Here is a 57,671-nt window from a genome sequence, read left to right as displayed (position 1 = left end):
GAGGGTGAACCGCAGATTTTTCGCCTGTTTGGTTATGCAGGCACCGGCAAGACCACTTTAGCCAAACATTTGGCTGAGCATGTGGATGGAGAAGTTCTGTTTGGTGCCTTTACCGGCAAAGCTGCCCAGGTTCTGCGCCAAAAGGGTTGCTACGGGGCCAGTACCATTCACGCGATGATCTATCGACCTGATGATAAGGAAAGCGAAGAGGATGTTCCGGCCTTTGTCATCAATCGCGATAGCCCGGCTCACGATGCTGATCTGATCGTTATTGATGAATGTTCCATGGTGGATGAAGTTCTTGGTTCAGATCTTCTCTCCTTTGGCAAACCCGTTCTGGTTTTGGGCGACCCGGCCCAGCTTCCTCCTGTTTCAGGTGGTGGTTTCTTTACCGAGGCCGAGCCAGATGTCATGCTGACCGAGATTCACCGACAAGCAGAGGACAATCCCATTATCCGTCTGGCGCAGGATGTGCGCGAAGGCAAGGATATCGACTTTGGTGATTTTGGCTCGGTGAAAGTCATCTCAAAACGTCAATTGGATACAGATGATGTGCTGGAAGCTGATCAGGTTCTGGTCGGCAGAAACAAGACACGGCACAATTACAACAAGCGCCTGCGCGAGCTGCGTGCTTTTGAGGGCGACTATCCCCTGGTTGGCGACAAGCTGGTTTGCCTTCGTAACAATCATCAGAAGGGCTTGCTCAATGGTGGCATCTGGATCGTCGACAAGATTACATCTCGCACTGGCAAAGAAATCAAATTGCGGGTTTCCCCAGAAGGTGGTCATGAACTATCTGGTCGAGTGAAACTGAAATTGCCCAAGGCTTTGTTTGAAGAGCATGAAGGCGAGTTGCCATGGTCTGTTCGCAAGCGTGGTGACAGCTTTGACTATGGTTACGCGCTGACCGTGCATAAAGCACAGGGGTCGCAATGGGACAAAGTCATGCTGTTTGATGAAAGCTGGGCTTTTCGTGAGCATCGCCAGCGCTGGCTCTATACAGGCGTAACCCGAGCAGCTGAAGAACTGACCATTGTGCGCTAGAGCATTGTTTCCAAACATATACTTTTCGAAAACCGCACACCCTTTTCAGTAACACGCTCAAAAAACTGTTCCAATTTTCAATTTTCCATCTTTTCCTCTGCCCTCACGACTGTTATGGGGAGGGCCGTTCAGATGATCTGAACAACCGGTCGCAGCCTACCCGGTTTGCTAAAACAAGGAACCCTGACATGAAAGTCCTCGTTGTCTGCTCTGGCGGACTGGACTCCGTTTCGCTTGCCCATAAAGTGGCTGCGGAACAGGAGCTTGTTGGCCTGATCTCCTTTGATTATGGCCAGCGTCACAAATGTGAGCTTGATTATGCCGAGCAATGCGCCAAACGACTTGGCGTCCCTTTCGATCTCATTGACATGAGTGCAATGGGAAAACATTTGAGCGGCTCTGCCCTCACTGATGATATTGATGTGCCCGAAGGGCATTATGAAGAAGGCAGCATGAAGACAACTGTGGTGCCCAACCGCAATGCCATCATGCTGTCTATTGCTTTCGGCATTGCAGCTGCAAAGGGCGCCGATGCGGTCGCCACTGCAGTGCATGGTGGAGATCACTTCATCTATCCCGACTGCCGTCCCGATTTCGTGCAAGCCTTCGAAGATATGCAAAAGAAAGCCTTGGACGGATATGCCAGCGTTTCGCTCTATTCTCCGTTCGTACATAAGCCAAAATCCGCCATTGTCACAGAAGGGGCGAAGTACGAAACGCCCTTTGAACTGACCTGGTCTTGTTACAAGGGTGGTGATGCACATTGTGGGCGATGCGGCACCTGTGTAGAGCGACGGGAAGCCTTCTTTGTCGCCGGAATTGAAGATCCAACCGAATATCTCGACGCGGATTTCTGGAAATCGGCTTTGGATGCAGCCCCCAAGCAGGAGACATCCGCCTGATGTTTCGCATCACAAAAGAGTTTCATTTTTCGGCAAGCCATCAACTTTGTGGTCTGCCGGATGATCATCCATGCGCGCGACTGCATGGTCATAACTATATTGCCGAGATCGAGCTATCCTCTCCTGATCACAATGAACATGGCTTTGTGCTGGATTATCGTGAGCTCTCACCCCTGAAGGCCTATATCGATGACCATCTGGATCATCGGCATCTCAATGATGTACTCGGCCATGACATGGTGACATCCGAGCTGCTCGCCAAGCATCTTTTTGATTGGGCAAAAGCGCGCTGGCCTCAAGTCAGCGCCATGCGCGTTAGCGAGACACCAAAGACATGGGCAGAATATCGTCCTGTCATCAGCAATGGTGATGACGCATGAGCAAGATTCGTGTCTCCGAAATCTTCGGTCCTACCATTCAAGGTGAAGGCGCTCTGATTGGGGAACCAACCGTTTTTGTGCGTACTGGTGGCTGCGATTATCGTTGTTCCTGGTGTGACAGTTTGCATGCAGTGGATTCGGACTATCGCGCTGATTGGTTACCAATGGACGCATATGAGATTTTCGAGAAAATCATTAAGCTCTCCAAGGGAAAACCTTTGACCGTATCTCTGTCTGGGGGGAATCCGGCGATCCAAGATTTTGGTCCATTAATTGAAATGGGCAAGAAGCAAGGCTATCGCTTCGCTTTGGAGACCCAAGGCTCCATCACCCAAGACTGGTTCAAAGATCTCGATCTTCTGATCCTAAGCCCGAAGCCACCTTCCTCTGATCAGGTTGTGGATTGGGATGCATTTGAAGCCTGTGTGAGGGCAGCCCAGCAAGCCAGAACAGCAATGAAAATCGTCATCTTTGATGATGAGGATTATCGCTGGGCCAAAGGCGTTGCGGATCGCTATTCATCCCTGCCTCTCTACATTCAGCCCGGCAACCACACACCTCCTCCACCGGATGAACCGGACGCTCGCATCGACATGCAGGGTATACTGGACCGGATGGAATGGCTCGTTGACAAGACATTGAATGATGGCTGGTTCGCCCCGCGCATTCTACCCCAATTGCATGTGCTGCTCTGGGGTAACAAACGTGGCGTTTAGACCGGAAATTTCATGAAGGAATACATCATGTCCAATCAGGATATTTATAAAAACCTCACCCAGTTGGGCAGCGAGACAAAGTTGCCGGACAATCCCGAAGACGCCATACTCGAGAAGGTACCCAATCCGCAATCCGACATTGATTACGCAGTTCGCTTCACTGCCCCCGAATTCACGTCCCTTTGCCCGCTTACCAGCCAGCCTGATTTCGCTCATCTGGTGATTGATTACATCCCGGGAGATTGGTTGGTGGAAAGCAAGTCTCTGAAACTGTTCCTGGGATCTTTCCGCAATCACGGAGCCTTCCATGAAGATTGCACGGTCTCCATCGGGCGTCGGTTGGAAGAATTACTGGATCCCAAATGGCTTCGAATCGGCGGCTATTGGTATCCACGCGGTGGCATTCCAATTGATGTTTTCTATCAGACTGCAGATGCGCCCGATCATGTCTGGATCCCACCACAAGACGTTCCGACCTATCGCGGACGTGGTTAGAGATTGAGCGCGGGCTTGGGAATTCAGGCACCAAAGGCACTAGGGACCGTCATACCGGCGGACCCGAGATCACCTATTCCACTATCATTGGCACGGCGGTTGACGACCTCACGCGGAGCTGGCCCGTAATAGGTATCAGTACGTACAAATGGGCGGTCCATGGAGACTGCAGCCAGAATACGCAGATACATATCTTTCGCAGAAAATGGCTTGCGCAAAAACTCATGCACGCCCAATTGCTTGGCTTCAACAATGCGGTGTTTTTCCGCAAAGGAGGAGATCATGATAATGGGCACGGTACCCATGGAGTGATTAGGATTTCTAACCAGACGCACCAATTCCGGCCCATCCAGAATGGGTAAGACCCAATCTATGATGAGCAGATCAGGGGAAAGCTGTTCCAGCTTTTCCAGACCAACGCCCCCATCTTCTGCTTCAAAGATCTCTCTGACACCCAACCCTTGAAGGATGGTGCGAATGATTGTGCGCATATAGGGACTGTCTTCAATCACCAGCACCCTCAAAGCTGACAGGACTGTGACCGACATAATTGTTCTTCCTTCTCATCCTCACAAGGTCCCGACAGTTTGTTGCACTTCTTGGTCGGGGGTAATCCTTGAGACTTTTGGACATGATGCATAGTTTACCGGTCAGTCTATGCAGGAAAGCCTTTATGAATCTTTACGATCCCATCAATTAGTTAGTAACAACTCATTAACCTTTTTGAGGCTGTCCAAAGATGAAAATACAAGAGAACAAAGAATTGGCGTTCCTTTTCCTGCTCGGTTATGTTTAATCATGGCCTGCACTCGACCGCTCTTTGGCCGCAACTGAACGTGAATTGCCTTGTCATTACAAATTTGTAAGGCGGCGCGGAATTGACAAACCTCAATGCAACGGACCAAAGTGCAAGGCAGAGTGGCCATGAAAAACGGGACAGGACCTTGACCCCAGCTCCCATATTTTTGGCTTAGCACTCAGGACCTTTCGGTATCCTGACCGGACCTTATAAAAACAGCGGATGCCCAAAATGAAGTACCATGAGATCTTCGAAAATGCTCTTGCTTCTTTGAAAACCGAGAAGCGCTACCGTATTTTTGCCGACTTGGAACGGCAGGCGGGCAAATTTCCACGTGCGATCTGGCGTGCCGAAAATGGATTGGAACGGGAAATTCTTGTGTGGTGTTCCAATGACTATCTTGGCATGGGACAGCATCCGGATGTGATCAAGGCCATGACTGACACGGCCCAGAAGATGGGATCCGGTGCTGGCGGCACACGCAATATCTCCGGAACCAATCGTCCATTGGTAGAACTGGAAGCCGAACTTGCGGATCTGCATCAAAAAGAGGCCGCTCTGGCTTTCACCTCCGGCTTCGTTTCCAATGAGGCTGCAATTTCTACCATTGCCAAATTGCTACCAAACTGCCTGATCCTGTCTGACGCGTTGAACCATGCTTCCATGATTGCTGGTGTGAAGAACTCCGGCATGCAAAAGCAGGTCTGGCGTCATAATGATCTCGAACATCTGGAAGAATTGCTCAAGGCTGCCGGGAACGACCGCGCCAAGCTGATCGTGTTTGAATCCGTGTATAGCATGGATGGTGATATCGCTCCGATTGAGCAAATTGCCGATCTGGCCGACAAATATAATGCGATGACTTATATCGATGAAGTTCATGCGGTTGGCATGTATGGGGAACGCGGCGCTGGTATCTGCGAACGTGAAGGCCTGATGGATCGTATTGATGTGATTGAAGGCACTCTGGCCAAAGCTTATGGCACACTTGGTGGTTATATCACCGGCAAGGCTTGCATCATTGACGCGGTACGCTCTTATGCGCCAGGTTTCATCTTCACCACTGCAATGCCCCCTGCCATCGCAGCTGCCGCAAGCACGTCTGTTCGCCATCTGAAAAACAGTAAAACCGAGCGTGAAGGTCAGCAGCGTCAGGCAGCCAGCACCAAGAAGAAACTCTCAGAGGCTGGTCTTCCTGTCATGCCATCTGAAACCCATATCGTACCAATATTCGTTGGCGACCCGGATCTCTGCAAAAAAGCCAGCGACATGTTGCTTGAAGAGCATGGCATCTATATCCAGCCCATCAACTATCCTACCGTTCCACGGGGTACTGAACGTCTGCGGATCACACCGACCCCATTCCATGAGGATGCTCTGATTGATGACCTGGTAGACGCTCTCAACGACGTTTGGGCTCGACTGGGCCTGTCCTTCATTGCTCCGGGCGCAGTGTATGACATCAACAAGCAGCCAGAGCAACAGGTTTTCGAAGCTGCTGGCGGCTAGGCTTTATTATCCGATCAACAGACCAAAAGCCCTCGCCCTCCTTCAGGAGGCCGGGGGTTTCTTTTTGTCTTTTCCTGAAGCTGTGCTTACCTTACAAGGAGGGCATTGACTGCACACCATCCGGAAACAATCAGGAGCCCGAGTATGAGCATTGCCACAGCCGGAGAGCGATTTATCGGAGATTGGGTTCTGGAAGTGGACAGATGCCATTATGAGCAAGGCTCCCCACCTCGCTCCGGCAGTTATCGCATCGAGCGAGAGGGCGAGGAACTGGTCTTTCATATGAAGTGGGTCGATGTGGAAGGCGAGATTTTCAATCTCAGTTTTCGCGGCATTCCCGATGGGGAACCTCGCCCCTATAGCGGTGGCGAGCTGGCTGATCATCTCAGCCTTGATGCGCCTTCTCCTACCAAGCTCAATAGTTCGGCCTATCTGAAAGGTGTTGAGCTGATGATTGCCACACGCACATTGGTAGACGGCGGCAAGCACATGGTGTTGACGCAAACCATCATTCTGCCGGATGGTTCCAAGCCAACCAACAGCTCTCGCTATCGCCGCAAGATTTAGTGAGAGCTCGCCCTTACCGCTCTGCCAATGCCAACCGAACTGCAAGGCCGATGAATATGACACTTGCAAATCGATTCATGATTTGCTGCATGGAAGGGGACTTGCGCATTTTTGCACCCAGGAATCCCGCACTCCAGGCAATGGAGAAGAAGACTGCCAGCCCTGCCACAATGAAAACAAGGCCCAACTCGATCAACTGATAGCTCAATAGGCCACGCGATGGATCCGCAAACTGGGGCAGAAAGGCCATGAAGAAGATGGCTATTTTGGGATTGGTGATATTCATCACGATACCACGCAGGTAAAGTTTTTTGAAACTTGGTCCATTTTGCTTAGCTTGCCCTGAAGGCAGTTCGCTTGCCCCGGCTCTCCATGCGCCCCATGCCAAATAGATCAAATAGGCAGCGCCAATTGTCTTCAACAGTGTGAAAGCCATCTCTGACGTTTGAAAGATCACCGCGACACCCAGCGCCACAGCCAAGGTGTGAACGATCAAGCCGGTACATAGGCCCAATGTGACCACAATACCCGACAAGCGGCCATAGAGAGCTGATTGGGTCAGTACGAAGATATTATCGGGTCCTGGTGCAAAGCCCAGAGCAACAGCAGTCATAAAAAACAGGACGAGCGTATCGATGGGCAGCAGCATCAAGCGTCTTTCTTATCAGTTTTGTCCGCAGCTGGCTCAGATTTGCTTTCAACAGCATTGATTTTCGCCTGCTCTTCCGGTGACAGATCGTCGTCAAGCAGAATGCGGTAAGCTGCCCCCTCGACATCCTCATATTGGTTGTCTCGCAGGGACCACAAAAATGCTATCAGTCCCAACAGGCCCAGGCCCAGAGCAACGGGAATCAACAATAGCAGGGAAGACATGGTCTTGTCCTTTCAAGCAAAAGGGCGCTAGCCCAACTTTGGTTGCTGGTCGGCATAGGCCTCATCGGCTGCCAAATTATCGGCAAACCATTTATCTGATCTGGCACGCGCACGCAGGGCGTTAATCGTGACGACCAGTGACGAACCGGACATGGCCAATGCTGCGATCAATGGCGTTACAAAACCGGCAACTGCAAATGGCACTGCAATAATGTTATATAGAGTAGCCAACGCCAAATTCTGTTCCATGATTTTGCGCGCGCGGGCACCAATGTCCAAAGCATGCAGCACCGGCTCCAGCTTCTCGCCAAGGAAAAGGGCATCGGAGGCAGCCTGACTGACATGAGCAGCCGTTACCGGCGACAATGAGACATGAGCAGCGGCCAAGGCTGGCGCATCATTGATGCCATCACCGACCATCAAGACGGTCTTGCCATTCTCTTTCAGTTTTTCAATGAAAGCAATTTTCTCGGTTGGATCAATGCCAGCTTCGAACCGCTCAACATCCAATTGGTGCGCCATTGCTTCAACTGCGGCTGGCTGATCGCCCGAGAGAATGATGATTTCGCGTCCTGACTCTTGAAGCTTTGAGACGACATGTTTTGCATCACTCCGCAATTGCTGTGACAGGGCAAAGACGGATGGCTCCTCCCCTTCTCGGGAAAATGCGATCAAGGAAGCGAGAGGGTAGTCAGCACTCACAGATTTGGCTAGTTCCTGCGCACCGCAGAAGGAGGGAGATCCGAGACGAATGGTCTTGCCATTCCCATCTTGCGCGACCAGGCCTTTACCTTTTTCCTCGACCACATCTGCAATCGGCTCAATCTTACGATCCAATGCAGCCAGTGCAGTGGACAAAGGATGGCTGGATGTTTTGGCCAACGCGATTGCGAGATTAATATGATCGGGATTGCAATCTTCTCTATTGGCGATGCCCGGCATGGGACGTGTCAGAGTGCCAGTCTTATCGAAGACAATGGTATCAACCTTGGACAGCCGCTCCAATGCGTCTGAGCGGTTCAGCAGAACCTGATTACGGAAAAGCGATCCTGATGCAACGACTTGCACCGCTGGAATGGCCAATCCCAAGGCGCAGGGGCAGGTGATGATTAGCACGGAAATAGAGATCACCAATGATGGTTGCCAACCAATCCCCCAGAGCCACCAGCCAGTGAAAGTTGCTGCAGCTGCGGTATGAACGATTGGCGCATAAAGCTCAGCTGCCCGGTCTGCCAACTGACGATGGCGAGATTTTGCCTCCATCGCGTCATCGATCAGACGATTGACCTCATCCAGCAAGGTACCCTTGGCAGCAGCAGTCACCTTGATGGTCAGTGCCCCCTCACCATTCAGAGTACCTGCATAAACGCTGTCGCCTTTTTCAACGTCTATCAGCGTGGTTTCACCGGTTACAAGGCTTTGATCAACTTGAGAATTGCCTTCCAGGACGGATCCATCAACGCTCACCCTCTCGCCGGGACGTACCAATACTCGGTCGCCCGCTTCGATCTTGGAAAGCGGCACTTCCCGCAAAGCACCATCCTCAAACAACTTCATAGCTGTCTCAGCTTTCAAGGCGGTAAGGTTTTCGGCGAAGGCACGGGTTTTGACTCGCATCATCTGATCCAGCCAACGGCCAATCAGCAGGAAGAAAAGCAGCATCAAGGCCGATTCAAAATAGACCTCTTTTTCATGCTGAGCGGTTTGCAAAATGGACAGAAGCAAAGCGAGAATGACACCGATCGAGATCGGTACATCCATATTCAGATGCCCTTTGCGCAATACCCTCCATGCTGAACTGAAAAAAGGAATGCCAGCATAGGCGGCAGCCGGCAGTGCTATCAGGGCAGATAACCAGTGAAAGAAATCTCTCGTCTCGGCAGAGATATCCGAGACATTCCCGGACCACACGGAAATGGATAGCAACATCACATTCATTGCGGCAAATCCGGCAACAGCCAGTGCCCGCAAAATACGGGAATTTTCTTTTTTCTCTTCGTTTTTTACCGCTGCTGGATCAAATGGATGGGCACCATATCCGAGATCTGCCAGACGTTCCAGCAGGATTGAAGGATCGAGCTGTTCGGGATCCCAGACAACGGACAGGCGATGAGAAGACAGGTTGACTCGCGCCCGTTCAACACCCTCCAAATCTGTTAATCCGCGTTCGATACGGGTCATGCATGCAGGGCAATAGATGCCTTCAACGGCCAGAGCAATTTGCTCATTGCCATTGGGCAATTCTTCCGAGAAAGCGCTCCAGTCACGTTCTACTTGTTGCATCAAAGCATTTTCCTGACAGATCGATTGGCTTGGGTCACTATTCCAGTGTCGTCTGCCCAACAGATTTGAACTTGAGCACGTCTTTCTCGAAAGCTTCAAGCTTGACCCGCCAACGGCCTGAATCAAGAGAACCCAGCGATGTCATATAAATGCCATCGCCCTTTTCTGTCAGATCCAGTTTATGGTCCTGCGCTTCGGTGATTGGGCGACCAACTTCGGCCTTGATCAAAAGACCGTTCAGAGCATTTCCGAGCTTGTCTTTGGCTTCGATGACCAGAAGCACATCACCTGCGGAACGCTTGAGTTGCGCATCGATATGCCATGCACGCAACTGCTGTTCTTTCGCCTCGGCCAGTTTCTGATCATAAATCTGGCCTTCCTTGTAGGAGCTCTCAACTTCCACGCCTGGCCAGGAAATATTGGCATAATAGACGAAAAAACCATTGGCGATGAACATCACACCAAAGAAGCCGAGCACCCACATCAGGACATGTTTGCCAGTCAATTCCTTTTGAGGTTTTTGCTGTTGATTTGCCATGCTTTTCTTTCCTTGGCACTTCTGCCTTTTGGACCGTTTATGCTGGCCTTTCATACCGATTTTCGTCGATCAGGAAAAGTCTTTTCGCACATTTGGACCGCTGGCATTTCCTAAATTCTTTGTAACGATCACTGCATCATCAGCAAGGATCTGGCTCCTTGTGTCTGAGCGCTCTCCAATCTGAAAAATGATGCTGCTTTCAGGAACACACTCTACTGGATCGTCGACTGGATACCTCCAATCAAAAAAGCCGACTGTGAAACAAACAGTCGGCTTTTGGTCGTTTTGATTGTTGATTATGGCGCCTTGAAGTAATCGCTCACATTCTCGGCCTCACCGGTTTCCGGATCCTTGACACGGAACACCAATGGATCGGATTTCGAAAGTTTCTCCCCCTTTGGTGCGAAGACTTGAACACGAAGCTCTTTGGTAATATCCGCGTCTATCGGAACGATCATCTTTTGAGGATCTTCAGATTTAACCCCGACAGCTTTCATGAGGAATCCTTCCGGTGCACCTTCCAGGGAAAGCTCGAAATTCTTCGGAGTGGTTGCCTTGTTGATCAGGCGGATGGTGTAACCATTCCGAATGGAACCATCGGACAGAGCGACATAGAGCGGATTTCGATCATGCAATACATTGAGATCAACCAATTGGCGGTTGATCAATGTACCGAGCATCAATGCGCAGATACCGAGGATCATTGTAACATAGATGATGGTACGAGGACGCACGAATTTGTAGATCGAGTCTTTGCCTTCCAGATGGCGCTGAATATTGATATCGGTATCATAATCAACCAAGCCGCGTGGCTTGCCGATTTTCTTCATCACCGCATCACAGGCATCGATACAAAGACCGCACTGAATACAAGACAATTGTGCCCCATCGCGAATATCAATTCCGGTTGGACAGACCGCGACACATTGCCCGCAATCAACGCAATCCCCCGCTGGTAGCCCTTCCTTTGCACGCTGCTTCATTCGTTTCAATGAACCGCGCGGTTCACCACGGTCGGTACGGTAGGTGACATTCAATGCCCATTCGTCGGTCAAGGCAGCCTGAATACGTGGCCATGGACACATATAGACGCAAACTTGTTCGCGCATATGGCCTGCCAACACATAAGTGGTTGCCGTCAGTATGCCGATCCAAACATAAGCCACCATAGGTGCTTCGCCAAAGGCCAGTTCCTTGACCAGTGTCGGAGCGTCGGCAAAATACAGAACCCAAGCCCCGCCAGTCCACCAGGCTATCATCAGCCAAACTATATGTTTGGCGATTTTCTGGCCAACACGTTTGGCCGTCATTGGCTTGCTTTGGTTTTTCAGCTGGACACGACGATCTCCTTCGATCCATCGTTCAACCATGAAGAACAAGTCGGTCCAGACAGTCTGGGGGCACATATAGCCACACCACACGCGACCCGCCAGTGCGTTCATCAAGAACAACATGATCGAAGCGAGAATGAGCAAGCCAGTCAGATAATAAACTTCCTGTGGCCAAATCTCGATGAAAAAGAAATAGAAACGACGCGCTGGAAAATCAATCAACACGGCCTGGTCCGGAGCACCAGGACCTCTGTCCCATCGGATGAATGGAGTGAAATAGTAAAATCCCAGTGCTACCGCCATAAAGGCCCATTTGATGGAGCGGAAAGTACCGCTCACACTTTGGGGGAAAACCTTTTTGGCCTTCTCATACAGCGGTTGATGGTCGCCCGCGCTGGTCCCTTGGGCATCAGCCTTCATAACACTTCTCCTCGAAGCAACTTATCTTCAAGTGAGTTCTGATCCAAAAAGTCGTCCTACTTTTCAGGAACCCACTCTTTCTTGAAGCGAGCTCTGATCCGAAAAGTCGTCCAACTTTTCGGGAACACGCCGCAATAACCGGCATATAATTTACCAGTATTCTGGTTCATGTATAATGAGGCAATTCGTCCATTCCTATGACATAGATTAAATCTGTTCGAATTAATGCAAGTTTCCAGGGGAAATACCGAGACATATTGTCGCTCATCATAGCATATGTCGGCAATTGGTCGCAAACGACTTGCCCAGCCATACTGATCCAATTCATCCTTTTATTTCAAAGGACTGACAGAAAAAGCATCTCTTCATGCGGATGCTCTTTTTGACCGGCCTTTGCAAATAGTCTTCCCGTTCTCATCCTGATATATTTCACGGTTTTAAATGCTTCGGTCAAAGCAGACTTGTATGCCCTGAATTCACGAGACGGGAAAGTGAAAAGCCAGCCCGCTACGGGCTGGCTTTTCGTATTTTTTACTGACCACCACCACGGGTGTGGACATAGACCGCCAGGGATTTTACCGTCACAGGATCGAGACGTTTTTCCCAAGCAGGCATCACGCCCATACGACCATTGGTAATGGTTTCGATGATGGTTGCACGATCGCCACCATAGAGCCAGATGGCATCAGTCAGGTTTGGAGCACCCAGTTCCTGAAGGCCTTTTGCATCTTCACCATGGCAAGATGCACAATTCTCTTCGAACAGAACCTTGCCTGCTTCCAGATCAGCGCCATCATCGGTTGGCATGCCAGACAAAGACATCACATAGTTGGCAACGGTGAGGATATCTTCTTTTTCCAAGATCTCATCACGACCGAATGCGGTCATGTCGCCAGCACGTTCATCATCGTGACCGGAACGGATACCAACGCGAATGGTTTCGTGAATGGCATCAACGCTACCACCCCAAAGCCAGTCATCGTCCACCAGGTTTGGATAGTCGGTGGTTCCAGCAGCACCGGAGCCGTGACATGCAGAGCAGTTGTCACCGAAGGCGGCAGCGCCCTGTGCCTCAGCAAAGGCACGAAGATCATCGTTAGCGAGGATCTCATCGACGGTTGCGTCCTTCAGGCCAGCACCCTTTTCCAGACGCGCAGCCATCAACTGGTTGTATGCTTCCAGACCTTCGGCACGGTTGGAATGACCCAACATGCCTTTGGTGTAATCGCTGACCAATGGCCATGCCGGGTAAGCTACCCAGTAACCGATCGCCCAAACGATAGTGATATAGAATGTCCACAACCACCAGCGTGGCAGAGGATTATTCAACTCTTTCAGACCATCCCACTCGTGACCCGTCGTCTCGACGCCGGTGATGTGGTCCATTTCCTTGTTATGTTCACTCATTCTCAGTCCTCCCGCAGCGGCACGTGAGACGCTTCGTTGAACTTATCCTTGTTGGATGGCCATAAGGCGTATACCAGGACACCGGCAAAGATCAGCACGAAATAGAGCAAGCCCCATGTCTGCGCGAAGTTAGCTAAAGTTTCATAGGTCGACATGAACTCGCTCCTTAGCGAAGGTCTGCCTTGTCATCATAGATTGAGAAATCTACCAAGGTGCCCAACATTTGCAGATAGGCAACCATCGCGTCCATTTCCGTCACTTCGTCAGGATTGCCATCGAAATCACGGATCATGACACCTGGATAGCGCTCTTCAAGAGCATCCACATTGTCATCATCAGGATTTGCCTGAGCCATCATATCGGCCTTGGCGTTGGCAATCTGCTCATCAGTGTATGGTACACCAACGAAACGATTGACTTTCAGGTCGGCAGAAATATCCGGAACCTTGAGTTCTGCCTTTGCCAGGAATGGATAGCCAGGCATGACAGATTCAGGCACCACAGACCGAGGATCGATCAGATGGTTTACGTGCCAAAGGTCAGAATATTTGTTGCCAACACGAGCAAGATCAGGACCTGTACGCTTGGAACCCCATTGGAACGGGTGATCGTACATGGACTCAGCTGCCAGAGAATAGTGACCATAGCGTTCAATCTCATCACGCATCGGGCGGATCATCTGTGAGTGACACAGATAGCAGCCTTCACGAATGTAAACGTTACGACCAGCAAGTTCGAGAGGGGTGTAAGGACGCATGCCCTGCACCTTCTCAATGGTGCTCTTGAGATAGAAGAGCGGAACGATCTCCACCAAGCCACCGATGGCAATCACAATGAGGATACCAACAAGAAGCAGGATGGAATTCTTTTCAAGAACAGCGTGTTTGTTAAACATAGACATGATTGCCGTTCCTTATTCTGCAGGGACCAAAGATGGATCAGCAGCATCTACTTCTGCTTTTTCACCAACTTTTACGGTCATCCAGAGGTTATAGGCCATGATCAGGGCACCAGCGACAAACATAAGGCCACCAATTGCACGGATCATATAGAACGGATGCATCGCTTCCACGGATTCGATGAAGGAGTATTCAAGGAAACCAAGCTTGTCATATGCACGCCACATCAGGCCCTGCATGATGCCGGACACCCACATCGAAGTGATGTAGAGAACGATACCCAGGGTAGATACCCAGAAGTGCCATTCCACCAGACGATCGGAATACAGTTTCTTGCGGTTCCAAAGCCATGGAATCAGGCAGTAGATAGCACCGAAGGAAATGTAACCAACCCAGCCCAGAGCACCGGAATGCACATGACCGATAGTCCAGTCGGTATAGTGTGACAGGGAGTTCACGGCCTTCACGGACATCAGCGGCCCTTCGAAGGTAGACATGCCATAGAATGCAACGGAAACCACCATCATGCGCAGAACCGGGTCAGTGCGCAATTTGTCCCAGGCGCCGGAGAGGGTCATCAGACCGTTGATCATACCACCCCAGGACGGCATCCACAGGATGATCGAGAAGGTCATACCCAGTGTCTGTGCCCAATCAGGAAGCGCGGTATAGTGCAAATGGTGTGGACCTGCCCAGATATACAGGAAGATCAGAGCCCAGAAGTGCACGATGGACAGACGATAGGAGTAAACCGGGCGATCTGCGCGCTTTGGAATGAAATAATACATGATGGCAAGGAAGCCAGCAGTCAGGAAGAAGCCCACTGCATTATGACCATACCACCACTGAACCATGGCATCCTGAACACCAGCAAAAAGCTGATAGGATTTGATGCCGAATATGGAAACGGGGATGGAGATATTGTTACCAAGATGCAGCATTGCAATGGTCACAATAAAGGCCAGATAGAACCAGTTTGCCACATAGATATGAGGCTCACGGCGCTTCCAGATTGTGCCAAGGAACACCAGCAGGTAGGCAACCCAGACGATGGTCAGCCACAGATCGGCATACCATTCTGGTTCAGCATATTCTTTACCTTGGGTCGCACCAAACAGATAACCGGTACCGGCAATCACGATGAATGCATTATAGCCCAGAATGACAAACCATGGAGATACACGGCCTGGCAGGCGTGCATGGCTGGTGCGCTGTACCACATAGAATGAGGTAGCGAGCAGCACGTTACCACCGAAAGCGAAAATCACTGCAGAAGTATGCAGCGGACGCAAGCGGCCAAAGCTGGTCCATTCCAGATCAAAGTTCAGTACCGGGAAGGTCAGCTGCCATGCGATCAAGTCACCGACCACAAAACCAGCAATACCCCAGAACATTGCCGCAACAGAGGCAAACTTGATCGGGCCAAGGTTATAGCCTGATTCATCAACGTCCGCAGGACGTTTGAAATAGGCATTGAAAATAAGGAACACGCCGAGTGCTGAGAATATCAGACCGACGGTCGCGTGAAACGCCATGACACCATCAACCGCCTTTGCAGCGATAGCCAGGCAAGCGAAGGCAAGGGCGGTCAGGAATACCGCAAACAAGCCTTCTTCTACAGAGAGTCTTTTAATTGTGTGAGCCATCTTTCAGTCCCATCTAGGAACGCACTTCCCCCAATAAGGGTCAACCGACCCTATGGTTCAGTGGTTTCATACGCTTTGACTCATATCAACGTGAAGGGGCTGAACCGCTTACAAGGTGCGACTCGTAGTCACACTCTTGACGGCCATCAAAATTTTGACACAATGAAAAATATATATAATTCATTGCGTTATTCATCATAATACGCAAATTTACGCCTCATCCCCGCGATGAAAGCGGTTAAAAAAAATGTGCATGTGATATGCACTTTCTTTCAACTGCTAGCCCAAAGACTCATAGCTCAACGTGGTATTTTCGGATGTAAAGTCCGCTTTCATCAAAATGGAAGAGCGGAATTTCGCGATTATCATGACAGAATACGCAGAATCATTTTGTCCATACTGGTCTGTTTGAACGCGCTGCTCGCACCCAATCCGTCGCCCGCACACACCTTTTCCAAATTCCTCGACAGCAAAGTGAAGGTCGGCTATGACCGAACACCTGCATCATTGAACATAAGGAACAATGTGTTGAACTGGCTTTATCTTGGTTTTGCGATTTTTTGCGAGGTATTGGGAACATCAGCATTGAATTTGTCGGATGGCTTCAACAAACCTGTTCCGACTGCATTGAGCCTGTTTGCCTTTGCCATTTCATTCTTCTTGCTCTCGCTTGCTCTGAAAACAATTCCCGTCGGTGTGGCCTATGCCATTTGGTCTGGAACTGGAATCGTCCTGATTTCAGCAATCGGATATTTTATCTTCAAACAATCGCTGGATGGACCTGCATTACTGGGTATCGGTCTCATTTTAGCCGGAGTGATCATCATAAATCGCTTCTCAAACAGCGTTGGGCACTGAACCGGCAATCCTTAATTCTTACGCGAGGAGTATCCATATGAAAGTTTCTGGCCACAGTCACGATCTGTCACTGCGAAGACCGCCAAACGATTTCAGGCACTGCTTTTCGCACCTTTGTTCCAACACCCAGTGACGATATTTGCTTTTCAGGCTCAGGCATCAAGACCTACATAAAAATTGGCTCTAGCGGCGCACGGCGAGAGCAGGCCTTCTGCAGCACCTGCGGTTCCGCCATCCATGCTACCGGAGAGGGTCCCGAGCCCAAAATCTACAATCTGCGTGTCGGGGTCATGAAGGAAAAGACTGACCTGCTTCCCAAAATCCAGAAATTCCTCCGCTCATCCCTTCCTTGGTTGCAGAATATGAAAGACATCCCCGGCCTCAACACTCAATGAGCCAAGCTGTTGGTCGTCGTAACAAAAAGTTATTCGCTTCTATCAAAGATGCATTATAGTGCGCTGATGTTCGATGACCATGCAGATCATCGTTTTGCTTTGTAAAGCTCAGTCAGGTATTTTGCGCAATTGAGGCTGTATTTCATGGGGCCAATTCACCACCCTTCCGGCATTCATATGGATCGTTCAGTGGTTACATTCCCTTTGGTGCTGCTTCTGATGATCTTTCTGGCAGGGTGTGCTTCACGAGGGAGCCTGAGCCATGCCACGCCTGATATACCCCAAATTGCTGATATTGAACTGAAAACTGTTTTTGTCGCCACCAACCGACAGCGAGAAGAAGGAACAAAATACCTGTCCTTCGGACCTGAGCGCAGCGAAGAAATCTCCTATGGCCGCTTTGAGATCAGCATTCCTCCCAATCATAAAGTTGGCGAGATTGAATGGGCCACGGGCAAAGTCAATCCGACCCGTCATTTCGTGACGGCCAAAAGTGCCCTTCTGTCGTCACCACAAGATTTTCGCGCGTCACTATCGCAAGATCTCATCAAAAGTCAGTCCTTTACTCCCGGCGGCAAGAAGGAGGTCATTCTTTTCATCCATGGCTACAATACCAATTTTGCCGAGGGTCTCTATCGAGTGGCCCAGTTGCGCCATGATTATGAAATGCCCTCACCCATGGTTTTGTTTTCCTGGCCAAGCGCAGGGAAAACCGGCCTTTATGTTTATGACCGCGATAGCGTGATCGTATCCAGAGACAATCTGGTCAATGTCATTGAACAGCTACACAAATCTGGCGTCGATCAAATTACACTTGTAGCCCACTCCATGGGATCAAGCTTGCTTATGGAAAGCTTGCGCCAAATCCACATCAGCGGTCGCAAATCGATACTTTCCAAGGTGAATGGAGTTATTTTGCTCTCTCCTGATATTGATATCGATGTATTTAACAATCAACTGGATCACATTCGCCCCTTGCCACGCCCTTTCATGATTTTCGCCTCGCAAAAAGATGAAGCGCTTGAAATATCCAGTTTTCTCACTGGCAAAGAACAGCGCATTGGCAATAACATTGATTTGGAAAAAATCGCGCATCCAGGTATCAGTGTCGTTGACGTCACCGATTTCAAAGGTGGGGACAGCCTGAACCATTTTACTGTCGCGACCTCTCCTGCCTTGGTCAATCTTCTGAAAGGTCTACAAGAAGAAAGTCCGTTGGAGGCCCTGGAAGCAGGTGTCAAACAACAAAGCCTTGGCAGTCAGGTCGCCAATACTGCAACCCTTCCCCTGCGCATTCTCACCACAACCACCAATGCAGTTTTTTCTCGATAGTCCTTGATTGGTCTTGCGTTGGAAATCGGTGGCATGAAAGCGATATATACGCACTGTTCCATATGACAAATCGGTAAGGTTTGACTGAAGTCAAAGCCGTTTTTGGTGCTGGGGAGCTAAATGCAGCCATGACCAACGTGACCTTGAAATATGCAACGCGTGCTGTGCCGCGTTACACCTCGTATCCCACTGCTCCGCATTTTGACGCCGACTTTGGACGAGACATCTATGCTGAATGGCTAAAAAGTGTGGACCCATCAGTGCCGATCTCATTGTATCTGCATGTCCCTTTCTGCCAGTCCATGTGCCATTATTGCGGTTGCTATACCAAGATCACGCAAAAAGAAAAGCCACTTCAGGATTACGCGGATATGCTGGTTCGCGAAGTGGAGCTTGTTGCGTCAAAACTACCCAAGCAACAGCCTGTCTCTCATATCCACTGGGGTGGCGGTACACCTTCCATTCTGCCACGTGACGCTTTTTTGCGGGTTGTAGAGGCTGTGAAAACGCATTTCACTTTCACGGATGACATGGAACATGCCATTGAGCTCGATCCACGCACGGTGACACCAGAGCTGGCAGAGACCTTACGGCTCGCTGGCATTAATCGCACCAGTCTTGGTGTGCAGGATTTTGATCTCAAAGTGCAGGAAGCCGTTGGTCGCGTGCAACCATATGAGATTGTCAAAGCATCTGTTGAAGCCTTACGCGCCGTTGGCATTGAGGAAATCAATCTGGACCTGATGTATGGGTTACCCCATCAGACCCGCGAAACCATTCGCAATTCTGTTGATCTGACCGCAAGCCTCAATCCGACACGCCTTGCTCTGTTCGGCTATGCTCATGTGCCATGGATGAAGAAACATCAGCGACTGATCAAAGAGGAGTTGCTGCCAAACGCAGAAGAACGGATTGCCTTGTTTGATGACGCCTGTCAGGCACTGGCAGACTATGGTTTTGAGAAGATTGGTCTCGATCACTTTGCAAAATCCGACGATCCTTTGGCTATTGCCGCTCGCGAAGGTTCCATGCGACGCAATTTTCAAGGTTATACCACCGATGAAGCCGAAATCCTGATCGGTCTTGGCGCTTCTTCCATTGGCAAGATGCCGCAAGGCTATATTCAGAACAGTCCTGATTTTGGTGGCTGGGTACGTTCTGTTGAAAGCGGAGAACTCCCCATAGCTCGCGGACTTGCCATGGATTCAGATGACCGTGCACGCGCCGCAATCATCATGTCCATCATGACCGCTTATACAGTCGATATCGCAGCTGTTGCCAAGGACTTCAATGTCAATCTGGAAGCCATCCGCGCCAGTTCATACAGTTATCTTGACGAATTGATCGAAGACGGGGTCGCAAAGCGCAATGGTGACATTGTCGAAGTGACCCATGAAGGACGACCATTGGTTCGTCTGGTTGCAGCTGCCTTTGATGCCTATCTACATAAAGGCAAAGGTCGCCATTCCGTCGCAGTCTGATCGGAGACAAACCTGCTGTAGACTGGTTCAAGAAACACAAAAACCCGCATTTTGCGGGTTTTATTTTGGACTATTCTGAACGCTATCCGTGTGGATATCCCAATAAAAATACGTATAAATATCTATATCAATATTTACCTGTCAAATGGCAAAGCCCACACACATTCATCACACGGATACGGTCCTGTTTCTCCATAGTAATGACCTTGCGGCGCTTCATGTCAGAAAGAACGCGGCTGACGGTCTCGATGGTCAGGCCCAGGAAATCCGCAATCTCCTGACGTGTCATATTAAGGGTTACTACAGACTCATCTACATCGTCCTGAGGGCCAATACAGGTGAAATCACCCCGGCTTGGAACAAAGCGCATCAGGAAGGATGCAACACGTTCGTGAGCAGATTTACGCCCCAAAAGTACGGCATGCTCATGAAGGTTCTGCACCTGAGATACGAGGCACTTTTTCATATGCTCTTGCATGGAGTCCGAATTTTCAGCCTCCTTGCGCGTCATCAGATGCACAAGGGTTTCCGTTAGAGTTTCTGCTGATACATCATAGACTTCGCCGGCGGGAACACCGAACAAATCGCCAGGCCCGAGGATTTCAACCACTTGGCGACGCCCATCGGGAAGCAGCTTGTAGAGCATGACAGAACCAGAAGCGACTTCGTAGATATTGCTCGCCGGATCTCCTTCGAAAAAGATTACTCCGTGGGCCGGAAACTGCTTATGTCGAGAAAACTGACGAGACATACCATTTCTGGCTTCAGCCGAAGCACTTTCAGAAGTCTGCATTGTTCTTGCATTGGGCTGCATATAGGGGTCCACAACTGAAAATACGCGCTCTTGTGACATATCCCTCTTTCCAGATCCATCCAGCACCAGCTGAACTGACCTTTGTGTTACGGAGATATCTGATGCACCTATACGACATCACTTAATCTATCGCAATCTGCATCTTGTAAGAATAGCTATAGCACGTATTTTTACGAAGGGTGTAATCGAAAAGTGGTAAATTCGAAAAAAGTAGTAGGAAGCAGGCAATTTTTTCGCAATTCAAAAGAGGTTGGCCCGGATCGAACCAACCTCTTGATCTTTTGGCGGAAAGGATTCCACCGGTTTGATAGACACCAGCAAGGTGCAAAGCCATTGGCGATCTGAAATCTAATGGCCGGTGAGAACAATGCGCACCAGATCTGCGGTATTGCGGGCCTTCAGTTTCTCCATGATACGAGCACGGTGCACTTCAATGGTGCGAGGAGAAATGGCAAGGCTCTGCCCTGCTTCCTTGTTTGATGCCCCTTGGGTGATTTGCAGCAGAACATCGCGCTCACGCGGGGTTAAGCTGTCAGCACCGGGGAAGGTCCAGTTGATGAGATTATTCTCACCTTCCTTGAGCCCCTTATGGGCCGCTTCGATGATTGCCTCAATCCGTTCAACCACAGCGGTTCCATCAAAAGGTTTTTCAATGAAGTCATGTGCACCTTGTTTGATAGCGGATACGGCCATAGGAATATCGCCCTGGCCAGAAATGATAAGCACAGGTGCTCCGCAATGGCGAGCTGACATTTCTTCCAGAACCTGCAGACCAGAACGGCCCGGCATATGCACATCAAGCAAAACAGCAGACGGGCAGATATCTTTTAACCTGGCCAGAAAATCATCGCCGTCGGCAAAGGTTTCAACCTGATAACCTTCCAGTTCAAACAAGACAGATAAAGCGTCACGAACTGCAGGGTCATCGTCGACGATATGGATCGTTGGGTGAAGACTTGTTGTCATTGTTTATTCCTTATGGAAAGCGCCAGACGAACAGGCCGTTGGCAACTTCAGCTGCCAGCCCGCATGGTGGCATGGCCTGTTGGAGCGCGCCAGTTTCGCTTTCTGGCAACAGTGGCTAAGCAAGCCAGTCCTGATAAGACTGGGGGTTCAATTATCAAATTCCTAGACATTCTCTCCCCCGTCTGTCTTGCGCTTGATCAAAAGATTGGAGAGAGGTTGCCCTGTTTCATCCTTTTGTTTCCCGATCCGGGTCTCGGGCGGGTCCAAAGCAACAGGCAAAGACAAGACAAAACAGGCACCGGCGGTTTGAGGATCATAGGGAGCGAGTTCGAGGCTACCGCCATGATTCTGAACGATCGAGCGAGCAATGGCCAAGCCCAATCCCATTCCATTCCGTCGCGCAGTTGAGAACGCTCTGAAGAGACAGTCACGCTGTTCCGGTTTGATGCCAGGGCCATTATCGGTAAAACGAATTTGGAGCTTGGAGTTTCTTTCCCTACTTGCTTGATTCAACAAGAGGTCTATGTGAATGGATCGATATTCCTGCGTGCGCATGGCTTGGAATGCATTTCGGAACAGATTGAGGAAAACCTGTTCGATCTGTACCGGATCAACCAGCACTTGAGGCAAGACCTCTTGGCACTGAACCTTGATTTCAACATCTGAAACCGCAAAACCGACCTGAGCCAATTTTTTGGCGCGCTCAATGATTGCTGCCATATCGCATAAAATCCGTTCAGGCTCTTCCTTCTCAATGATGGAGCGTATGCGTTGCAACAATGATGACGTTCGCTGAGCTTCCTGAATAGCTCTGCGGGATAGATCAACCAGTTTTTCAATATCCTCAGCATCCAGACTGTCTTCGGACTTCTTCTGGCTGCTTATGAGTTTACGTTCAATCGCCTGCAGATAAAGGATGATGGCCGTCAAAGGCTGGTTCAGTTCATGGGCGACAGTCGCCCCCATTTCATCCATCGCATTAATACGGGTCATCTGGTTCAATTCGGCCTGGAGATCGCGCAGACGTCCTTCCGCCTGCTTGCGTTCTCTCAAATCCCGCATGACACCTATGAATTGCGGCCCGTCTTCGGTCTGCGCCACTCCAACGGACAGATCGAAAGGAAATACCGTTCCATCTTTGTGGCGACCCTGTACTTCACGTCCAATGCCAATGATGGAATGCCGTCCCGTTTCCAAATAGGTGTCGACATAGGCATCATGATGGCGAGAGTATTTGGGAGGCATCAGGATATTGACACTCTTCCCGATAACTTCTTCTGCTGTAAAACCAAACAGGGCTTCACTGGCTTTGTTGTAGAGCAGAATGCGGGATTGTGCATCCATCAAAACGATGGAATCGGCTGCCATATCCAACAAGGACATAAGCCGCACATCGATATTCTTAAGAGGACGGAATTCTCTGGGTTCCCCACTACCCATAGACGGATGGCCACGATGCCCATGCATTTGTTCTTTGGAGCCAGTCTCAGTCATGCTCGCCCGGTCTCTTGTTTGTCCTGTCATCCCGTTTTCAACATCATGTGGAGACAAGATACGACAGATTTTTTCTCTTCAGCTGATTGCCATACAACGTCCTCACAAGCTGAGAAGACGCAGGAAACAGCCAATTTTTCACGCAGAATAGCCAGCCTTGTCTCCGAACGCTTTGACCAAACGCAAAGCTGGGAGGGAAAGCGAGCGGATCAGGCTAGTGATTTTGGCGGATTTCAAGACTTTGCGATTGGTCTATCGACCAGTTGGCGTGGAAAAAATGCAGCTCTGTTAAATGCTATGCTATAGAATCATAAGCTTATGTCCGAATGCCGTCACATACCGGTTCAAACAAGGAAAGAGTGCATGCTGCAAGGTTGGATGGTTGTTGTCACGACCCTGATTTATATCGGCTTGTTATTCGTAATTGCATCCTATGGCGACCATCGTGCACGTGTGCAGGCACCCAATAAACGCAACCCCAATCTGTATGCTCTTTCACTTGCAGTTTATTGCACATCCTGGACCTTCTTCGGATCGGTTGGACTGGCGAAATCTTCCGGTCTTGATTTCCTGACAGTTTATGTAGGCCCAATCATAGTCTTCACGCTTGGATACCCATTGGTCCGCCGCATCATTCGGCTATCAAAAGCAGAACGCATTACATCCATTGCCGACTTTATTGGTGCGCGTTATGGCAAAAGTCAGGCAGTTGCTGCCGTCGCCACATTGATCGCCGTTGTCGGCACGATGCCCTATATCGCCTTGCAACTGAAAGCGGTGGCAACATCGGTTGCAACCATGATGGCGCATATGCATATCAAATTCGTCGACGGTCAATTGCCGGTGCTTGCTGATATTGCTTTCTTTGTCGCCATAGCCATGGCAGTTTTCGCCATTCTGTTTGGCACACGCCATGCAGATGCCACCGAACATCAAGGCGGCCTCATCCTGGCAATAGCGACCGAGTCGATCATCAAGCTGATCGCCTTCATAGTGGTTGGCCTGTTCGTTACTTTCTCGATCTTTGACGGACCTCGCGATCTTTTGGCACAGGCTGCGGAAGCAAACCTTTCCATTCTGGGGCCAAATGGTGGACCTGATGCCATCAATTGGATGGTTTTGATCCTGCTTTCCGCCGGGGCTGCCCTTTTGCTGCCACGACAATTCCATGTCGCAGTCGTCGAGAACACGTCCGAACAATCCCTTAAACGCGCAACCTGGATGTTTCCGCTCTATCTGATCGGTATCAACCTTTTTGTCATTCCCATTGCTCTTGCAGGGAATATCCGTTTTGGTGACGTGATAGACCCTGACAGCTATGTTTTGACATTGCCCATGGCAGCGGGAGCCGACCTGGTCACATTGATTGCCTTCATTGGTGGACTATCAGCCGCCACTGCAATGGTCATTGTCTCCTCGGTCGCTTTGGCAATCATGATATCAAATGATATCGTGATCCCGCTCATTTTACGCCGACATGCCGACAATGCCATTGACGCGCCAGATATGGGCCGACTGCTTTTGAATGTCAGGCGCCTTTCCATCCTGCTGGTTTTCACCCTCGCCTATGCCTTTTATCGAACAGCGGTCAATAATACCGCCCTTGCCCAGATCGGACTTTTGGCCTTTGCTGCAATGGCACAATTCATGCCTGCCTTGTTGGGTGGTCTGATCTGGAAACGAGCAACGGCACGTGGTGCCATTGCGGGTCTTTCCGTGGGCTTCTTTGTCTGGAGCTATACACTTCTGCTGCCAATGTTCGCGCAATCCGGCCTGTTGCCAGCGGGGTTTTTGGCTGATGGCCCATTTCATCTGGATTTCCTCTCTCCACAATCCCTGTTCGGCACAGATATGCCACCGCTTGTTCACGGTGTTTTCTGGAGCCTTTTATTCAATGTAATTGCTTATTCTGCCGGCTCCGTGTCTCGTTCCCCTCGCCCGATCGAGCGATTGCAAGCCAATGTCTTTGTACCGGATGAATTGCGCTCCCCTCCTGCTCTTCGCCTATGGCGCAGCACCATTCGCGTCGGAGACCTGGAAGATATGGTCGCGCGTTATCTGGGTGCCGAACGAACCGAGCGCTCTTTCCGTGCTCATGCCCAACAGCGGGATATGGTCTATGAGCGAGATATGGAGGTTGATCCTCATTTCCTGCGTTTTGCAGAGCAATTGCTTGCTTCGGCCATTGGATCCGCCTCCTCGCGACTTCTGATGAGCCTGTTGCTCAAACGTCGAGAAACCGCCCCCAAAGGAACAATGAAGCTTCTGGATGATGCATCCGAAGCTCTGCAATACAATCGTGATCTGTTGCAAACTGCACTCAATCATGTTCGGCAAGGCATCGCGGTGTTCGATAATGATTTGCGCCTGACCCTTTGGAATCGCCCTTTCCGGGATCTTCTCAATATCCCACCAGAATTCGGTCAGGTCGGTACTCCACTCCTATCCATTTTGCATTACATTGCTGAACAGGGCGAATTGGGAGATGGCCCTCGAGACCAATTGGTCAATCAACGAATTGATCTTTTGGCTGTGCAATTGGCAACCTATCAGGAGAGTATGAAGCTTTCCGGTCTGACGTTGGATATTCGCTCCAATGCCATGCCAGAAGGAGGCATTGTTATCACCTTTACTGATGTGTCTGAGCGGGTTCGTGCGGAGAAAGCATTGGAGCGAGCCAATGAGACACTTGAACGACGGGTCAAGGACCGGACACGCGAATTGATGCATGTGAATGATGCGCTTCGTACTGCCAAACAGGAAGCGGAAGAAGCCAATATCTCCAAGACACGCTTTTTGGCGGCAGCCGGTCATGACATCATGCAGCCATTGAATGCTGCAAGGCTCTACACGACAGCTCTGGTTAATCGACTGGACCCCGATCTGAAAAAACCGGACGAAGCTCAGATGGCCAGACATATCGACAGCTCCATGGAAGCAGTGGAGGATATTCTGGGAGCCTTGCTTGATATCGCACGTCTTGATTCCGGTGCCATGAAAGCCCAGCTCTCTGCCTTCCCGATTGATGAATTGCTGGATCGCTTCCGCATTGATTTCAAACATCAGGCGGAAGAAAAAGGGCTTGATCTGCGAATCCTGTCTTGCGGGCTTCACGTCAGATCCGACAAGCACTTGCTGCGCCGCCTCCTTCAAAATCTCATATCCAATGCCATCAAATACACCCCAGAGGGCCGTGTGGTGGTGGGATGCCGTCGCAAGGAAGGCGCCATTGAAGTACGTGTCTATGACACCGGCCTTGGTATTCCCGAAGCCAAGCAAAGTGAAATTTTTCAGGAATTCCAGCGTCTGGACGAGGGAGCAAGAGTCGCTGCTGGCCTGGGCCTTGGCTTGTCTATCGTAGATCGCATTTCCCGTGTTCTGGAACATCCCATCGAATTGCGCTCCGAGCCTAACAAAGGCTCCGCATTCTTTGTAACGATTCCTGCTTTTCGTCTTCTTCATAGCGCGCGGCGCCTTGAAGCCCCCAAAGCCCTGGGCAATCAACCGCTCAGCGGCCTCAGTCTGCTTTGCGTTGACAACGAGCCTGTCATTCTGGAGGGTATGCGTGCCATGCTGGAAGGTTGGGGTTGCCATGTCATCACAGCTGGCAACCTTCCCGATGCCGAAAAACTGGTAGCACAGGCGGAGCATAAACCTGACGGATTGCTCGTGGATTATCATCTGGATGAGATGTTGGGCACAGAACTGTGCGTCAAACTGCGTTGGAAGCTGGGTAAGGATTTGCCAGCCAGCCTGATTACGGCTGACCGCACCGCAGATGTTCGTGATGAAGCTCGCTCCAAGGACATGCAAGTTCTTAACAAGCCGGTGAAACCAGCTCAATTGCGTGCGCTCTTGAACCAATGGCATAGCTTGGTAAAACGTGAAAAAGCAACTGAAGCATTGGATGAATAAGATCCACACTTCCATGGGCAAAAAGAAACCCGTCGGTGATGCCAACGGGTTTCAAAACTCCAGCTTATGTCCTGATCATGATGTTGACATAACGGATTGCCACTGCCCGGCTTCGATCTTTGCCGCAGCAATCACAGCTTGCGTACGGCTATCGACATTGAGCTTTTGCAAGATCGCTGAAACATGTGCCTTTACCGTTGCTTCGGAGACACTCAACTCATAGGCGATCTGCTTGTTGAGCAGGCCCTCAGACAGCATCATCAATACACGCACCTGTTGAGGTGTAAGCGTGTTGAGACGCTCTACCAGATCGGTGATCTCATCCGAATAAGGTGAATTCAGATCAATGGTCTCTGGTACCCATGTTTCGCCGTTCAAAACTGCACGAATACCTTGCGCGATTGCTTCAATGGACAGAGATTTTGGAATGAAGCCGGAGGCGCCAAATTCCATACAGCGACGAATGGTTGGTACATCCTCACTGGCAGAAACAATCACCACCGGGATGGAAGGATATTGAGCGCGTAAATACAGCAATCCGGAGAAGCCCCGAACACCGGGCATGGAGAGATCCAGCAGAACCAGATCCACATCGTCAGAAATTTCCAGCTTGCCACCGACTTCTTCCAGTGTACCGGCCTCATGGATAGCGATCTGTTCGAAAATTGTTTCCAAAGTCTGGCGCAAAGCACCACGAAATAATGGATGGTCATCGGCGATGATAATATTCAGAGACGCCTGTTGCACTCTCGGTCCTCCCCCAACAGCTGCCGGAGCAGGCACGATCATGATCTTGCCTGCTCGCAAAATTCGTGAAACAGCTTCTTACAGACCTGCCAAATTCTGCAGCTCGCCTCACGCATAAAAGATGTAACCAACCCGTCTTGAAAACCAAGACCATACCCGGTCAGCCCTGCCCTCAGGATATGCACTATAACAGAGGGTTATGAATTGCAAACCCTAAGGCGTTGAAATTCCTTGACATGGCGCGGCCCCGGCCAAGCACTCCACCACACAAATCAGCATATATTCATTCTTTTGAACTATGGAATGTCAGCGAGCAATTGGCAAGTTCCAAGCATCAAGTTAGCCCTGTATCCAAAGAAAGTCCTTGCGTTTTCTCAATATTCTCCAACTCATGGGGAGAAAAACACGCCATTCTGGGCATTTTTGTCTTTCAAACTGCTATCTCTCAACTGAATCCGAGCTTAATCCTAAAGTCTGATACGCCTCAAACATTGAAAATCGGCCTGCTGGTCCAGTATCTTTTCTTCACATGAGATAAGAATTATACGAACACTTGTTGGTTTTCCGTCCTTGCGCTAGGTTGCCTTTCACAACACAATCGAGAGCGCTTCATGTCTTTCAATTTTCCTCCATCTCCTTACGATACCGGTGCGGTTTTGGCAGCCCGAACACCTGTTGAAGAAGACGTCATACGTCTGAACGACTGGATCATCGGGACCCTCAGCAATGGTCCCTGGATCTGGAAATTCACTGAACCCCAAATTCGGGAAGCAAGAAGAAATGGCGCAGGTGTTTTCCCTGTTGAACCGCACTCTCCTCATGCCGAAAACTTAACTATCGAAGACACGACAACACCCGTTCCACTGAGGCTTATCTTTCCGTCAGATGGACGAAAGGTTGATAGCGCTTATTTACACATTCATGGTGGTGGCTGGACCTTCGGTGCTGCCGACATGCAAGATCCAATGCTACAAGAGATTGCAAATGCCTGTTCATGCCTTTGCATTTCTGTCGATTATCGCCTTGCTCCAGAACATCCATACCCCGCTGCGCAAGATGATTGTGAAGCAGCAGCTCGTTGGTTCCTAAATGAAGGTGCTGAGCGTTATGGCATTACTCGTTTTGCAATTGGCGGCGAAAGTGCCGGGGCTCATCTTTCGCTTTGTACGCTATTGAGACTGAAGGCCAGAGATCTTAACCATGCTTTTTGTGGAGCCAATCTGGTATGTGGCGTTTATGATTTGACTCTGACACCATCTGTCCGCAATTGGGGTGAGGAAAAGCTGGTCTTAAACAGTGATGATATCGGCCAGTTCAGGCAACGCTATCTATCTGGCGATGCCGCCAAGATGGATTGGTACCAGTCGGATATTTCACCGCTTTATGGCGATCTTACACATCTTCCTCCTTGCCTGATCACCGCGGGAACCCAGGATCTGTTGCTCGATGACAGTTTGTTCCTTCATGAGCGATTGGAGACTGTAACCAGCCCGAACCAATTGGCACTCTATCCAGGCGGCTGTCATGTCTTTCCGCTTTTCGACATCGAGATGGGACGCAAAGCGCTTCGCCATTGCGAAGATTTTCTAAAACAATGCTTTGATTCAGCCCAATCAGAAAACTCATAACAAGCCCCAATAGGCCGATACAATCATTTATAGACAATAGGACCAATCATGCCCGCTCTTCGAACATTACAGACCTTCGTCAATACCTGGGAATGTGATGAAAATGACCACATGAATGTGCAATTCTATTATTCAAAATTTGATGATGCGGCCTTGGTTTTTCAGACATTGATTGGATTGGACGAGCAGCTCAGCCCGCGTGCGCGTCGTCATGTTCGCTATCACGCAGAATTACGAGGTGGAGAACAGGTGGCCATTCAGTCTTCGTTTGTCTCCAGCGATGACAGCGGGACCGTCTTGCAACATATCATGCTTGAAACCCACAGCGGACGACTGGCAGCCACGGCAATTGACTATTACTCTGAGCAGGCTATCGGCGAATTCTCTGATGTTACCGAACCTCTTGATCCAAGAGCAGTGAGCCGCTCTCTTCTGCATTCCTTGGAAGATACAGATATCACCCGCCAAGTGCGCGAGGCTCAAGGCTTCCCGGTTACCTCACGCGGCGTGGTGCGAGCAGAGCATTGTGGCAAAGATGGCGTGGCAAGGGACCAAGCCTATATTTCCTGCGTCTCGGATGCAGCGTCCCATGCCTGGGAGCTGGTCGGTCTGTCTGGCGGTTGGCTCGGTGAGCGCGGATTTGGCCGGGTTGCAGTAGAAATGCGCCTCAGTGTGTTTGAGCCATTGAGACTGGGGGATATCTTTGAATTGCGTACCAGCTTCATTGCGTCCCGCTCGAAGAGCTTTTCCAAGCGCTATGATATTTTCAATCTCAAAACCGGCAAACTTTGCGCCGTGAATGAAGCAACGGCCATGATCCTTAATCATACCACCCGCAAATCGGAGGCAATTCCAGACTTTGCTCAAGAAGCAATCCGCGCACTGTCCAGCTCAAAAATCGAAATATAGGTCCAAAGCTACGTAAGAGGTTCTCAGGCTCGCTCGTCTGCCAGATCACGCTTGAACTCCTTTACCAAACCAAAGAAGTGGCGGAACAAACGCTCACTGCGATCCAGAAACTCTTCAAAATGGGCGCCCTCTTCATCCTGCTCGGTCAAACCCTTGTCTGGTTCAACAGGCACCGGAGTTTTCGGCAGTTGTTGCGCATTCGGGCTTTTGGGCTGCATGGCCTCATCAGATGGGTGTGATTCCAACTTTGCCAAGCGCTGCGAAAGACTATCCAGCTGCTGACGCAAATCCTGCATTTGCTTGCTCTGCATCGCATTAAGATTGGCCAGACGTGTAATTTCATCCAATAAAGCTGCCTGCTGATCCTGTGCATTCTGCAACTCCTTCAAGTCACTGCAAACCCAATCAGCCCCCTGCTTGTCACACAATTCAACAATCCCGCTCTGGCGGTCCATACGCAAGGTTCCGCCCGCAATCGTTTGAAAGCTGTAGCGCTGACTGGCTTCATCATCGTTGGAAACAGCCAAGGATGATGTTACCCCGGCACTGGTTGCCAAGAATGTCAGGCTCAATAGCGTTGCAACAGGATAGGACATGTCAACTCTCCCTCGAAGGACGGCTGATAATGGATTAGTTAGGACGCTCGATTCGCACCATGGTCTAGCAAGGCTATGCGCCAAGACTATGGCAGGGTGACACGAGATTGGCTCTATGTTTTATTGAGATGATCCTTGATGAGCGCAGCGACAGTTTTATCATGGAATTTGGCTAGATCATGATCTCCACCAGCGATGATTTCAAGATGACTGTTGGGTAGCAGTTTATTCAGGCGCTCACCTACTGCTACTGGACTGATCGGGTCCTGATCCCCCCATATAAGCAATGCCGGGATGGTAAGTTGCCGGATTGCATCGCTTAGATCCAGGGTTGGCTCCTCTATCCATCTGGCCGCCTTTGGAAAGGCTTCTCGATAGTCCCCACGCCAATTCGAGCCGCCAAGATCCGCAACTTCCACTCCCCCTGATGCCACGGTCAACACCAGCTTCTGAATTTTATCGGAATGCCGCAATGCCGTTTTGATTGCGACATAGCCTCCCATGGATTGAGCCACCAGATTGACAGGTTCGGAAATCTTCTCACAAACCATATCAACCAGATCATCAATGGAGTTGATATGCTCACACGCCGGTTCCTCTCCCAGACCAGGCCAGGAAATCAGCTCATAATCTCCACCCAATCGCTCTGCGACTGGGTGCCAGAATTGCGCATTTCCGACCGCTCCGGGCAAATACAGTGTCTTCACCATCATATGTCCTCATCATCTTGTTGATGACAGTTTGGCGAGATCCAACTCTATCGTAAAGTCCCCTAAATTTTGCAACGGAGCATAAAAAAGCAGCCCTGACTTCAGGGCTGCTATTTGGCCGCTTGGGTGGGGAGTAAGCGGCTGGCTGGTTATTATTATTCTTGGCAGGGACTGTTAGCCCGCTTCGTATGGTGGCCGACCGGAGGTTATTGCATCTCGCAGCAACTCGAACCTGTCCTGCCCCCAAAACGCTTCTCCCTGATAAACAGGGGATGGTGATCCAATGATATCGAGATCGATACCATCCGTGGTATTTGTTTCATAGAGATCCAGTATTTCCTGCTGTCCGGAATCACTGAGCACTGAAGCAGCATCCAATCCACAATCCGCAAGCGCATGTGCCACAGTGTCAGATTGAGCGATATCTTGCTCCTTCACCCAGACGCAGCGCATGACTTCACCCATGAAGGGTGCAGGATCAATGCCTCTATTTTGCAGAACAATGACTGCACAGTCAGCCAATGCCGGATTGGTCGGGAAGTATTTCGGGTCCAGGTTCATATCCAGACCGCGTTTGGCACTCCAGCGCTGCAATTCCAGCTTTCGTGTTCTCAGCCGAGCTGGATGGCGATCCCCAAAACCCAATCCACCACTGGCTGCAAAAACCTTACCCAGTTGCACCGGTTTATAACTCACCGTGCAACCCGTTTGCTTGACCAATTCCTGAAACGCCCAATGGCCCAAATAGGCAAAAGAGGAAATGGTCGTAAAGTAATAATCAATATGCGGTTTTTGATCCACCCAGAGGCCCTTTCAACTTGTCATTTGACAGCTGGAGCTAAATTGGAATCAAGTATCCACATTCTATACCGATAGGTCAATTAAATTCTATTCACAATAGCACTATCCCAAATGCAAGCCATCAATAAAAGTATCTTCAATAGAAAACTCCGTCTGATACCGACCAGACGGAGCAATCGTCATTTAAACCAGATTACGGATGAAAATTTCAGGCGAGATGGCGCAACAGCAAGGCTATTGTGGTCAGCAGATTTTGCTTGATGACAGCTTGAAAGGCTTTTTGAAAGGTCGGCTCGATTCCTGATAAACGTCCACTCTAGCGGATGATCTGGACGCAGAGTAGGAAGTGTAGTTCAAATCTGCCTGACTGTTCTTGCTGATTTTGCATGGCTGTGATTTGCAAGAGAAAACCAGCCTCCAGAAGAAGGCTGGCTTGTTTCTGGTACAGTAGCTGAACCTATTATTCCGCCGCTTCGCGCTTGGTCGGTTTGCCCCCCTCTGGTGGGAAGCGTCCATAGAAAGTCTCATTGTTCTTCGCCATATCTTTCAACAGTTTGGTTGGCTTGAAACGATCACCATATTTGCGATGCAGTTTCTTGCATTTCTCAAGGAATGCTGGTGTGCCCATGGTATCGATATATGAGAAAACACCACCGGTGAAAGGTGCAAAACCAAAGCCTAGAATGGAGCCGACATCGCCTTCGCGCACATCTTCCAGCACCCCATCTTCCCAGACCCGTACAGCTTCCAAAGCTTGTGCTACAAGGAAGCGATCCTTCAGTTCGGCTTTGTCAAGATTATCGGGGTTCAAGATGGTCTCTGGTATGTCTTTCAGACCCGGCCACAGCGCCTTGTTGCGCCCCTGATAATCGTAGAAGCCCTTGCCGTTCTTGCGGCCCAGACGACCTTCATCGACAACCATCTTTTTGAGTAGAGCATGCTGATTGAGATCAACAGCCTTGTCACCCAGTTGCTTTTTGGTCATGTCCAGAATGTTCCAGGCCAGTTCCAGCGCCACTTCATCATTCAGTGCCAATGGCCCGACCGGCATGCCTGCCTGTTTGGCGAGATTGTCGATCATCGGAGCTGGTACACCTTCGGTCAACATCAGGTGGCCTTCTCGGATATAGCCAAGAACCGAACGGTTGGCATAGAAACCGCGACCATCATTGACGAGGATCGGCGTCTTCTTGATCATGGAGACATAATCCAACGCCTTGGCGATGGCTTTCTCACCAGTGCGTTTGCCTTTGATGATCTCCACGAGCATCATCCTATCAACCGGTGAGAAGAAATGGATGCCGATGAACTTGCTCTGGCTTTTGATGGACTTGGCAAGTTCGGTGATTGGCAGGGTCGAGGTATTGGAGGCAATCGTGCAGCTCGGACCGACCACGGCTTCCACTTTCTCGAAGATCTCGGCTTTCAGCGCCGGATTTTCAAACACCGCCTCAATCACCAGATCGCAGCCTTTCAGATCATTATAATCGGCAGTTGGTGTCACCAGAGACAGAAGCTTTTCCGCCTTTTTCTTGGTGCTACGACCCTTGGCAATGGCTTTCTTCAATGTCTCTTCAATATGGCCTTTGCCCTTATCAGCGCTTTCCTGATCGCGATCAACCAGAACCACTTCCAACCCAGCTTTGGCAGAGACATGAGCGATACCAGCACCCATGAAACCAGCACCAATCACTGCGATCTTCTTCAGGCGTTGGTCGCCGACAGAAGCCGGACGCCGCGCGCCTTTGCCGAGATCCTGCATATTGATGAAGAGCGAGCGGATCATATTGCCTGCTTCAGGCGTCGCCATCACCTTGGCGAAATAGCGGCTTTCCACTTTCAGTGCATCATCGAAACCAAGCAACAAACCTTCATAGGCAGCGCGTACCATATAGCGAATGGCTGGGTAATTATCGTGGGTTTCACGACGATAGATAGCACCGACCGCTGGCCACATCTGGAAACCAGCAGGAGAGTAAACACGGCCTGACGGCAGCTTGAAACCTTTCTGATCCCAAGGCTTGATTGCAGACAGGCCTTCCTTGATCATCTTCTTGGCTTCAGGCACCAGACGATGATTTGGAGCAACCTTATCGACAATCTTGGCAGCCAAAGCCCGTTTGCCGTTCAGCATGGAGCCCTTCATCAGAAACTGCAGGCCAGCTTGCGTATCCATCATGCGCAAGATGCGGGTGGTCCCACCAGCCCCCGGGAAGAGGCCAACCTTGACTTCTGGAAGGCCGAATTTGGCACTGTCCTTATCAGTCATCACACGACCATGACAGGCGAGCGATAATTCGCAAGCTCCACCAGCACAAATTCCATTGATAGCCGAGACCCAAGGCTTACCGGATGTTTCCAGCTTGCGGAAGACGAGGGTCAGTTTGCGGCTTTCTTCGAACAGGTTGGTTGCCGCAGTCGTCTCGTCGGATTTGGCTTTCTCGACATGATATTGCTTGAGCAGACCTTCCAACATGGTCAGATCGGCTCCGCCGGAAAACTGACTTTTGCCGGAAGTGAAAACCACGCCTTTGATGGCATCGTTCGCGGTGACATCATCAATCAGTTTGTCCAGTTCCTGAATCACTTCAACGGTGAAGACATTCATGGAACGATCGGGCATATCCCAAGTAACAAGGGCGATAGCATCATCATCAATCGCGATGGAGAAATTGGTGTAATCAGTCATATCTCGTTCCTCCTCTTACACGCGTTCGATGATGGTTGCGGTGCCCATGCCAGCCCCGATGCAGAGGGTCACGAGAGCGGTGTTCAAATCTCGGCGTTCCAATTCATCCAGTACCGTGCCAAGGATCATTGCCCCAGTGGCACCCAATGGGTGACCCATGGCGATAGCACCGCCGTTGACATTGACCTTGGCTGGATCAAGATCGAAATATTGCTGATAACGCAGCACAACAGATGCAAAGGCTTCGTTGATCTCGACCAGATCAATGTCATCCATCGACATACGGGCGCGTTTGAAAAGCTTATCGGTCACATCACAGGGTCCGGTCAGCATCAAAGCTGGCTCGGAACCGATATTGGCAAAGGCACGGATTTTTGCACGAGGTTTGAGCCCGGCATTCTTGCCGCCACGCTTGTTGCCAATGAGAACAGCAGCAGCGCCGTCGACAATGCCGGATGAATTGCCTGCATGATGCACATGATCAATCCGCTCCAACTCCGGATAGCGATCCAATGCAACAGCATTGAAGCCGCCCATCTCGCCGATCATGCCAAAACTTGGATTGAGGTCGGCCAGATCTTCCTTGGAAGTCCCTGGGCGCATATGCTCATCTTTGTCGAGGACCAGCGCGCCATTGATATCCTTCACCGGGACAACAGCGTTATCGAAATAGCCCTTGTCCCAAGCATTTGCCGCACGCTTCTGACTTTCCGCCGCCAGACTATCAACCTCATCACGGTTGAACCCATATTTGGTGGCGATCAAATCGGCAGAGACGCCTTGAGGCATGAAGTATGATGGTACGTTGACGCCAGGATCCATGAACCAGGAGCCTCCGGATGAGCCAAGGCCAAGACGGGACATGGCTTCGACCCCGCCGCCGATGGTCATATCGTGAGCGCCAGCCATTACCTGGCTGGCTGCCATGTTGACGGCATCAAGTCCAGAGGCACAAAAGCGATTGATCTGCATACCCGGAACACTCTGCGCGTAATCAGCTGCGAAGGCTGCTGCGCGAGGAATAACGCCACCGGCTTCGCCAATTGGATCGACGCAGCCCAGAACGATATCCTCGACCAAGGATGTGTCCAGATTGTTGCGATCCTGTATGGCTTTCAGAGTTCCTGCCGCCAGTTGCACGGCCGGAACTTCATGCAGGCTGCCATCAGCCTTGCCACGCCCGCGCGGGGTGCGCACATGATCATAGATATATGCATCTGCCATATGGGTTCTCCGTCAATCTTGATCTAAGTGCACCCGGCATATCGGCTGGATGCTGTATTCTACTATAGTGCCTAGGCAGGCAATCAGAAGGCTTCGGCGGACATCGCCATGGTCACATCAGCACCGGCCTGAATGCGTTTCAGGCGCATGGTGGTTTGTGGCATCACGCGTTCCATGAAGAAGCTCGCCAGGGTGAGCTTGGTTTCAAAGAAATCCTTGCGGTTCTCATCTTTGTTGGTCAACGCGATTTCTGCCATCTGCGCCCACATATAGCCGAGCATGACATGCCCAAAGAGATGCATATAGTCGACCGAACCAGCACCCGCATGGTCGGGGTTGCCAAGGGCATTTTCACCAAACCACATGGTGGCCTTTTGCAAATCTTCCGCGCCACGCTTCAATGGCAGAATGAACGGAGCCAGATCTTCTTTTTCGGCACGCTCCTGAATATAACCGCCCAGCTCCTGGAATAGCCCCATGATGCCACGTCCACCATTGGCCATCAATTTGCGACCAACCAGATCAAGCGCCTGAATGCCATTGGCACCTTCATAGATCATGGTGATGCGGGCATCGCGGACATATTGGCTGATACCGGTTTCTTCGATGAAGCCATGGCCGCCGAAAACCTGTTGCGCCAAGACGGCATTTTCAAACCCGCAATCGGTGAGTACACCTTTCAGAACTGGCGTGAAGAGGGCCAACTTGTCTGCTGCTGCCTGACGGGCTTTTTCGTCTTCACTCTTGTGGGCGATGTCAGATTGTATGGAGGTATAGATCGCAAAGGCGCGGGCAGCTTCATTGAAAGAACGAATGGTCAGCAACATGCGGCGTACATCGGGGTGCACAATCAGCGGATCTGCCGGACCATCTGGATTTTTCGCACCGGTCAATGCACGACCTTGCAAACGATCCAGAGCATAGTCTCGCGCGTTTTGGTAGGCCGCTTCAGACTGGGTCAAACCCTGAACGGCAACGCCGAGACGCGCTTCGTTCATCATCACGAACATGGCTTTGAGGCCCTGGTTTTCTGCACCAACCAGCCAACCAGTGGCTCCATCAAAGTTCATCACGCAAGTGGCATTGCCATGAATGCCCATTTTCTCTTCAATCTTACCGCATTCAAGGCTATTCGCCTCATCGGGATTGTTGTCAGAATCTGGAATGAACTTCGGCACAACAAAGAGCGAAATTCCCTTGGTGCCTTCTGGCGCCCCTTCAATGCGGGCCAAGACCAGATGGATGATATTCTCAGCCATGTCATGGTCACCAGCGGAGATGAAGATCTTGGTACCGGTAATCTTGTAGGAGCCATCATCTTGTGGAACTGCCTTGGTGCGCAGCAATCCCAGATCCGTACCGCAATGAGCTTCGGTCAGGTTCATGGTGCCAGTCCATTCACCAGACATCATTTTGGGCAGGAAGCGCGCCTTGATCTTGTCATTGGCATGCACACTCAGGGCGGCAAATGCGCCTTGCGTCAGACCGGAATACATTGAGAAGGACAGATTGGCTGACCCCATATATTCATTAATGATTACCGACAGGGTCGAAGGCATCCCCTGCCCTCCATAAGCCACGTCGCCGGAAAGCCCCATCCATCCGCCTTGCGCATAAGTCTGGTAAGCTTCTTTGAAACCTGGAGGGGTCAGGACCGATCCATTATCTGCTCGAGAGCAACCCTTGGAATCTCCTGGTTCGTTGAGCGGGGTCAGAACCTCTTCGCAGAATTTTGCCCCTTCACGCAAAATCGCCTCGACCAGATCTTCTGTTGCTTCTTCGTAACCGGGCAAGCTTGTCAATTGCTCCAGACCAAACAGGTCCTTGAGCAAAAACAGGCTCTCTTCAACAGGCGCTTTATAGACTTGCATCCTCGATTTCTCCTCCTGTCAGCCCGGTCAATGCAGTTTCGATTCACCGCAAGCCAGAATATGCATAACCAAAGCTTAGCTTCGTTTTGAGTGAGGTCCAGAGAGAAGTTGTATTGCGATCTCTCATTATTGCGGTTCATCAGACATTAGCGGAGATAAACTGCACTTAATCACACCTTACGTTCGCGTAAGCGTTAGATATTATATATCTGCTCGGAAAGATTGAGACAAGGTAAAGACGGCTAAAATCCCATAACTTTGCCGTGTTCGCACCGTCATTTGGTACGAGTTCCTTTAGATGACGTAGGGGGCATTTGACTTTCTGGCTCAGTCAGGCAGATACAAGATTTTGGGGAAACATCTTCAGAAACCACGGATCAACCCGTTAACTGTAAAAACCACAAGACTGATCGATGACCATGCACTCGATTTGGCTGAATTGGCACCAGCCAACACCTTTGCTCCTTAAGTAAAACACCTAAGCCCCCACCCCAATGAATGGAGCAGGGCTTTAAAACAAGAGATCAAAAATGCAAAATGTTTGAAATCGTGTACCGGAGTTTTGCGGATCAGCAAGATCAGTCTTCCGATCCTGCTGTTTTCTCTTTTTCACGCAACATGCCGGACACCACCGCAACCGTGCGTTCCAAATCGGCAATCGCCCGATCCACATCATCACGCTGGCGCTGCAAAACCTCGATCTGTTCTGTAAAACGGCCGAGAGCAACCCGCAACTGCGTTACCTGACCATCTCGAAGGTCATACAGATCCAACATATCTTTTATTTCAGTTAGCGAGAAACCAACCTTCTTTCCCATCAAGACCAGCTTCAGGCGCGCCCGATCTCTTCGCGAATAAATCCTGGTCATACCCTCACGGCGAGGATTCAGTAGATTCTTGTCTTCATAGAAGCGCAAGGTTCGCAATGTGACATCGAATTCCTTGGCGAGGTCACCGATTGTGTAAGAAAGCGGACCTGTATCACTGGTAGATGCTGTAAGAACATCTTCGCCTTCTGTTTCAACCAATTTGCCTTCGTTCACGGGCTGTTACTCCTTAACTATTACTACACCTGCCCTCGACGATTGACAGGACCTTGCCACATCCTATCTCGCTCTTTTTCATACTAGGCCTTATACCATACTTAAGTTTTGATCCATGTCACAGGCATCATTCTAAGCCGCTTTTCACCAACCAACTTTTGGCAATTTTTCATCTTATCTGAATGTTATCGAATTATTACCAGCCAAAGCTGCAGAGCTCGAATAGGTAAAATCGCAGATCTTAACCTCGTTAAAGCTCAAATTCCGAGCTCATATCTCTTTCTAATTCCTTACAGTTTATGGTGAGCAAAATCTTAAGATACGATCTAATTCTTGCAATTCGCACGAATCATTAACCGCTTATTTACCCTAAAATTCGAAAGTGCATAGAAAGAGGCTATTCGTACGCGATTGCTGTGATTCTTGCTGGCCATTGCGCCGTGAGGAATCTTGAGCAATCAAAATTGGGTTTGACCAGTATCATGATTGACGAGACATTCCGGACAGAAAGAGACGTGGGAGATTTCATCGAAAGTGCTGGTCGGCCTGTTCGATCGCGCAGTCGCCGTCAAAAGCGACGAATGCCATTGTCTCCTGCTTCTCGTCAGCCCCGTCATAATCCTCAATCCCGAATGGACCTTCTGCACGCGATTGAAGACATTGAAAACCAACTGCAAATCATGGCTGGCCCGCATGGACCATCCTATGAACAGGATTATATCAGCGAGCGACCATTCGGGCGCGGTGCTCAAAGATCTCCTGGTTTTGCTGATCGTCGCTCTTTTGAACGACCTTCGCAATCCTCGAGCTATCAGTCCGGCTCTGCCTCTCGTCCGCCAAGAAGTCAGGCAAGTCCGCAGAACGCCCGTCAATCTCAAAATTCTCGTTCGCATCAGGATCAATATATGTCTCGTCTGGAGAGAATCGAGGAGCAGATTTCTCGCGTCACCCAAGCTCTCGATGATCGATCACGCGAGCCACGCCATACAAGGCCTGCCCCATTCTCCATGGATATCCCTGATGCAAATTATGCTTCGGAAGAAAGTTACATGGCTGCTGAGCCGGCTCTGGCTTCTCCCAGAATGTCTGGTGGATCGCGGATGAAAGAACCACATGCTCGTCCGGGACGAATATATAAGGCCCAAGCTCGTACTGGGTCTCAAATTCATTCTTCAGCAGCTGGACGGGACCAGAAACCGAGTCTGGATAATGCCATTCGCCAGATTATGGATCGAGCTCGCACGCTTAACGAGGATTATTCAGATAGTCATTCCCTGTCAGAAAATGGTCATGAAAATGATGAAGCCGTTCTGGGAATCCTTCGTGATGAAGTCGCAAATTTACGCGAACTGTTGGAACAGGCCAATTTCTCCGGTGCTACCGAGCAAACCTTGAATGAAATTGCATCGCTTTCAGGGCGCATAGACAGCATGAGCACATTGCTGGGACAGGAACGATCCGACCCCAAGGTTCAGGATGCTTTGCGCGATATTCATGCGTTGTTGGATAAACCAGCTCAGGATCCAACTATTGACGGGCATTTTGATCGTATTCTGGAGAAACTGGATACGCTACCTCTACGCAATCACGATGAGGAATTTGCCCAGCTATCTTCTCAGCTGGATATGCTGCGCAATATGCTGAACAATGCTCCGCAAGCCCAGCACTTTTCCAGCCTGGAAGGTCAGATCTCCAACTTGGCAGACCGCTTGGCCTCTCTGGAAAGCAATGTTCGCGAAAGTCAGCAGCAAACGCCATCCAACGCTTCCAACTCTGAAGATCTCGACTATCGTCTGCAAAGCTTGCAGGGATTGCTGGAGCAGCTCAATCCCAGTGATCGCCTGATGCGTTTGGAAGATCAGCTTGTTTCTCTTGCCGATCGTCTGGAACATGGCAGCGATAATGTCCGCGGTCCTCTGGATGCATTGGCAAATCAGGTAGAAAGCCTGGCATCCCTCGTCGGTGAACAGGGACAAGTCAGCCAGGAAAAAACTTTTGCCGCCTTGGCTGATCGGGTCGCAGAGCTGGATCAACGTCTTCGTGAGGGGCAGGACTCCGAGAACAGATTTGATCATGTTGAGCAAACGCTGGCACGGATTGATGATATGCTTGCTCGCCAGATGGAAACATCAGGCCTGTCTGGCATTGAGGATCGCCTGGCAAACTTGACACAGAAGTTGGATCAGCAGGCCAGTGTGCCACTCGGGACGACTTCAGCAGCCTTTGATCCACGCGCTCTAGCCGGGTTGGAAGCACAGATTTCAGGCCTTGCTGATCGATTGGATGCCGCGACACGAGATCCTTACGACACGGCACATTTCGAAGCATTGACCAGCAGACTGGATAGCCTTGCGGAGCAGTTTGATCGTTCACAATCCCGATTTGATGCTGTAGACCGGCTTGGTCAGGATATTCAGCGTCTTGCCCAACAGCCCCAAAATACTCCTACTGGTGGCGGAGCTGCCGTGCTTGAGCAAACCGAAAGCTTGGCCGAAGCTGCAGCCATGCGTGCCTTGCAACAAGTTGGCCCATTGGGTACGTCTTCAGGTGACAGTACTCTGGATGCCATTCTGGATGGTCTGAAAGATGACATGCATGGCTTGCGCCAAATGGCACAAGCCAAAGAAGATGCCACTCAACAGGGTCTTCATTCTGTCTCTAAAACTCTGAATGGCATTGTAGATCGCTTGGCTTCATTGGAAGATCAGGTTCGCAAAAGCGAACGGGATATGCCACCAGCCATTCAAATGGCCCAGCAGACAACCCATGCGTCCGACCAACCATCCGGGGAACAGGATAAGCCTGCCAAAGGCGGACTTGGCCGCCTCCTTGGTCGCAAAAAGAAAAAACAAACTGATCTGGTCGGCGAAACACCAACTCCTGCAAATACCAAGACACCTGATGGTAAGCCGCTGAGCGCACAGCAATTGCTCGCCCAACGTGCTGCAATGGGCCGAACTGCTTCTTCGCCACAGGCAACATCAGCTTCAGCCACAGCAACATCCAGACCCGTAGCTCATGGAGGAGCAAGACCGGCTCCATCCATTCAACTAAGTGGGAAAGCAGGAAATCGGGCAACGGCTGCCGCCAGCTCCGCTCCACAAATTCAACCAGATATGCAGCCGGGCCTTGTTGAAGACAGTGTCCAACAGCAAGCAGCACCAGCGGTACGTGCACAAGGTGCACAGATCATTCGCGATGATACGGGCCCATCCCCCCAACGCAATGCATCCGGTGCTGCTTCAAAGGCCGATTTCATTGCGGCCGCTCGTCGGGCTGCTCAGGCCGCAGCCAGAGAAAGCGAGCAAGCTGAAACCGATCGTTCAGTTGCCCAAAGTCTGATGGATCGTCTTAAAGGCAAACGAAAAACCAAGGAAGATGCAGGGCAAGCTTCGGCTGATCCAAAAGGCGACGAACCCAAAATGAATCGCAAGCAGCGGCGTGCCGCTGTTGCCGATGCTGCACGCCTGGCCAAACAGAACAAGGCCGATCAGGAGAATACTGCTGAGGCGCTACGCATGATGGCCGACGAAGCGATTGATCCAGCCATGGCCTCAGCTGATGCACGAGCTCTTCTCGATGAAGATCAAGGTCAAAAGAACAGTCTGTTCAGCCGCATCGGTCAAACCGTATCACGCAATAGCAGACCTCTTTTGTTAGCAGCGGCCGCAATCTTGCTCGCCATTACAACGCTGCAGATGGCCAAAAACCCTGAGTCCAGCCTCTACGCGTTGTTCAATGATACCACTCCGAAGGTACAGGCACAGAGTGATAACACTCGGAGTGATGTTACTCCGGGTGTCTTGAATGGTGGCAATCTCGCTATTGATAACCCTGAAAATCTGGAACCACAAATTACTCTGCCCGCCTCCAAAGGCGCAGAGGTGCCAAAGATCGGGGAAGGGTCGAGCATAACCCCATCCTCCGGGTCTCTGGTTCCTGATCTCGTTGGAGAGGCTGCTGATCGTGCCATTGCCTTCTCCTCCCCAAGCCTTACATCCGGTGCGACGAGTGGACCAACCATTGAAGCAGGAAAAGTGCAGCAAGAAGCATTGGGTCCACGACGTCCGGAAGTGGTGCAGGATCACGCGAATGCACAGCCTCAAGCCGGAATCAGTGGCAATGCTGGTATAGATCTGACACCGACCAGTGCGATCAATCGCTCCGAATTGCCAGGTCTCGGTCAACAAGCTGCCAGACAACCAATGCCAAAGGCCTTGAATGCTGAAGCTTTGGCACAGAGTTCAGGAACATCGGTTTCCAGTGCCATCCAATCTGCCGCACAGATGAATTCCCTTTTGTCTCCCGGTGTATCGACGTCACCCATCATGACTGCTGCGGACGGTGGAGACTCTCTTGCACAGTTCGAGTTGGGTCGCCGCCTGACCCTTGGCGAAGGTGTTAGCGTAGATATGAAAAAGGCGGCTGAGTGGTTTGAGAAGGCAGCCAATCAATCGATGCCTCAAGCTCAATATTCCCTTGCCAATCTTTATGAGAAAGGTCACGGGGTTAAGAAGGATCTCATGGTTGCGCGTCTGTGGTATGAGCGTGCAGCCAAATCCGGCAACGTCAAGGCAATGCATAACCTTGCTGTCATCCTTGCCGAAGGTGGCCTTGGTAAGCCTGACTTCAAACAGGCAAGCGATTGGTTCATCAAGGCCGCAGACCATGGTCTGAAGGATAGTCAGTATAATCTGGCCATTCTGTTTGCACGTGGTATGGGCGTAAAGCAGGACCTTGTGCAGTCCTATAAATGGTTTGCCATTGCTGCTCACAATGGCGACCGAGGTGCAACTGCAAAACGTGATGAAGTTTCTCGCGTCCTTACCGGATCGCAGCTGAAAACTGCCAAAGCCATCGTAGAGGCATGGATTCCGAAAATGGCCAAGCCTTCAGCCAATCAGGTGGCATCCATACCTGACGCCTGGCGCGTGACTGCAGGAGCGGTTCCCGGACAAGCTGGTGTCAAACTGGTAGATCCTGGCAAACCTAGTCCTGATATTATTCGACAGGCGCAAGGAATGCTCAGTGCGCTTGGTTTCAAGACAGGACGACCCGATGGCAAGATTGGTCCACGCACCAGAACCGCCATTCGCAACTTCCAGAAAAGCGCTGGCTTCCCCATTGATGGCAAGCTGTCACCAGCTCTGATGCAAGCGCTTGCCATCCGTTTGGGATAACTTGATCTCTATCTGCTCGGGCCACGGTCTGAGCAGACCCCCATCAGAATAGCATTTTCCCGAAAAAGGCCACTCTTCGGCTTTGTTTGCATTGACTTAGTCCGGTCAGATATGGGAAGGATGACGGTTAATAATTGGCCATTTTGACGCAGTTTGACAGGTGTGCGGTCTAACCCCGCCCCTCTCATTGTGCTCCCTTTATAGCCTAGTCCATCAAACCAGCGGTTTGGAGACGCGCGGTGGAACTTTATTTGCCGATTGCGGAATTGCCCGTCAATATCTTTGTCATCTTCGCGATGGGCGGGGCAGTAGGATTTTTGTCCGGTATTTTTGGTGTTGGTGGCGGCTTTCTGCTAACACCATTGCTAATTTTTTATGGTATTTCGCCCGCTGTTGCCGTTGCTTCCGTTACCGCTCAGATTACGGCTTCATCCACCACCGGTGCCTTGGCCTATTTGAGAACCGGATCTCTGGATATAAAACTTGGAACAGTTCTCTTTTCCGCCGGTATTGTCGGCTCCTTCGCTGGCGTCAAAGTGTTCTCTCTTCTGCGATCTGCCGGGCAACTGGATTTGATTATTTCCGTATCCTACGTGACTTTTCTAGGAGCCATCGGCACGCTTATGGTCATGGAAAGCGTGCGTGCCATATTGCGTGCCCGACATGGTGGCAAAGTCACCTTGCGAAAACCGGGGCAACATAACTGGATCCATGGGCTACCGTTCAAAATGCGGTTCAAGAAATCCAAGCTTTATGTCAGTGTCCTACCGGTTCTGTTTCTTGGCGGCACCATCGGCTTTTTAGGTTCCCTTCTGGGTATTGGCGGCGGTTTTATGTTGGTTCCTGCGCTTATTTATCTGTTGCGCGTTCCAACTGCTGTTGTGATCGGCACCTCTCTTTATCAAATTGTTGCGACCATGGCAGTCGCAACCATTCTGCACGCCATGACCAACCAGACAGTCGATATCGTGCTGGCTCTGATTCTTATGGTGGGCGGCACGATAGGCGCACAATTCGGCACACAAATCGGTCAGAAACTGAAGGCCGAACAACTCCGTGCCCTGTTGGGAATTCTGGTACTGATGGTTGGTATTCGCTTTGCTGTGGACCTTATTGTGGAACCCGATGATCCGTTCAGTATTGAAATTTCAAATCTCAGCGGGGTAGGAAAATAATGATATCCGGGCCTACCCTCTTTCCTCGCCAAGGCCTCCATCTGTTTATTGGGATTTGCCTGAGCTTTCTGTTGCAGACCCAACAGGCTCTGGCGGAGAAACTTGTCGCGGACCTCTCATCACGTACCATCAAGATCACCTCCAATTTCACCGGTTCGGAAATTGTCGTTTTTGGTGTGATACAACGCGACGGGCGCACCGTATCTCGGGCAGAGCCATATGATCTGGTCATTGTGGTACGCGGCAAGGAACAGAAGCTGGTTTCTCGTCGCAAGGAACAGATTATTGGGGTTTGGATCAACAAACACAGTCGCAGCTATTCCAATGCACCGAATTTCTATGCTCTGACATCCACTCGAATATTGGAAGAAATCGCTCATCCCAATCTATTGGCAAAATATCAGCTGGGAACAGATTATCTATTGCTTCCCAGTGGTTTCAAACCAAGCAAGGGGGGCATGGCACTGGATGAATTTCGCGCAGCGGCCTTGCGTCTAAGACGTCAGGAAGGGCTTTATTATGACGATCTCTCGTCAATTTCCTTTCTGTCGGAGAATCTGTTTCGCTCCAGCATAAAAATTCCCGCCAAAATCCCCGTCGGTCAATATGACGTTTCACTATATCTTTTCCGTGGAGGCGCCCTTCTGGATCAAATCACAGAACCACTCAATATTTCAAAGCACGGATTTGAACAGGTGACTTATTCTCTGGCACACAAACGTAGCCTGATCTATGGCCTTGTTTCAGTGTTGATCGCTCTGTTGACAGGTTGGTTTGCCGGAGTTGTCTTCCGCAAGAACTGAAGAAGCGCCCGTACTTGGGAACCCTTCTCCAAATATTCTTGAATCGACATATGGTTTATTGAGATCAAGCTTTACTGATCTGTTGCCCCATTCCGATCGACAGGAGATCGTGCGGCTTGTGTTTCTCTTTCAGGTCTTCTTCCATTATATATGGTGCGTGGACCTTGTTTCGACCTGCTGCCTTGGCATGATAGAGTGCCAAATCTGCTCTCAGAACAATGTCTTCGAGTTTTTGATCCTGCGTCGAGAATTCGGTCACCCCAGCACTGAGAGTAATGCAGACCGGCTTCCCTTCCCAGACAAATTGCTCTGTTTCGGCAACCTGACGAATACGCTCAGCCACATTGAGGGCTGCTTTACGGTCCGCATCTTCCAGCAGAATAGCGAACTCCTCGCCGCCCCAACGAGCTGGCATATCGGCTTCCCGGCAGCAGTTGCTGATGATTTTCGACACATGGCACAAAGCTTGATCACCAGCCAGATGGCCAAGTTGATCATTGATACGTTTGAAGTGATCAATATCAATCATGATCAGAGACATTTTCTTGTCAAGGCTGCAATGTGAACCCTGAGAACCATGCAGATTGGTCAATATTGTCTGATCAAAAATTTCTCGCCCACGGCGGTAGAATGCGGCACGATTGCACAAACGGGTGAGACTATCGACGTCTGCCGCACGACGTAAATTCTGATTGGCGCGTGTCATGACGACCAAAACCCGATTGAAGCCGGTCCAGATAAAAGTGATCAGTGCAAGGGGTAGTATGGTAGACAGAATAAGTGCACGACTTAATGCTTCCTCACCCAGATCCCCCATTACATAGAAAGTCATAGAAGCGCATATCCCGGTAACAAGAAAAGCCAGAATACCGCCAATGATCATAAATTTTTGCCAGCTCTGTATACTTCCCAGTTTCAGGATTAGCTGGTCCAGTCTGTTTTGGTCCGTTCGATCCACCTTTGGCCCCCGCAATCGGTGTTCTGCAAACAGCATTGGTTACAATTTACAACAGAAATAATCTGATTTAGCAAAAGCAGACTTCCCATCGAGTGTCATCTTTTTTCGCCTTTTCGGCGGTCAGAAAGCGCGTTCGGCGTTAATGAAAGGTTGAAGCAATCACTCAAAGTGATTACATGGCTCAATATGAGATAAATACAGCCTTTTTGGACATATCTTTGAAGACATTCTTTAACTATGGAGCCTAGCGTCATGTCACAATCCAAACTCAGCCGTTTTTTCGGAGGAGCTCCCGGACCGGTCGTGCTACGGCTTGCTGTTTTGTCTTTGGTGGTTGGTATTGTGCTGAGTGCGCTGAACCTGCACCCCATGCAATTGGTAACGCAATTCTTCAACCTGCTTGAACGTATCTACCAGATGGGTTTCGACGCCATTGGTTGGGCTGTGGAATATTTCTTACTCGGTGCCATCATCGTCGTGCCTCTCTGGCTCTTCTCACGTTTCATGAAAATGACCCGTAAAGATCTCGACTGAACTCTGCTACCAGATGTCGTCTCTCAAACCTTAACTGGACCTGTCCGACACATTACCGAGTTTTAAGATGACATCCGCAGTTATTCAGGTCAAACTAATGTCAACAGAGACGGTCAGGATGCACAGGAAGCCAAGCTGAACCAACCAGTTTGGAGCATCCAAGCCTCTTTAAGAGTACCGATCTGGTCCGGTTACTCATACATGCAGGAAGGCCTGACGCCCTCTTCCCCTTGATGTTGATATGATCGACATTTAAGGTTTTATGGCCCTGCTTGCAACATTAAGCCGTTACGCGTTTTGGTCCTCTCGCGTAGCGGCTAATTTTTTGGGGCTTGTTTTTTCCCGCGTAGCTTCTAAAGTTCGCTCCGCTCTCGGAGCCTTCTCATCTGTAGGCTCTCCTCCCCGCTTCCATGGACCCCTCAACATGGCTTCTGCCCCGACATCCAACGATTTTGACGTGACTCATAAAATGGTGCTCGCTATCGCAATCCCCATGATTTTGGGTCTGATCACCGTTCCCATTGTCGGAATGGTCGATATGGCTGTGATTGGTCAATTGGGAGAGGCAGCCCTTATGGGCGGCATTGCAATTGGTGCCTTGCTTATCAGCTTTCTGGCCACAAGTTTCAATTTTCTGCGTATGGGGACAACAGGGCTTGCTGCACAAGCCCTCGGCAATGGTGATAAAATCGCCCAAAGAGCCGTTCTTTATCGCGCTCTTATGTTGGCTTTTTTATTGGGCTTCATCATGATGGCTGCCGGACCACTATTGCTTTCCCCGGCTCTGGATCTCATGGGTGGGGGCGACGCCGTCAATGAAGCAGCAAACGATTATGTAATCATTCGCCTTTGGGCAATGCCTGTAGCACTCGCCAATTATGTAATATTCGGCTGGCTGTTCGGAATGGGATATTCTCGCTCTGGCATGGTTCTGCTCATCGTGCTGAACTGCGTCAACATCGCTTCAACTGTCTGGTTCGTTCTCGGGCAAGAATTGGGAGTTGCTGGCGCAGCCTGGGGCACAGTTCTGGCAGAATATGTGGCAGTGATCGCAGGTCTGATCTGGATAGGCAAACTGATCGGGGTCGAGTGGCAAGTACCCATGTCTCGCTTGATGAACAGAGCCGCTTTTGGCCGTTTCATGATGCTGAATGGTGATATTTTTGTCCGCTCGCTGGTCATGCTTCTAGCATTTGGCGCCTTCACATCCCTCTCCGCTCGCCAAGGAGATACCATCCTGGCCGCGAACGAGCTTCTGATGACGCTTTTCATGATTGGCAGCTTTTTTCTGGATGGCATTGCCGTGGCAGCTGAGCAACTTGGAGGTCGGGCAATCGGCGCCGGAAGTCGCAGGGCGTTTGATCGCTCCGTTCGACTTTGTCTGGTTTGGGGCTTGGGATTGGGAGCAGGACTGACCCTGATTTTCCTGACTATTGGACCGTTTTTCATTGATCAGCTTACGACGGCCCTGGATGTTAGAGAAGTCGCCAGGAACCATCTGATCTGGGTGGCCCTTACGCCTGTTATCGCTACACTTGCATTCCAGATGGACGGGATTTTTGTCGGGGCCACCTGGTCGGCGGATATGCGCAGCATGTCACTTGTTTCCAGCGCGGCGTTTGCGCTCGCAGCCTGGTTGCTCCTGCCCGATCTTGGCAATGACGGGCTTTGGCTAGCATTATTGATTTTTCTGGCCTGTCGAGGGCTTGGGCTTTTGCTGCTATTGCCAAAACGCAGCCAAGATGTCTTTGGCAAGTCTCGAACAGTACAGGCCGAAACCGGTCAATAACCAGCTCAACCTGTCACTCTCACAATCTGAGATCGGATACCAGCTTACAAGATATCAAGCACAGATTCGGGTGGGCGGCCCAACGCCGCTTTGCCATCCTTGAGCACCACGGGACGTTCGATCAGTTTTGGATGATCGACCATGGCCTGAACCAGAGCATCAGGATCATTTTGGTCTTTCAGCCCCAGCTCCTTGTAAAGCGCCTCACCTGTGCGCATCAATGCCCTTGGCTCAATGTCCAATTGTGTCAGCACTACTTTGATCTCTTCCGCAGTTGGTCCTTCATCCTGATAAAGGCGCACATTTGGAGTGCCTTCCTTTTCCTCAATCAGAGCCAGGGTCTGGCGAGATTTGGAGCAACGTGGATTATGCCAAATGGTTGTCATCGATAAAGTCCCGCTATTCTTATCATTCGATTCCTGCCGATTAGTCGTTAATCAGCTCTTTTGCTGCCCATTCCTTGGTGGATTGACCAATTAAGGAACCAATCGACTGGACATCGGTTGTGGTCAGGGCATCACCCATTTCCTTGATCATCTGGCCCACCATACCAGGTCCGCCGTAAACCATGCCAGAATAGAATTGCACCAGATTGGCGCCCGCACGGATTTTCTCCATGGCGCTTTTGCCATCATGGATGCCACCGACACCAATCAATGGCATATCCGCACCTACCCGCTGCCGGGTTTTGGCCAAGGCGATGGTTGATTTTTCAAAGAGCGGCTTACCGGATAGCCCACCTGCCTCGCTCTTCTTGGTGCTTTCCTTCAAATTATCGTAACGGTCCAGGGTGGTATTGGACACGATCATGCCGTCAATTCCGCGCGCAATGGCCACCGAGCAAATATCATCCAGACCAAACTCATCAACATCCGGTGCTATTTTCAGCAAAACAGGCACCCTGCGACCAATTTTCCCGATAATTTCATCCCGTTTCCCAAGGCTACGAGCCAACAGATCATCCAATGCATCACGCGCTTGCAGATCTCTCAAGCCGGGAGTATTGGGAGAAGAGATATTGATCGTGAAATAAGACGCCAGATCTGCAAAGGCTTCAATGCCTTTTACATAATCACCGGCACGATCATCGCTGTCCTTGTTCGCACCAACATTGACACCAACAATTCCACCATTGCCTTTTCGTTGCTCCAGGCGACGACGCGCGGGCATATGTCCTTCATTATTAAATCCAAGACGGTTGATGACGGCTTCATCTTTGGCCAAACGAAACATGCGCGGCTTGGGATTGCCCGGCTGAGCCAAAGGTGTCAACGTGCCAACCTCCGCGAAGCCAAACCCGAGACCAAGGAGCGAGTCCGGCACTTCAGCATTCTTGTCGAAACCCGCTGCCATACCCAGTGGATTGGGAAAATCCAAATCCCACAAGCGCACTTTGAGCCGTTCGTCTTGCGGAATATCATCCCCTTTGACTATTCCCATTTTCAGTGCAGCAATTGCTAGGCCGTGCGCATTTTCCGGTGCAAAGGAGAAAAGCAGTTTTTGTGCCAATGACTGATTCCAAACCATCATGATCTCCTATTGGGTAACGAAAGCCGGAAAGTGATGATATCCCTCAGCATCCATCGCAAGCTCTTCACTTTTCACGACAGCATCCAATGGCATCGGACCATAAAGATGAGGGAACAAATCACCGCCACGGGATGGCTCCCATTTGATCTCATGAGGACAATTTTCCAGCTCTTTAACCGAGATAGTCAGAAGAAGTAGATCATCTTGCCCTTTGAAATGCTTGCGAGCGGTCTCGACCACTTGCTTGCTGGTGGAGAAGTGGATGTATCCATCCTCCAGATCAATTGGCGCTCCTTTGAATTGGCCTGCATTTTTGGCTGCTTGCCATAATGAACGCGGACAAATTTTATAGATAACCTCAGTCATATCCATCTTCTTCCCTTATCCAGCCATTTGGGCAATTGGAAGCTCTATGGCCAAAGATGTTTTCCTGTCGGTCCTGTCTTTGCACGGACCAGCCCACAATAGCAAGGTTTTCCGGACGGTTGACCGCTGGTGGATTTTACAACTCGATCTTGTCCCCATGTGTCAATCCGTAATGGCACATACCAACCAGATCTGAAAAGCAAAGGCATCAATCTCTGAAATGTTGTCCAGACATATCCAAAAGAGGTGGTCCTGGATTTTGGACCATGCTGCAGCCCTTTTAAGGTGGATCCAGGTTTCATATCAGGCGATCCACCTTAGCACATGGTCCGAATTTCCAGGACCACCTCTCACCTCTTACTTTGCATTCGTAGTTGCGGATGATTTCAGCATTTCGATATTCCAAATCTGTCAGTCGGACATCTCCGGATTTCTTATTGTACCAGCCATTCGGATTTTGTTCTAATCTCGACCAACTGTCGAAATGTCTTTGCAAACACATGGAACTCACTTTGACAAAAGGGCGACCTTTGCGTGCAAATATCTCATTTCTGGCAACGTAAAGCTCCCAAAACGTAAAGCTCCCAACCGGATAATTCTTGAAGCTGTATTTCACTGATAACTTGATTGTCGGAATTAGGTAAAACAAACCCATCTTCAAAAACTCGAAGTTGCGTGGGTGGAATTTGATCGGCGTAGCTGATTGTTTGATTTTCGCTCATCACCAAGAAAATGATAGCCAGACCAAGAAACAAAATAAAGATACCGCCGAAACCCACATATTTGAAATTAATTTTGTACCTATCTTGAACAAATTGAGGCTCGTTCTCCCCTGGTTGTTTTTGTGGTGGTGCATCGTCATTAATCAGATTTTCAATTGCTTGGATTTCCTGATCTGACAATTTCAATGCCTGGGCCACTAATTGAAATTGTTGATCAGAAATATCACGCGGGGTGCTTTTATCATTACGCCAATTGTTGATCGTCCGACGTTGCACATTAACGCGTGGTGTCAGATGTTCTTGGACTTGCATGGCTCTACGGACTAATTGTTCATCAGACTTAAAGCCGCGATCACGCATGATGGTCGTAAAATATTTCCCAAATGAGGTTAAATTCTCTGTGTCTAGCATAATCGTGATAACCGTCTAAATATCTGTTTTAAATAATTAATTATTGGAAATTACCGGAAAACAATCTCTCTTTCCAAATTATAGTGCACGCACTATTTCTCAATGTATTTTTTCTTGCTAACCTTTCGTAACGTAATCAAATTATCGTGTGAAAAACAGAATATTTAAAGCGGCGGGCAAATGAATAGATTTTTAAAAACCTCCCTAGTTGGCGGTATTGCACTTCTTTCCTTTGTGGGATTTGCAATATCTCAGCAAACGGAGCAAGCAAACGAGGTTATGTTCGTGCTTGATGGCTCCAATTCCATGTGGGGTCAAATCAATGGCACGGCAAAAATATCCATCGCCAAAGATGTTATGACAGATTTAATCACAAATCTGGACCCCAACATTAACATGGGATTGATGGCATATGGTCACCGTCGGAAAAATGATTGTAAAGATATAGAGATTTTAGCATTGCCCGGTCCTGTCAACAGACAGCAAATGATTAACCATGTCCAAAACATCACACCACGCGGAAAGACACCGTTATCCCAAGCTTTGTTTTTAGGTGCGTTTAGTGTTGAATATTTCACTGGAAAATCGTCAGTCGTACTGGTGAGTGATGGATTGGAGACCTGTGATGCTGATCCGTGTGCGCAGGCTCGTTCACTGGGAATTGTTAATCCAGGATTTGATGTTCACGTTGTTGGTTTTGATGTCACGAAGGAGGAATCTGAAAGCTTGCAATGCATAGCCGATGCGACAGGTGGAAAATTCTTCCGTGCAAATAATGCAAATGAACTCAAAGATGCTTTGGCACAAACAGTGGCCGCAGTTCAGAGCACTGATGATGCAGGCAACGGATCTACTGGAGGTGGACAGGGATCGGATGGTGGCGGTACACCGGCAGTTGCACCAAAAGGCGCCTATCTTTATGCAAAACTCTGCGAAACATGTGAGCGACTTGACCCCCTCGATGTATTTTGGGACGTCTATAAGGATGGCAAACCTTATTACGGAGGCGTTGGGGCTGCTTCAGAAAATGAGCTCAAGCTCGATAAGGGTAAATACGCAGCTGGCGCTCGCCTCGGTTCAACGGTGGTTACTGCAGTTGGTAATATTGAAATTGATGAAAACGGCGAACAGATTGGTGCGTTAAATCTCAACGCAGGTAACGCAGTGGTGTCTGCCTATGCTACGGATGATAAAAAACAGGCACAGGGCGCATTTTTCCAGTTCTTCCCGATTGTTGATGGCGAAGCTCAAGAACAAATCGTGCAAACCGGTATTAAAGACCGAAAAGTTTGGTTGCCAGCCGGGAAATATAAGGTCACTGCAAAACATAACCAGATCTTGGAATCTGCAGAGGTAGAAATTGTCGCTGGTGAGGAAACGATTTACGAATTTGATCTACGGATTGGATATGTTCAGCCGGACGTTGTTTTGTTTAAAGGTGGTAAGATCAATCGTAGCATGTTTTATCGCCTGTTGGACATCAAAACCGGCGCAGAGATTACGATCGCCTCAGGTGGTCTAAATGAGCCAATGGCTGCAAAACCTGGCAAATATAATTTGCTGGTGCAGTACGCGCCAAGCGGTGTTATTGGCAGAGCTGACATGACGTTTCCGATCGAAATTAAAGCGGGTGAAACCATTAGTGGCCCTTATATCCTGAATGTTGGCCGTTTTGAATATAATATCACGTCAAAATCAGGTTTGCCGATTGGTGGTGTTTGGCTGGACCGGGTGAATGAAAACGGAAGCGCAACCGAGATCGGTTTCACCGGTCAAACAAAATATTCAGGCGTTGCGCCGCAAGGTGCATATCGATTCAGAGTTCGGCTGGGGGATGATTTCACCCAAACCGGCACGTTTGAAGTCGTTCCCGGTGAAATACGTGAACTGAATATAGAGTTTCCATAAGGATTATGCACCGTGAGAAATCATTCTGAACTTAAAAAATCGCACTCCAAAAAATCACGTTTTGTGTTGAAGCGTTTCATGCGAACGGCGACGGCGCTCAGCCTGGTGATCTCACTTGCCTCGCCAACCATTTCTTTTGCCCAAGGTGTTCAAAATGCTGACGAAGCAAGATTGGTACTCCTTTTGGAGCAACGCATTTCCAGCCTGAAAGACAACCTCTTTCAGGATACTTTGGCAGATGATTTCGGAAAGATGGGGCAATTGCTGGGCATAAAGCCGGAGCAAATTTTCAAAGAAACAAACGACGTGATTGTGAAGCAGCTCAATCAAGATATGTTGCGCTTTTTCAAACTTATAGACACTGAAGACCTGCTTTTGCGTGATAGAAAGAACAGGTGCGATAACGAGTCTTTTGATTGGGCTTGGGAAAACCGTGCGAAGGTGGTTCTTTCAGCCGCAAAATATGTCAATGACACGCAGAATGAATTGGACGGTTTCTATTTTCAGGCGATTTACGATTGGAAACAGAGAGCAACAACTTGGAAAAGCAAGTTGAACATAGCATTCAACGCAGCGCCTCTAGACAAGCCGGTAAGCGCAGAAGAATTAGCCCAGATGTCGGCTGCGCAAAGGGTTGCATATCAACTTGAAAGAGCGCGAAACAAAGCCTTGCGTGGCTACAATGTCGATTTGGATAAAGTCGGCGCCACATTGGTATTACAACGATATGCCGTGAATAGTTTTCTCAACGAAATGAAACAAATCTTGAGAAAGAACTTACTGCCGGAAGTTGGATATAATGCCCTTGAATGTAAGTCTAAAGAGAGTCTCACCCCGAGAGATCAAGAACGTGCAGACCAATATTGCCCCATAGACTATTTGGTGAAAGGCAAAGAGTTAGCAGAGAAGGTTGGGGAGCAATTAGGCCTGAACCTTGTGTCTGACGATCCCTTCCGGACCGCGAGCAAAACCACCCTTTTGGAGACAAAAGAAGGCCTGAAAAATATTCTGCACGATTTATCGGCCGGACGAGAAGAATATGAGGCTGAGCAAGGGCGAGAAGTCTCTAAAGAAGAGTATTTTGCAAAGAATCTCAAAAAATTGGACCCTCGTTTACAAAATATCATTCTCAATCACATCAAAGAGGTGGAGGAAAGGAGCGGGTATATCGCAAGGGTTTTCCGCGATTACGAAGTGGATTTGGAACAAGGCTTGGACACTAACGAGAAATTGAATCTCGCGATTGCGAATGAGCTCTTTTTTGGGGATTCCGGGCTTGATGCCTTAGATTCCGGTTTCGAGCTTCTCGCCAATGCATTGAATAACGAAACTGAAACGTTCCGAGGTCTGGGTGATCGAATCAAAAGCCATATGGGACAATCGGAAGAGACGAGTTCCAAACTGGTAGAAAACGTGCCCACAGAAAGCACCTCACGTTATGGCGATGAAGTGTCAGAGACCGACTATGAACCTTATCTGTCGGAAGAGAAGCAGAAACTGAGAAAAACGCTGCGGGAGTTGTCTTCGGGTCGGGAACAATTTGCAAAGGATCAGAACCGGGACGTTTCCAAGGAGGAGTATTTTGCCCGGAATCTGAGAAAGCTTGACCCTCAAACTCAAGCTAAGATTTTCGCTCATATCAAAGAAGTCGAAGAGCGCGCTGATTTTACAGCGAAGAATTTTCACGAATACGAAACGGATGTGGAGTTGGACCTGGACACGAACGAGAAATTTAATCGGGAGATCGTCGATGAGCTTTTTTACGGAGAGTCTGAATACGATGAACTGGATTCCGGTTCCGAACTTCTGGGAAATGTGCTGAATGATGAAACTGAAATGTTTCGTGGTTTAGGCGATCGTATCCGCAACTACATAACGCGAATGGAGGCCGAAGAGACGGCTGCTAATCAACCTGTTGCAAATAGCCAAGCTGACACAGCTCCAAAGATGGAGGTCGTCAGTCGTCCGGATGAAAAGGCCGAATTGCCATTTGGTGGCATTGAAATATCCAGTCGGGAAGATGATGGCGCTGAAACGCCACCCGCAAGAGAATTGACGGAACAAGAGCGTGCTGACCGTTTCAAAGATGGCGGTGGAATTGAAAGCAATTCAGTGAACTCGGAAGCAGAGAAAACTGAAACTACAAAAACCGTGAAAACTGAAACTACCAAAGTCGATAATAATTCGAATGCAACTGAAAAACTTAGCGCTGAAGATCAGGCTGCGTTGGATGCCGAGTTGCTAAAGGCGCTTGAGCCGTTCGCGAATGACATCAATTTGGTATCTTTGGATTTAAAAGAGGGTATCAAGGATTTTGAGGCCATAGAACCGACCGAGCAGGAGTTTGATGCAGGCGGTGGAAAGTGTCCAATCGCTGGTGTGCTGGTCGTCGATGTTACAAAAGCGGCGAATTTAGGCTGTACGTCACAAATGTCAGTATCGCCAGGTACCGTGATCAATGGTCTGGGCATTCCGGAAAATGCCACCTATTTTGATCAAGCAACGGGAGACATCATTCCTCCTTTCGGGCCTGATGATAAGCTTGGCCTGTGCATCGCCGTAGATTTTAAAGCCAGTCCGCCAACTGCCGATATGTTGCGAGACGATCAAGGCCGCATCATTGCTGTGGCTTGGTTAGGTGGTTCAGATGCGGATAAGAATTTCACCAGTTCAAATGGTTTTCAATCTGAAACAGGTGCGGCTGCAGCTGAAGTTCAATCAGAACTAAAAGGCGCACTGGAAGAGCTGAACAACAACCTGGTAGACCCTGTTGATCCACCTTCACTACCGCTTTCAGGTGGAGGAAGTGGAACGTTCATGGGGCAGGGATCAGGCATCTTTTTGAATGGACAATAGACGCAAAATTCTTCTCGATAGCCATACGGGATTCTATCTGTTGTGACACTCTAAATGTCACAACTAAACCACTTCTATGGTTGCCGTCCGTGATGCAAGCGTTTTCTGATTATAAGCCAAGTAAATCGAGTGCGGTCTTCTATGAGGCCTTTTTCAT

Annotated in this window: 47 protein-coding genes (1 of these 47 running past the window's edge); 21 read left to right on the top strand and 26 right to left on the bottom strand. The window is 49.9% G+C overall.

Annotated features, from left to right (window positions below; all coding sequences use genetic code 11):
• The 5 genes from CRO57_RS00250 to queF form a co-directional block, all read left to right on the top strand.
• On the top strand, positions 1-1,044 hold the 3' portion of the coding sequence (locus tag CRO57_RS00250; protein ID WP_097151420.1) for an ATP-dependent DNA helicase. Its footprint begins 57 nt before the window's first position; only the last 1,044 of its 1,101 coding nucleotides appear in the window; its start codon lies off the left edge, out of view; it ends in the stop codon at positions 1,042-1,044.
• Between the two features lie 188 nt (positions 1,045-1,232).
• Positions 1,233-1,946: a 7-cyano-7-deazaguanine synthase QueC gene (gene queC, locus CRO57_RS00245; RefSeq protein ID WP_097151419.1), complete on the top strand. Its 714-nt coding sequence runs from the start codon at positions 1,233-1,235 to the stop codon at positions 1,944-1,946.
• Complete coding sequence (locus CRO57_RS00240) at positions 1,946-2,326, top strand: 6-pyruvoyl trahydropterin synthase family protein (RefSeq protein WP_097151418.1); 381 nt, start codon at positions 1,946-1,948, stop codon at positions 2,324-2,326. The genes queC and CRO57_RS00240 overlap by 1 nt, the downstream gene beginning before the upstream one ends.
• Positions 2,323-3,042, top strand: coding sequence for a 7-carboxy-7-deazaguanine synthase QueE (gene queE, locus CRO57_RS00235; protein ID WP_097151417.1), 720 nt, complete (start codon positions 2,323-2,325; stop codon positions 3,040-3,042). Before CRO57_RS00240 ends, queE begins: the two co-directional genes overlap by 4 nt.
• Before the next feature lie 27 nt (positions 3,043-3,069).
• Entirely contained in the window at positions 3,070-3,537 is a 468-nt protein-coding gene (gene queF, locus CRO57_RS00230) for a preQ(1) synthase (RefSeq protein WP_097153105.1), read from the top strand.
• Between the two features lie 23 nt (positions 3,538-3,560).
• On the opposite strand, the gene CRO57_RS00225 is transcribed toward queF, so the two are convergent.
• Positions 3,561-4,085 carry a response regulator gene (locus CRO57_RS00225; RefSeq protein ID WP_097151416.1) on the bottom strand — a complete coding sequence of 175 codons (525 nt, stop codon included), beginning with the start codon at positions 4,083-4,085 and terminating at the stop codon, positions 3,561-3,563.
• Between the two features lie 482 nt (positions 4,086-4,567).
• Between CRO57_RS00225 and hemA the strand changes: the two genes are divergently transcribed.
• Together hemA and CRO57_RS00215 are read left to right on the top strand one after the other, a co-directional pair.
• Positions 4,568-5,845 carry a 5-aminolevulinate synthase gene (gene hemA, locus CRO57_RS00220; protein WP_097153104.1) on the top strand — a complete coding sequence of 426 codons (1,278 nt, stop codon included), beginning with the start codon at positions 4,568-4,570 and terminating at the stop codon, positions 5,843-5,845.
• A 144-nt stretch (positions 5,846-5,989) separates the two neighbouring features.
• Positions 5,990-6,412: a hypothetical protein gene (locus tag CRO57_RS00215; protein WP_097151415.1), complete on the top strand. Its 423-nt coding sequence runs from the start codon at positions 5,990-5,992 to the stop codon at positions 6,410-6,412.
• A gap of 13 nt (positions 6,413-6,425) precedes the next feature.
• On the opposite strand, the gene CRO57_RS00210 is transcribed toward CRO57_RS00215, so the two are convergent.
• The 9 genes from CRO57_RS00210 to ccoN form a co-directional block, all read right to left on the bottom strand.
• Positions 6,426-7,061: a LysE family translocator gene (locus CRO57_RS00210; protein WP_097151414.1), complete on the bottom strand. Its 636-nt coding sequence runs from the start codon at positions 7,059-7,061 to the stop codon at positions 6,426-6,428.
• Positions 7,061-7,285, bottom strand: coding sequence for a cbb3-type cytochrome oxidase assembly protein CcoS (gene ccoS, locus CRO57_RS00205; protein ID WP_097151413.1), 225 nt, complete (start codon positions 7,283-7,285; stop codon positions 7,061-7,063). The genes CRO57_RS00210 and ccoS overlap by 1 nt, the downstream gene beginning before the upstream one ends.
• A 27-nt stretch (positions 7,286-7,312) precedes the next feature.
• Positions 7,313-9,568 carry a heavy metal translocating P-type ATPase gene (locus CRO57_RS00200; protein ID WP_097151412.1) on the bottom strand — a complete coding sequence of 752 codons (2,256 nt, stop codon included), beginning with the start codon at positions 9,566-9,568 and terminating at the stop codon, positions 7,313-7,315.
• Positions 9,569-9,605: 37 nt separating this feature from the next.
• Positions 9,606-10,106, bottom strand: a complete 501-nt coding sequence (locus CRO57_RS00195; protein WP_170955876.1) for a FixH family protein — start codon at positions 10,104-10,106, stop codon at positions 9,606-9,608.
• Between the two features lie 296 nt (positions 10,107-10,402).
• Positions 10,403-11,857, bottom strand: a complete 1,455-nt coding sequence (gene ccoG, locus CRO57_RS00190) for a cytochrome c oxidase accessory protein CcoG (protein ID WP_097151410.1) — start codon at positions 11,855-11,857, stop codon at positions 10,403-10,405.
• 531 nt (positions 11,858-12,388) lie between these two features.
• Positions 12,389-13,264 (bottom strand): cytochrome-c oxidase, cbb3-type subunit III, encoded by an 876-nt coding sequence (gene ccoP, locus CRO57_RS00185; RefSeq protein WP_097151409.1) that lies wholly within the window; start codon positions 13,262-13,264, stop codon positions 12,389-12,391.
• A 2-nt stretch (positions 13,265-13,266) separates the two neighbouring features.
• A complete protein-coding gene (locus tag CRO57_RS00180) occupies positions 13,267-13,419 on the bottom strand; it encodes a cbb3-type cytochrome c oxidase subunit 3 (protein ID WP_097151408.1) in 153 nt (50 codons plus the stop codon).
• Positions 13,420-13,430: 11 nt separating this feature from the next.
• Positions 13,431-14,165, bottom strand: a complete 735-nt coding sequence (ccoO, locus tag CRO57_RS00175; protein ID WP_097151407.1) for a cytochrome-c oxidase, cbb3-type subunit II — start codon at positions 14,163-14,165, stop codon at positions 13,431-13,433.
• Between the two features lie 12 nt (positions 14,166-14,177).
• Positions 14,178-15,809 (bottom strand): cytochrome-c oxidase, cbb3-type subunit I, encoded by a 1,632-nt coding sequence (ccoN, locus tag CRO57_RS00170; protein WP_097151406.1) that lies wholly within the window; start codon positions 15,807-15,809, stop codon positions 14,178-14,180.
• A gap of 525 nt (positions 15,810-16,334) precedes the next feature.
• Here ccoN and CRO57_RS00165 point away from each other — a divergent pair.
• The 4 genes from CRO57_RS00165 to hemN all read left to right on the top strand — a co-directional run bounded on the left by CRO57_RS00165 (position 16,335) and on the right by hemN (position 19,875).
• Positions 16,335-16,667 carry a DMT family transporter gene (locus tag CRO57_RS00165; protein ID WP_342068267.1) on the top strand — a complete coding sequence of 111 codons (333 nt, stop codon included), beginning with the start codon at positions 16,335-16,337 and terminating at the stop codon, positions 16,665-16,667.
• Positions 16,668-16,714: 47 nt separating this feature from the next.
• The gene (locus CRO57_RS25305; protein WP_097151405.1) at positions 16,715-17,062 is read left to right on the top strand and encodes a GFA family protein; all 348 of its coding nucleotides are present in this window, start codon (positions 16,715-16,717) and stop codon (positions 17,060-17,062) included.
• A 144-nt stretch (positions 17,063-17,206) separates the two neighbouring features.
• Entirely contained in the window at positions 17,207-18,394 is a 1,188-nt protein-coding gene (locus CRO57_RS00155; RefSeq protein ID WP_097151404.1) for an alpha/beta hydrolase, read from the top strand.
• Positions 18,395-18,522: 128 nt separating this feature from the next.
• A complete protein-coding gene (hemN, locus tag CRO57_RS00150; protein ID WP_097153102.1) occupies positions 18,523-19,875 on the top strand; it encodes an oxygen-independent coproporphyrinogen III oxidase in 1,353 nt (450 codons plus the stop codon).
• A 127-nt stretch (positions 19,876-20,002) separates the two neighbouring features.
• On the opposite strand, the gene CRO57_RS00145 is transcribed toward hemN, so the two are convergent.
• The 3 genes from CRO57_RS00145 to CRO57_RS00135 form a co-directional block, all read right to left on the bottom strand.
• Entirely contained in the window at positions 20,003-20,728 is a 726-nt protein-coding gene (locus CRO57_RS00145) for a Crp/Fnr family transcriptional regulator (RefSeq protein WP_210200716.1), read from the bottom strand.
• A 309-nt stretch (positions 20,729-21,037) separates the two neighbouring features.
• On the bottom strand, positions 21,038-21,655 hold the full coding sequence (locus CRO57_RS00140) for a response regulator transcription factor (RefSeq protein ID WP_097151403.1): 618 nt from the start codon (positions 21,653-21,655) through the stop codon (positions 21,038-21,040).
• 162 nt (positions 21,656-21,817) lie between these two features.
• Positions 21,818-23,149 (bottom strand): two-component system sensor histidine kinase NtrB, encoded by a 1,332-nt coding sequence (locus tag CRO57_RS00135; RefSeq protein ID WP_170955875.1) that lies wholly within the window; start codon positions 23,147-23,149, stop codon positions 21,818-21,820.
• A gap of 363 nt (positions 23,150-23,512) precedes the next feature.
• On the opposite strand from CRO57_RS00135, the gene CRO57_RS00130 reads away from it, so the two are divergent.
• Positions 23,513-27,064, top strand: coding sequence for a hybrid sensor histidine kinase/response regulator (locus CRO57_RS00130; RefSeq protein ID WP_097151401.1), 3,552 nt, complete (start codon positions 23,513-23,515; stop codon positions 27,062-27,064).
• A gap of 75 nt (positions 27,065-27,139) precedes the next feature.
• Here CRO57_RS00130 and CRO57_RS00125 read toward each other — a convergent pair whose 3' ends face one another.
• Positions 27,140-27,811 (bottom strand): response regulator transcription factor, encoded by a 672-nt coding sequence (locus tag CRO57_RS00125; protein WP_244579978.1) that lies wholly within the window; start codon positions 27,809-27,811, stop codon positions 27,140-27,142.
• Positions 27,812-28,422: 611 nt separating this feature from the next.
• Here CRO57_RS00125 and CRO57_RS00115 point away from each other — a divergent pair.
• Positions 28,423-29,439 carry an alpha/beta hydrolase gene (locus CRO57_RS00115; protein WP_097151398.1) on the top strand — a complete coding sequence of 339 codons (1,017 nt, stop codon included), beginning with the start codon at positions 28,423-28,425 and terminating at the stop codon, positions 29,437-29,439.
• A 48-nt stretch (positions 29,440-29,487) separates the two neighbouring features.
• Entirely contained in the window at positions 29,488-30,348 is an 861-nt protein-coding gene (locus CRO57_RS00110; RefSeq protein ID WP_141401139.1) for a thioesterase family protein, read from the top strand.
• A gap of 23 nt (positions 30,349-30,371) precedes the next feature.
• On the opposite strand, the gene CRO57_RS00105 is transcribed toward CRO57_RS00110, so the two are convergent.
• The 7 genes from CRO57_RS00105 to CRO57_RS00075 form a co-directional block, all read right to left on the bottom strand.
• A complete protein-coding gene (locus CRO57_RS00105; protein ID WP_097151396.1) occupies positions 30,372-30,944 on the bottom strand; it encodes a hypothetical protein in 573 nt (190 codons plus the stop codon).
• A gap of 113 nt (positions 30,945-31,057) precedes the next feature.
• Positions 31,058-31,657: an alpha/beta fold hydrolase gene (locus CRO57_RS00100; protein WP_244579977.1), complete on the bottom strand. Its 600-nt coding sequence runs from the start codon at positions 31,655-31,657 to the stop codon at positions 31,058-31,060.
• A 171-nt stretch (positions 31,658-31,828) separates the two neighbouring features.
• Entirely contained in the window at positions 31,829-32,455 is a 627-nt protein-coding gene (locus CRO57_RS00095) for a 2-hydroxychromene-2-carboxylate isomerase (RefSeq protein ID WP_097151395.1), read from the bottom strand.
• Between the two features lie 460 nt (positions 32,456-32,915).
• The gene (locus CRO57_RS00090) at positions 32,916-35,144 is read right to left on the bottom strand and encodes a 3-hydroxyacyl-CoA dehydrogenase NAD-binding domain-containing protein (RefSeq protein ID WP_097151394.1); all 2,229 of its coding nucleotides are present in this window, start codon (positions 35,142-35,144) and stop codon (positions 32,916-32,918) included.
• Between the two features lie 15 nt (positions 35,145-35,159).
• Positions 35,160-36,368 (bottom strand): acetyl-CoA C-acetyltransferase, encoded by a 1,209-nt coding sequence (locus CRO57_RS00085; RefSeq protein WP_097151393.1) that lies wholly within the window; start codon positions 36,366-36,368, stop codon positions 35,160-35,162.
• Between the two features lie 83 nt (positions 36,369-36,451).
• Positions 36,452-38,239, bottom strand: coding sequence for an acyl-CoA dehydrogenase C-terminal domain-containing protein (locus tag CRO57_RS00080; protein WP_097151392.1), 1,788 nt, complete (start codon positions 38,237-38,239; stop codon positions 36,452-36,454).
• Between the two features lie 578 nt (positions 38,240-38,817).
• On the bottom strand, positions 38,818-39,282 hold the full coding sequence (locus CRO57_RS00075) for a MerR family transcriptional regulator (RefSeq protein ID WP_097151391.1): 465 nt from the start codon (positions 39,280-39,282) through the stop codon (positions 38,818-38,820).
• A gap of 482 nt (positions 39,283-39,764) precedes the next feature.
• On the opposite strand from CRO57_RS00075, the gene CRO57_RS00070 reads away from it, so the two are divergent.
• The 3 genes from CRO57_RS00070 to CRO57_RS00060 all read left to right on the top strand — a co-directional run bounded on the left by CRO57_RS00070 (position 39,765) and on the right by CRO57_RS00060 (position 46,440).
• A complete protein-coding gene (locus CRO57_RS00070; protein ID WP_141401138.1) occupies positions 39,765-44,462 on the top strand; it encodes a peptidoglycan-binding protein in 4,698 nt (1,565 codons plus the stop codon).
• Positions 44,463-44,701: 239 nt separating this feature from the next.
• Positions 44,702-45,637 carry a sulfite exporter TauE/SafE family protein gene (locus CRO57_RS00065; protein WP_097151389.1) on the top strand — a complete coding sequence of 312 codons (936 nt, stop codon included), beginning with the start codon at positions 44,702-44,704 and terminating at the stop codon, positions 45,635-45,637.
• A 71-nt stretch (positions 45,638-45,708) separates the two neighbouring features.
• Positions 45,709-46,440: a TIGR02186 family protein gene (locus tag CRO57_RS00060; RefSeq protein WP_170955874.1), complete on the top strand. Its 732-nt coding sequence runs from the start codon at positions 45,709-45,711 to the stop codon at positions 46,438-46,440.
• Positions 46,441-46,504: 64 nt separating this feature from the next.
• Here the strand turns inward: CRO57_RS00060 and CRO57_RS00055 are convergent, their stop codons facing one another.
• Positions 46,505-47,272, bottom strand: a complete 768-nt coding sequence (locus CRO57_RS00055) for a GGDEF domain-containing protein (RefSeq protein ID WP_170955873.1) — start codon at positions 47,270-47,272, stop codon at positions 46,505-46,507.
• A 378-nt stretch (positions 47,273-47,650) separates the two neighbouring features.
• On the opposite strand from CRO57_RS00055, the gene CRO57_RS00050 reads away from it, so the two are divergent.
• Positions 47,651-47,932 (top strand): DUF6460 domain-containing protein, encoded by a 282-nt coding sequence (locus CRO57_RS00050; protein ID WP_097151386.1) that lies wholly within the window; start codon positions 47,651-47,653, stop codon positions 47,930-47,932.
• A 424-nt stretch (positions 47,933-48,356) separates the two neighbouring features.
• On the top strand, positions 48,357-49,721 hold the full coding sequence (locus CRO57_RS00045) for an MATE family efflux transporter (protein WP_170955872.1): 1,365 nt from the start codon (positions 48,357-48,359) through the stop codon (positions 49,719-49,721).
• A 44-nt stretch (positions 49,722-49,765) separates the two neighbouring features.
• Here CRO57_RS00045 and arsC read toward each other — a convergent pair whose 3' ends face one another.
• The 4 genes from arsC to CRO57_RS24325 all read right to left on the bottom strand — a co-directional run bounded on the left by arsC (position 49,766) and on the right by CRO57_RS24325 (position 52,699).
• Entirely contained in the window at positions 49,766-50,107 is a 342-nt protein-coding gene (gene arsC, locus CRO57_RS00040) for an arsenate reductase (glutaredoxin) (RefSeq protein WP_097151384.1), read from the bottom strand.
• Positions 50,108-50,147: 40 nt separating this feature from the next.
• A complete protein-coding gene (locus CRO57_RS00035) occupies positions 50,148-51,251 on the bottom strand; it encodes a quinone-dependent dihydroorotate dehydrogenase (RefSeq protein ID WP_097151383.1) in 1,104 nt (367 codons plus the stop codon).
• 6 nt (positions 51,252-51,257) lie between these two features.
• A complete protein-coding gene (locus CRO57_RS00030) occupies positions 51,258-51,617 on the bottom strand; it encodes a DUF952 domain-containing protein (RefSeq protein ID WP_097153099.1) in 360 nt (119 codons plus the stop codon).
• A gap of 545 nt (positions 51,618-52,162) precedes the next feature.
• Positions 52,163-52,699 carry a hypothetical protein gene (locus CRO57_RS24325; RefSeq protein ID WP_170955870.1) on the bottom strand — a complete coding sequence of 179 codons (537 nt, stop codon included), beginning with the start codon at positions 52,697-52,699 and terminating at the stop codon, positions 52,163-52,165.
• 231 nt (positions 52,700-52,930) lie between these two features.
• On the opposite strand from CRO57_RS24325, the gene CRO57_RS00010 reads away from it, so the two are divergent.
• Together CRO57_RS00010 and CRO57_RS00005 are read left to right on the top strand one after the other, a co-directional pair.
• On the top strand, positions 52,931-54,658 hold the full coding sequence (locus tag CRO57_RS00010; RefSeq protein ID WP_097151379.1) for a vWA domain-containing protein: 1,728 nt from the start codon (positions 52,931-52,933) through the stop codon (positions 54,656-54,658).
• Between the two features lie 12 nt (positions 54,659-54,670).
• Positions 54,671-57,514 (top strand): hypothetical protein, encoded by a 2,844-nt coding sequence (locus CRO57_RS00005; protein WP_141401136.1) that lies wholly within the window; start codon positions 54,671-54,673, stop codon positions 57,512-57,514.
• The last annotated feature ends 157 nt before the right edge of the window (positions 57,515-57,671 follow it).

Source organism: Cohaesibacter gelatinilyticus, from assembly GCF_900215605.1.
In the GTDB taxonomy this organism is placed as follows: Bacteria; Pseudomonadota; Alphaproteobacteria; order Rhizobiales; family Cohaesibacteraceae; genus Cohaesibacter; species Cohaesibacter gelatinilyticus.
The sequence above is the reverse complement of the archived record's forward strand: the minus strand, read 5'-3'. Positions and strand labels throughout refer to the sequence as shown.

Excerpts from the sequence above, each read along its gene's own strand:
- queE (WP_097151417.1), top strand. The coding sequence starts at position 2,323 with ATGAGCAAGATTCGTGTCTCCGAAATCTTCGGTCCTACCATTCAAGGT.
- CRO57_RS00080 (WP_097151392.1), bottom strand. The coding sequence starts at position 38,239 with ATGCAAGTCTATAAAGCGCCTGTTGAAGAGAGCCTGTTTTTGCTCAAG.
- CRO57_RS00110 (WP_141401139.1), top strand. The coding sequence starts at position 29,488 with ATGCCCGCTCTTCGAACATTACAGACCTTCGTCAATACCTGGGAATGT.
- queF (WP_097153105.1), top strand. The coding sequence starts at position 3,070 with ATGTCCAATCAGGATATTTATAAAAACCTCACCCAGTTGGGCAGCGAG.
- CRO57_RS00030 (WP_097153099.1), bottom strand. The coding sequence starts at position 51,617 with ATGACTGAGGTTATCTATAAAATTTGTCCGCGTTCATTATGGCAAGCA.
- CRO57_RS00090 (WP_097151394.1), bottom strand. The coding sequence starts at position 35,144 with ATGACTGATTACACCAATTTCTCCATCGCGATTGATGATGATGCTATC.
- arsC (WP_097151384.1), bottom strand. The coding sequence starts at position 50,107 with ATGACAACCATTTGGCATAATCCACGTTGCTCCAAATCTCGCCAGACC.
- CRO57_RS00180 (WP_097151408.1), bottom strand. The coding sequence starts at position 13,419 with ATGTCGACCTATGAAACTTTAGCTAACTTCGCGCAGACATGGGGCTTG.
- ccoO (WP_097151407.1), bottom strand. The coding sequence starts at position 14,165 with ATGTCTATGTTTAACAAACACGCTGTTCTTGAAAAGAATTCCATCCTG.
- CRO57_RS24325 (WP_170955870.1), bottom strand. The coding sequence starts at position 52,699 with ATGCGTGATCGCGGCTTTAAGTCTGATGAACAATTAGTCCGTAGAGCC.
- CRO57_RS00100 (WP_244579977.1), bottom strand. The coding sequence starts at position 31,657 with ATGATGGTGAAGACACTGTATTTGCCCGGAGCGGTCGGAAATGCGCAA.
- queC (WP_097151419.1), top strand. The coding sequence starts at position 1,233 with ATGAAAGTCCTCGTTGTCTGCTCTGGCGGACTGGACTCCGTTTCGCTT.
- CRO57_RS00210 (WP_097151414.1), bottom strand. The coding sequence starts at position 7,061 with ATGCTGCTGCCCATCGATACGCTCGTCCTGTTTTTTATGACTGCTGTT.
- hemA (WP_097153104.1), top strand. The coding sequence starts at position 4,568 with ATGAAGTACCATGAGATCTTCGAAAATGCTCTTGCTTCTTTGAAAACC.
- CRO57_RS00105 (WP_097151396.1), bottom strand. The coding sequence starts at position 30,944 with ATGTCCTATCCTGTTGCAACGCTATTGAGCCTGACATTCTTGGCAACC.
- hemN (WP_097153102.1), top strand. The coding sequence starts at position 18,523 with ATGACCAACGTGACCTTGAAATATGCAACGCGTGCTGTGCCGCGTTAC.
- CRO57_RS00140 (WP_097151403.1), bottom strand. The coding sequence starts at position 21,655 with ATGACAACAAGTCTTCACCCAACGATCCATATCGTCGACGATGACCCT.
- CRO57_RS00240 (WP_097151418.1), top strand. The coding sequence starts at position 1,946 with ATGTTTCGCATCACAAAAGAGTTTCATTTTTCGGCAAGCCATCAACTT.
- CRO57_RS00035 (WP_097151383.1), bottom strand. The coding sequence starts at position 51,251 with ATGATGGTTTGGAATCAGTCATTGGCACAAAAACTGCTTTTCTCCTTT.
- CRO57_RS00045 (WP_170955872.1), top strand. The coding sequence starts at position 48,357 with ATGGCTTCTGCCCCGACATCCAACGATTTTGACGTGACTCATAAAATG.
- CRO57_RS00010 (WP_097151379.1), top strand. The coding sequence starts at position 52,931 with ATGAATAGATTTTTAAAAACCTCCCTAGTTGGCGGTATTGCACTTCTT.
- CRO57_RS00155 (WP_097151404.1), top strand. The coding sequence starts at position 17,207 with ATGGGGCCAATTCACCACCCTTCCGGCATTCATATGGATCGTTCAGTG.
- ccoG (WP_097151410.1), bottom strand. The coding sequence starts at position 11,857 with ATGAAGGCTGATGCCCAAGGGACCAGCGCGGGCGACCATCAACCGCTG.
- ccoS (WP_097151413.1), bottom strand. The coding sequence starts at position 7,285 with ATGTCTTCCCTGCTATTGTTGATTCCCGTTGCTCTGGGCCTGGGCCTG.
- ccoP (WP_097151409.1), bottom strand. The coding sequence starts at position 13,264 with ATGAGTGAACATAACAAGGAAATGGACCACATCACCGGCGTCGAGACG.
- CRO57_RS00195 (WP_170955876.1), bottom strand. The coding sequence starts at position 10,106 with ATGGCAAATCAACAGCAAAAACCTCAAAAGGAATTGACTGGCAAACAT.
- CRO57_RS00085 (WP_097151393.1), bottom strand. The coding sequence starts at position 36,368 with ATGGCAGATGCATATATCTATGATCATGTGCGCACCCCGCGCGGGCGT.
- CRO57_RS00130 (WP_097151401.1), top strand. The coding sequence starts at position 23,513 with ATGCTGCAAGGTTGGATGGTTGTTGTCACGACCCTGATTTATATCGGC.
- CRO57_RS00215 (WP_097151415.1), top strand. The coding sequence starts at position 5,990 with ATGAGCATTGCCACAGCCGGAGAGCGATTTATCGGAGATTGGGTTCTG.
- CRO57_RS00200 (WP_097151412.1), bottom strand. The coding sequence starts at position 9,568 with ATGCAACAAGTAGAACGTGACTGGAGCGCTTTCTCGGAAGAATTGCCC.
- CRO57_RS00050 (WP_097151386.1), top strand. The coding sequence starts at position 47,651 with ATGTCACAATCCAAACTCAGCCGTTTTTTCGGAGGAGCTCCCGGACCG.
- CRO57_RS00070 (WP_141401138.1), top strand. The coding sequence starts at position 39,765 with ATGATTGACGAGACATTCCGGACAGAAAGAGACGTGGGAGATTTCATC.
- CRO57_RS00225 (WP_097151416.1), bottom strand. The coding sequence starts at position 4,085 with ATGTCGGTCACAGTCCTGTCAGCTTTGAGGGTGCTGGTGATTGAAGAC.
- CRO57_RS00115 (WP_097151398.1), top strand. The coding sequence starts at position 28,423 with ATGTCTTTCAATTTTCCTCCATCTCCTTACGATACCGGTGCGGTTTTG.
- CRO57_RS00055 (WP_170955873.1), bottom strand. The coding sequence starts at position 47,272 with ATGACTTTCTATGTAATGGGGGATCTGGGTGAGGAAGCATTAAGTCGT.
- CRO57_RS00135 (WP_170955875.1), bottom strand. The coding sequence starts at position 23,149 with ATGACTGAGACTGGCTCCAAAGAACAAATGCATGGGCATCGTGGCCAT.
- ccoN (WP_097151406.1), bottom strand. The coding sequence starts at position 15,809 with ATGGCTCACACAATTAAAAGACTCTCTGTAGAAGAAGGCTTGTTTGCG.
- CRO57_RS00145 (WP_210200716.1), bottom strand. The coding sequence starts at position 20,728 with ATGTCACAAGAGCGCGTATTTTCAGTTGTGGACCCCTATATGCAGCCC.